Origin of the sequence: Photobacterium satsumensis, assembly GCF_050336935.1 — a bacterium.
Classification (GTDB): domain Bacteria; phylum Pseudomonadota; class Gammaproteobacteria; order Enterobacterales; family Vibrionaceae; genus Photobacterium; species Photobacterium satsumensis.
The window spans coordinates 2,074,589-2,132,259 of the sequence record NZ_JAKJSK010000006.1 but is presented as its reverse complement, the minus strand read 5'-3'; the positions used below and the strand labels follow the sequence as shown (position 1 = coordinate 2,132,259).

Genomic DNA, 57,671 nt, shown 5'->3' with positions numbered 1-57,671 from the left:
CTTGTTGTCACCGCAGAACAAAATGTATTCGTACCTGCACTCGTTGCCGACAAGGTTGTCGACACCACAGCGGCAGGTGACTCATTCAGCGGTGGCTACCTAGCCAAGCGTTTCACCGGCGGTTCAGCAACCCAAGCGGCCCATGCAGGCCACCAGATTGCCTCAACGGTTATTCAATACCGCGGTGCAGTGATCCCTGCCGACGCGATGCCAACGATTTAACACACTGAGTGAGAAAAAGAATTATGAGCAACCTAAACGACAAACTAGCGGCACTGAAAGTCATCCCTGTCATTGCGATCAAAAACGCTGAAGACGCGATTCCTCTAGGCAAAGCCCTGGTAGATAACGGTATGCCTTGTGCTGAAATTACTTTCCGCACAGAAGCCGCGGTTCAGGCTATCCGCAACATGCGTAAAGAATTTCCAGAAATGCTAATCGGCGCAGGTACGGTTCTGACTAAAGAGCAAGTTGACGAAGCTATCGATGCGGGTGTTGACTTCATCGTAAGCCCTGGCTTCAACCCAACAACGGTTAAATACTGTCAGGAAAAAGGCGTTGCTATTGTTCCTGGAGTTAACAACCCAAGCCTAGTAGAACAAGCAATGGAAATGGGTCTACGTACCCTTAAGTTCTTCCCTGCTGAACCTTCTGGCGGTGTTTCAATGCTTAAAGCACTGACTGCAGTATACCCAGTTAAATTCATGCCAACAGGCGGTGTTAGCCTAAACAATATCGACGACTACCTAGCCGTACCTTCTGTACTGGCTTGTGGTGGTACGTGGATGGTTCCAGGCAACCTCATTGACAACAAGCAGTGGGATGAGCTTGGCCTGCTCGTGAAAGATGCTGTAGCCAAAGTGCAGTAATTGTTTTACCCCCGATGAATTTTCTGATCTTAGTCGATTATTTTTGATTTTTTGAATTTGTAACCAAAGTTACGACATTAACGGATCCTTTTGCCCCAGCCATGTGCTGGGGCTTTTTTTATCCAGAAAAAGGCAGGTAATCTGATACACCAACTAAATCATATTCAGCTTTAGCTAACAGGCGGGCGGGGATAGTGATATATCTGGGGCGGTGGCCTGTTCATCATCTCCGAGGTGCGGTAAAGCTCCATATATTGACGGTTGATAGGCGGCTCGGCATAACTGCGGGTAAACATACTGCTTTGACAACCAGCAAGCGCCAGCAAAGCACCAGCCATCACAAGTGTCTGCACTCTTAACCCGATGCTCCCCCTTATCTGACATGCCATCAGTTGTTCTCACTCTGCGGATCACATCTTAACTATAAGTCAGAATCTCACTTTCTGAAGAGCGCAGGGAAACAGCCTATATTGAAAGGTAGTGAATGGAGGAACCTCCATGACGACGTTCTTGATTATTGTCTCTGCCTATTACCTACTGACTACCAAAACTCGCTTTTTTACACGACGCACCAAGGCAGTAATAGGTGTGTTATGTCTGCTCATCCTGATTATTGCTTACAGCATCTATAGCGCTTAAATGTCACAAGGGCCACGAATGGCCCCTGCCAAAATATTTATTTACTTACCGTCAATTCATAGTGGTGCATGTCATACACCTCTTCCAGCCTTGGTGAAGCCTGTCCAAAACACTTGGTCATCAGCGCCAACAACAACTCACCGGTGGCTACCGCATCAATCAAGGCACCATGGCTAGGGTACTCCGGCAGGCCATAGCGCTGGCGGATAGAAGACAGCCGGTAATCACCCTCTTCTCGCATATGACGATTGGTCACCAGCATTTTTTCAATTAACAAAGTATCAATCCATAGCAGTGGCGGCATAGTGATCCCGAAGCGGTTTTGCATGTAGTGCTCGAGGAAAGACTTTTCAACCGTTAGCCCATGGACTAGCACAATCTTGCCTGACATCTTGGCAAACAAGGCTGCTATCGCCTCATCCAACGCTTGACCGGAAGTCAGCATTTCAGGGGTAATTTGATTGATGATCGCCGATTGGGCATTGATACCGCTGCTGTCTTTGATATAGGTTTCTTCACAGCTGCTCAGGTTAAGCATCCCCTTTTGCAGCTCGACATAACCAATGCTCAAGATCTGATCGGTGTCGGGGTTCAGCCCTGTCGTTTCAAAGTCGAGGCACAGAATATCAAGCTCAAACAACGAGGCATCCGGTGCAGGCAGTTCAGTGCTGTGCAGCAGGGCAAGCCGCTCTAACGAAGGATGAGAAGAATGAGCATCTCGCCATTTTGCCTTGGCTCTGGCTAAACGGTTCAGTGGTTTAAAATACGACAGCATGCGTTTCATTATTCTATTTTTCCCAACTGTCCTTAGGCTTGGCCGAAGCGCAGCTTCACTGCATCCTGATGTTCAGCAATGATCCGGAATGCATCTTTAAGGTGCTTACGCTCAAAGCTGCCGAACATATCTGGTGAAATGTGATTATCCGGCACTTCACCTTTCTTGAGAGCCTGAAGCTGATGGCTATAGCGTACCCGGGTAATGAAACGGTAGGCACCAATAATATCCTTGAGGCTTTCTTCACTCAGGCTACCGTGATCAAAAGCATACTGGAAGCGCTCCTCGGTACCGGTCAGGGTACAACCGACCGACAAACTATAGATCCGTGCCAAATCGACGATTAGGTTCAGAGCATATTTCTTGATATTGAGGGTATGGCTCTGATCGCCATTTTTCTCCAACACGAACTTATTAAAGATCCCGAGCGGTGGGTGGGTAGCAACGGTATCCTTGGCCAAAATACTCAAAAAACTACTGTTCTCGCCCAGCAGACTCATCAGGTGCGCTTGCAGCTCTTCCGAGAACTCAGCTTGACCATGGATAGCCCTGACTTCCAAGAAGACCGTGATGTTGAGCAGACGTTCATACTCCGGATTTTCCGCCCACTTCGAGTAGTATGTCTTCCACACAGACAAAGGCTGGCACCACTTCTGAACCGATGCCATGTAGTTACCGCTACACAAACTATAACCGCAGGCATCCATCCACTTGCAGACATCCATCGCCAGTAACTTGAAGTACATCCGCTGGTCGTCAGTCACGTCATCAGACAAGATAATCGCATTGTCCTGATCGGACAGGGCATGGACCTCGTTGCGGGCATGAGAGCCCGCAACTACCCAGGCATATTCACACGGTGGCGGCCCCATCTTGGCCTCCACCAGTTGCAAAATGCGGCGATTGAACGTATCCATAATCATCGCCATCACCTGACCGATGATCTCCGAGCCAACATTACCCTCAATCAAAGCTTCAAAAATCGCCTGCCGCTCGGGTGCCAATTCAACCAAGCCTTCCAGCGAATCGGTATAGTTGATTTTCTCAATTAGAAAGATCGCCTGTACCCGGTGTTTTTGCACCAGATGTGTCGTCGACAAGACCCCAACCACTTGCCCATCTTTGACAACGGGCAAGCTGCGGACATTATGCTGCATCATCAAGGAGGCCGCTTTCATGACCAAGTCATCCGGTGCAACTGTAAGTGGGTTCGGTGTCATCACCTCACTGATCGGCAGATCAGGGTTCACGCATTTTGCCAGTACCCGCTTGGCCAAATCACGGTCGGTCATTACGCCGGCAATCTTATTACCGTCTTTTACGACAGCCAGTGGCGACGGGGTCTCTACCGTCATCTTGTAAGCCGTCTGCTGAATCGACAACGTTGCCGGTACCACGGTCACCCTTTCATTGGCCACTTCTGCCACCGTTTTGAAGAACAAGCCCTTTTCATCATCCGACCACACCACACTCAAGGCTGATTGAATGCGAACCTGCGCTTGGGCAGCAAAATGCTGGGCGTACTCCGGATAAGAGCGCAAAATATGCTTGAGCTTGCCATGGGGGATCAAATAGAGCAGAGAATTCTCCATAGCTGTTGCCGTATAGGCCATCTCAGCTTTACTGCTGTCCCCTTCCGTCTGCAGAAAGCTGAAACCAAAGATATCTTGTTCTCCCAACTTCGCCCGCAACACGCCATCAGATTTGCGCTGCTCCATCGCACCGGAGCGAATAATATAGAGGTAGCACTCTTCCTGTTCGGTAGAGAAAGCGATGCGCTCCCCTTGCCCTAGGTAGTTGATTTTAATGCAACCCGCAATTTTTTCGAGGCAGCCCTGAGGCAGCTTGTCGAATGGATCGACATGGGTCAGAAACTCAATTATGTTCGGCAGCAAGGTGTGAGACATGGGCAATATCCGGTTGGGAGAAAAGATCGTACGGAGTCAATCCGAACATAAGCAAGCTATAGGGAATATAATAATACAATTAAGCTTATTTCGGAAATGCAAGTCCATGCCGTGCGTAGCTCTACGTCACGGATCACAGCAAAGACTGGTAGTATCGGAATTACGCGAGTGTCGTTACCGATGAACGGGCGACCAACCGGCCTGCAACGGTCGGGGATGGCTCAATAGGTAGAGGCTTTCCTTCGATAATGCTCTGTACCCGCTTGAGGCAATCATCAATCAAAGATTCAGTTGGGTAGCTGATACAAGTCAGAGGTGGGTACAGCAAACTTGCCAATGGCGAGTCTTCCAAGCTAATGATCGACACTTCCTGCGGTACCGCGATATTGAATTCGCGCATCAGGCGCATCGCTTGGGCTGCATGGCTATCTCGTTTCACCACCAACGCCGTATACTTGGTAAAGCTATTGATCAATGCCAGCAGACCTTGCTCGACATCATTTTTGGCTTCCACCACCAGCTGGCGGTTGAAGGGAATAGAAAGGTTTTGCAGGGCACTGCGGTAGCCTTCTAGCATCTGCTGGCTAGCAGCCTCCTTGGCATCATCAACGAGCAAGGCAATTTGGCGGTGGCCTTTACCAAGCACGTAACGACAAGCACTCTCGGTGGCAAAGGCATAGTTATAGCCACTGACAATACTGCCTTCGATACAAACATTATCGAAATGTACCACATTGGCAGGCTGCGGACCCGCCGGTGGTGCGCCCATCACGATGATCGCTTCACACTGATCTTGCAGTTCATCGACGACCCGGCGCTGATCTTCTGCATCGCTGGCGTAGTGCAGCAGCATGAATTTATTGAGGGACTTTAAACCTTTGGATAACAGCGGTAGGTAGTTCACGACGTTAGTTGCCTCTGCAGATGGCAACACGACACCGATATAGTGCGAGGCTTGCTTCGCCAGGTTCTGCGCCGCAACGTTAGGCCGGTAGTTCAACTCACCGACGGCTTTAAGCACCGCCAATCGGCTCTCTTCCTTTACCCCACGCGTGCCACTCAGCACACGGGAGACCGTGGCTTTAGACACATTAGCTAGCTTTGAAACATCAGTGATGGTTGCCATTATCCGTACTACATCGTTGTTACCCAAAATTCCCTACTGCATCTTACGAACCGTTAGCCTTTAAAGAAGCAGCACATAACTATCATACCATAGCCCCTACGACATACACTCAGCTACGCCAAAAATTCTCTTTTATTTCGGGCAGTTTCCGCTGGTTTCCAAATCAACCCCAACAAGGAGCGAGGCTTCAAATAACTAGGCGCCTAATAATCCGCCACCGAATAGCCAAGCACCTTTCAGGCGGCCTCAGCATGCATCGACGGTAGCCATGCTGCCCCGCGCACACCACTGCTGTCACCAAATTTGGCTTTCACGATCTGGGTATTGCACTGCTTCGAAAACACATACTTTTCTACCGCTTGTGGCAAATCCCGGTAAATCGCCTCGGCATTAGACAGGCCGCCCCCCAACACAATGACATGGGGATCAACCACATTGATCACCGAGGCCAAACTGCGGCCAAAGGCATCTATAAAGTGGGAATAATAGCCCTTGGCTTCTTCGTCCCCAAGTTCTGCCGCCGCAATGATTTCCTGTGCCGTCATTTCGCAACCAAGACGCTGATTGAAGCGTTCGGTAAACCCGGTCCCTGAAATAAAACGCTCGATACAGTTATCTTTACCGCAGTAGCAGGGCTGGCTAGTGCCATCTATTCGGATGTCATAACCGGGTAGCATGTTATGCCCCCACTCACCCGCAATGGCATTTGGCCCCATCAGTAGCTGACGATTAACGACCATACCACCGCCACAACCAGTGCCAACGATAATGCCGAATACCGTGTTGCCATTCGCGCCCGCACCATCTACCGCTTCGGACAAAGCGAAACAGTCGGCATCATTAGCAATATAAACGTCCTGCTCAAGTGCCTGGATTAAATCCGACCACAGGTCATGACCATTCAATACTAGGCAGTTGCAGTTCTTGATCATATCCGTCACAGGATCAATTGCCCCCGGTAATCCAATACCAATCGATAATGGCTTACCAACGGTTCGTTGAATATCGGCAATGAACGACAGTAGATTTTCCATGAAGGCCTGATAGCTGTTTTTGATGGTCGGAATGCGCTTACGAAACACCACATCACCGTTCGCATCCAGCACCAAGCCTTCGATTTTTGTCCCACCGATATCCAGTCCCAACTGCAACATCTGCCCTACCCCTCTACGTTTTTAATATGTTTGCTTCAGCATTGTTCAGACATCTCATTCACTTAGGAGAGAACAAAAAAGCTCAGCAATGATAAAAGGTTATTGATGGTGAAAAGCAATTGTATGAGAGGGCTCATTGTCCCTCTCTATACTTAAATGTTGCACTTTACTCACTGAACCTTACGGTGCAGTTCGATGAGCTCTGCGACCAACTCTTTGGCAAGCATCGAGGTCATCAGGTGGTCTTGGGCATGCACCATAATCAGTGTCATCTTGGTTTTTCCTTCACCCTCATCAGCTTCAATCAGCTGGGTTTGTACCAAGTGGGCTTGGTTAGCAAACTCCTGGGCTTCTTTCATCAGGCCTTCAGCCTCAGCAAAGTTACCCTGCTTGGCATGGCGTAGCGCTTCATAGCTAAGGCTGCGTGACTGACCGGCATTGATGATGATGCCCATTACCTGTTCTTCTAAATCCATCTTAACTCTCCGCTTTGATGCGGCCCTGCGACTAAGTCGCAGGGCTCGGTTTTACTGGCAGTAACAATTGTTTGATTAACGTCGGTATTCGCTTGGCTGACGTGAAATTACGCTGTCGCAGGCTCGCCCTGAGGGGCTTCTTCGCCAGCGTTATTCGCCGCTTCCTGCTCAAGCAGTTGTTTCTCGTAGGCCTTAAGAAATGGCATATACATCAAGACAGCAGATGCCATACAAAGCAGGCACAAGATGACTGGGCTGAATGACCAGTTCGCCGCCCATGACGCACCGATAGGGCCCGGCGTTGTCCATGGCGTTAGTGATACCACGCGGGCAACCAAATTAAGGTCTAGGGCAATATAGGCCAGCGTTGCGTTAACCATAGGGACCAAAATAAATGGCAGGAAGAACAATGGGTTCATAATGATTGGCGCACCGAACAAGATTGGTTCGTTGATATTGAACATACCAGGCACCACACCCATTTTACCGATAGTGCGAAGGTGGATAGCTTTACTGCGCAATAGCAGGAAGGCCAAAGGTAGCGTCGAGCCTACACCACCGATAAGTAGGTAGTGATCCCAGAAGCCCTGAACGTAAATGTGAGGAATAGCCTCACCCGCCGCCATCGCTGCTTGGTTAACCGATAGATTCGCCATCCAGAACGGGTTCATGATACCGGTCACAATAAGCGCACCGTGAATACCGGCAAACCATAAGATCTGACACACAAGGACAGATAGCAGCAGTGCCGGTAACGTGTCAGATGCAGCGACCAAAGGTTCAACCAATGCCATGATCGCCTGAGGGATGATCATGCCGGTTTGTGACTCAATAAACAGGTTCAGTGGGTGCAGGGTCAAAATCAGCACCAACACTGGAATAAGGATTTCAAACGATCGGGCAACACCAGTCGGGACTTGAGGGGGGAGGCGGATAGTGATGTTATTGCGTTTCAGGAAGGCATACACTTCAGTGGCATAAATCGCCACAATCAACGCAGTGAAAATACCCTGCCCCGAGAAATAAGCGGTTGAAATCATGCCATTTTCAAGCGGTGCTGCCACCAACATGAACGCCATGAACGACAACATGCCCGTCGTAAGAGGGTCAAGATCATGGTGCCGCGCCAGACTGGCTGCAACCCCGACCGAGATAAACAAGGTCATTATCCCCATACTGAAATTAAACGGCAGCATCAAGGTTTCAAAATGCCGCTCAGAGAAATCCAGCCATGCACGGGCAAAGCCCCAGGTTGTCTCTTGTGAGAACGGAGGGAATATAAACACCAACATGAATGAACCAACAATCATGAAAGGTAGAGCAGCGATAAAGCCATCACGGATAGACGTAACGTATTTTTGCTGGCCGATGGCGCCGGCCATTGGGGTGATTTTTTGCTCAATCACTCCGATCAACTTGTCGTATAGGGCACTCATAACGATTCCTTTATAGTTATAATCAGTGATTAACCGTCAATGAGCGACAGGGCAAAATCCAACACCTTGTCACCTTTCTGCATGCCGTAATCCATCATATTGATTGGCTCAACTTTGATGCCATGGGCGTCCGCTTTCTTTTGCAAATCCGGCTGCATGTACTTCACCTGCGGCCCCAGCAGAACCACTTCATAATTGCCCACTTGCTGGTCAAACTCCGCAGCGCCATAGGCTTTTATTTCGGCTTCCAAGCCACGTTTATCTGCTTCGGCGACCATTTTTTTCACTAACAAGCTAGTCGACATACCTGCTGAGCAACACAACATGATTTTTTTCATTTTTTAAGTCCTATATCGAATGATTTCGACCTGAAATATACGACCAAAGGAAAACATTGGAAACCGGTTTCCAAGTGAACCATTACTATTTGTGAGTACGATCACCAGAAAACGCAGAATGTTCTGGCAAAATGTGATCCGTTCAATATTGAGACCGGAAACTGTTTCCAAAGGATTAGCAAAACCTATGAACATTCAAGTAATGAATGTCGCGGCGAGTGTCATCGAACAGCGTATTTCGCCACTGGCAAACTGGCTGACACGCAGTAATCACGTCACCGCCTTGAGAGATGGATTTTCATTGGCCATGCCGTTTGTGATCGTCGGTAGCTTATTGGTACCCTTTATTTTTCCGCCATTTGCCATCGACTACACCAGCACAATCGGGCAGTTATACCTCACCCTAAGGCCCCTACTTGCCCCAACATTCGAGCTGACTATCGGCTTGATTGCACTGATTGTTGCCTTCGGCTCCAGCGCCAGTCTGGCGAAGCAATACCAGCTCCCAGAACGATTATCCGGCCTCACCGGCTGCCTGGCTTTCCTGCTGTTTATTGGTTTTAGCGGTAACACCATGCCCAATGTCTATCTTGGGGGGATGGGGATCTTCACTGCTTTGATATCAAGCACTTACTCAATTGAGGTTATTCGTTTCTTTTACAAAAAAGGCTGGTACATCAATCTGCCCGATGAAGTGCCGCTCATGACCCGCAATGGTTTCCGGCTGATTGTGCCGCTAATGTTCATCCTGATCTCCATCAGCATTATCAACGCCTACTTACAGATTCACACCGGGCTGATTTTGCCTGAACTGATTGCTGCCGCCTTCCAGCCATTGATCGTCGCATCAGATACCCTGACTGCGGTACTTATCTCGCTGGTTATCTGCCACTTACTGTGGTTTATCGGTATTCACGGTGCGCTAATCATCACCGGTATCATGAACCCGTTCTGGATGACTTACTTGGTTGAGAACCAGCAGGCCCTGGCCAGCGGTGCCGAGCAACTTCCGCATATCTACATGCAAGGCTTCTGGGATTACTACCTATTGATTGGCGGGATCGGCTCGACCCTACCACTCATTTTCATGGCAATACGAAGTCAATCTAAACAGCTGAAATCGGTAGGTAAAGTAGGCCTCATCCCATCGCTGTTCAATATCAACGAACCGATTTTGTTCGGCTTCCCGATCATCATGAATCCCCTGTTCTTGATCCCCTTTGTCGGTGTGCCGCTGGTCAATGCCTGTATTGCTTGGTACCTCACCGACATGGGGATTCTCGACAGGATGGTCGCGCTGCTTCCCTGGTCAATGCCAGCCCCGCTGGGCGCTGCATGGGCTGCCAACGGCAGCTGGAAAAACATGTTCATGTGCTTGTTTGCGATATTCAACTCATGGATGATTTACCGCCCATTCTTCAAGGTCCATGAAAAACAACTGATCGAACAAGAAGCCCTGCGTCAGCGATAAGTCCTGTGTGCCAGAAATAAGTCCTGTGCCAGCGCGAAACTGCATGCCCCTCAAAGCCGCCTGATCTAGGCGGTTTTTTTGTTTCGATCAAAATCACAGAATCAACGATACTCTGCCCGTATTCTGTGACCACTCTCATTTTATGGAAACCGGTTTCCGTCCTGCTCTGTATTTTCTCAGTTTATGGCAGTAGATTCCCCACCAGAACAACAAACAGGCAGGACACAATGACAACCCAACACTTTCTTGTACTGGATATCGGCGGCAGCGCTGTCAAATATGCCGTTATGGATAGCAATGCCACCTTGCTCCACAAAGGCAAGTTCGCCAGCCCAAAAGCATCTCTCGATGACTTCTGGCTGGCGTTGGACAAAGTGGTTTTCACCCTTAGTCATAAATATACCCTACAAGGCATTGCGATCAGCGCCTGTGGCGCAGTGGACTGCGACAGCGGTGTCATTCATGGTGCCAGTGCCCTGCCTTACATCCACGGCCCCAACTTCAAATCCATCATTTTCGAACGCTACCAACTGCCGGCAGAGCTAGAAAACGATGCCTGCTGTGCCGCCCTTGCCGAATTGTGGCAAGGCTCTGCCCAGCACATTACAGACTGCTGCCTAATGGTGATTGGCAGCGGGATCGGCGGGGCTATCGTCAAGGGCCGTCAAATCCAGCACGGCCACCAGCTCTTCGGTGGCGAATTCGGCTACATGATCACCGGGGAGAAAAACGGCCGACCAATCACCTTTAGTGACATGGCCTCGACCCGTGCCTTGGTTGAAATAGCTGCAGAAAAAATCGACGTGAAGGTAGAGAGCCTGAACGGCAAGATGGTGTTTGATGCCGCTGACAATGGCGATGTTCGTCTTAAGGCCGTAGTCGAACAATGGTTCCGCACCCTGGCAACAGGCTTGTTCAATATCCAGTACTGCATTGATCCTGAAACCATCATCCTCGGTGGTGCGGTCAGCGAAAGAGCGGATCTGCTCGCTCACCTAAACCGCCATCTTGATGAACTCATGCAGGCGATACCGATTGCCAGTATCAAACCCAAGCTCGCGACGTGTCAGGCTGGCAATGATGCCAATCTCATCGGTGCCCTGTTCCATTATTTGCAACGGCAAGCCTGATCCTTAACGACAAACCCATACCGAACAAAAACATTTTCCGATAACACCTATCGTTCAAGAGCTGAGCGAACAAAGACTGAGGCAACTATGACAACTTACACTTTCCCAGAAGGTTTCCTTTGGGGTGCAGCCGCATCCGGTATTCAAACAGAAGGCACCACAAATAAAGCACACCCCTCAATCTGGGATACCTGGCACCAGAATAACCCTGAGCGTTTCTTCAGGGAAATCGGCCCTGCGACTGTTTGCCAAACCTACGAACGCTACCAAGAAGACGTCGCTCTGATGAAAAAAGTCGGCATGAACTCGTTCCGTACCTCGATCCAGTGGTCGCGCCTGATCAAAGACTTCGAAACCGGTGAAGCCTGCCCGGATGCTGTGGCTTTCTATCATGCCTATATCGACGAGATGATCGCCAACGGCATCACGCCGATGATCAACCTTTACCATTTCGACATGCCTGCCGAGCTGCAGGACCAATACGGCGGGTTTGAGTCCAAGCACGTCATCGAGCTGTTCGCGAAATTTGCCCGCACCGCATTCAAGCACTTCGGCCACAAGGTCAAACACTGGATCACCTTCAACGAGCCAATCGTACCGGTGGAAGGCGGTTACTTGTATGACTTCCACTACCCATGCAAGAAAGACGGAAAATTAGCGGTTCAAGTCGCTTTCAACATCATGGTAGCCCATGCCAAAGCGGTGCTGGCTTACCATGAAATGAAACTGGACGGTGAGATCGGGGTGGTATTGAAGCTAACCCCCTCTTACACCCGCAATGACAGCGACGCCGACCAAGAAGCTGCCTGGTATGCCGATCTGCTGTTTAACCGCAGCTTCCTCGATCCGATGGTGAAAAATACCATTCCACAAGAGCTGTGCCAGATCCTGCGTGACAACGACATCATGCCGCAATACAGCACAACCGAGGTCGATGAAATCAAAGCCGCCGAAGTCGACTTCCTTGGCGTGAACTATTACGTGCCACGCCGCGTCAAAGCCCGTGAAGCCGAGTACACGCTGGACTATTTCACCCCGGAGAAATACTTCGAGAATTACATCAACCCACAAGGCCGCTTCAACCCGTTCCGTGACAACAATGAAATTCTACCAACCGCTATCTACGATATCGCCAAGAACATCCAGGACAACTACGGCAACATCAAATGGTATCTGGCCGAGATCGGTATTGCGATGGACTTGGAATCAGAAGGCCCAGTCCAAGAAGACGGGATGATTGATGACAGCTTCCGGACCGAGCTGATGAAAGAGCACTTCATCCAGCTGCACCGCGCCATGGAAAACGGCGCAAATTGTTTCGGTATCCACCAGTGGACCTTCATCGACAACTGGTCGTGGCTTAACTCCTTCAAGCGCCGATATGGCTTCTACCGCTTGGATCTAGAAACCGGCAACCGCATTCCGAAACGCCACTCGACATGGTTCAAAGAATTGGCAACAACCAACCAATTCACAGTGTAAATCGTAATATGTAGAAAGAGAAAAAGAGGGAGTAATTTGCCTCAATCTTAAAAAAAGCCCATCACTAAATGTATGATGGGCTTTCTCTGTCAGTTTAATTTAATAAATCTTGGTACAATTCCACCGCTTCCGGTTCATTCCAATGCGCATTAAACACGGTATAGGTGATGTATTTGCGCATTAGCTCCGTGGTATCGGTGATGACTGCCGGATCGCTGGCTGCAAGGAAAGGTTTTAAGTTAAGCTCTTGCACCGTGGTCTCATCATCTACCAGCTTGAAGGTATAATTGTAATCGGTCAGGATTTCATTCTCGATATATCTAATACCTTTAATTTCACTTTCTGGATACGGCGGATAATTAATACTCAGTCCTGTACCACTTGGTAACAAAGGCTGGCCGGCTTTTTTGTTACTGTTAAGTTTGTTGACTACTGCCAGTGTATGTTCCACCCCGGCCGGAATATATTCTATTGAACTAGGAAAGCCTGTTTTTATTTCTTCAATCCGAAGCCCCATGCTGACTGCGATGGCTGGCACACCGTGGCGTACAGCACGGGCGGCAGCCGAAACAGTACCGGAGTTAAATTGGTTGACCCCGACATTTGGTCCATCATTAACACCTGAAATCACCAGATCCGGTTTTTGCTCTGCCATCAGCCCGGTAAGACCAAATAGCACTGAATCTACCGGAGTTCCGGAAAAACAGTAGGCCTTATCTCCGATTTTTTCGTACTTTAGCTCTTTGCCCGGCTTGAAGGTAATTGCAGTCCCCTTGCCACTTTGATTATTATCAGGGCCTGACAGCCAAACGTCATAGCCCTGCTTGGTCAAGACTTTAAACAACTCCTGAGAGCCCTCACTACGACAACCGTCATCGCTAACAACCAAAATACGCAGTTTCTCTTCAGCGTTAGTCGCTTTCGCCTGAGCCAGTGTTGGTAGAGTTAACAGTGCACCGGAAACCAATGCAGCAACCGTTTTCAATGTGGTTTTCATCTTCATATCCTTACGTCAAGAGGCTTAAAGCAAATCAAATTTATAATCAATTACGAACACGCCACCGAGAATAGAACGTTTTTCCCAGTCACCGTTTTCAACAATAGGGTTCCTGGCGCCATCCGCAACGTAGGAATATCCCGGTCCAACACCGGCCATCATGCTGAGGCCCTTAAGCGCTTTGTCCTGAAACTGATACATCATCAGAAGGTTTAATTCCGCTTCATCAATATCTGCGCCCTGATATTTCATACCAAAACCGTAAGTCGCACGAGCACCAAGCATCAAACCAGGTACGCCTGCATTCGCCATGTTATACATGGCCTGGAAGGCAATCATTGTCTCGCCGTCTTTGTTAAAGTCAGTACCGGTTCCATCAGCTTTACTGTTGAAGTTACCGTCTGTATTTTTACCCATATCCCAGAAGAACATACCCAGGCCATTATCAAGCTCGGCTTCGGTATAGGCATAACTGCCTGTCAGGGCCCATGAACCGACCATGTAATCCAGGTTCAGGTTGTAATGGTTGGCCTTATCGTCAAACGCCATTCCTTCCCAGTTATCCAAACCGTCGTTTTGATAGAAATAGCCACTCAGCCCTATTTTCGAGGTGTCAGAAACGGGAGTCAGCCATTTAAACTCAAGGCCGCTTCGTCGTAGGTAATCTTTACTTTCGCCACTGAACAGATTTACAACGTTCTTTTCACCCCAGCTGTAACTGATATCACCGGTAATAATATTGTCGATTTTTTTGCCGGTAAGTGTTTTAAAACGCTTTTTCTCAGGTGAGTCACGGTCAGAGAAACGGTCAGTATAGACACCACGCAAACGCAAGCCGTTATAACCAACTTCACCACTTATCCCCTGGTAAGAGGCAACAACAGCACGGCCATGCGAAACAGTCAAAGAACCGGTCTTGTACAACTCCTTCCAGCCACCATAAGCATTTGCGTATAACTCATCGTCACCCAATTTGATCTTCGCATAAATCTGACTGACTTTATTAAAGCCTTCTGCTTTACCATTATTATCACGTAATAAATCACGGCCCTGAAAATTATCGTTAGCGCCCAACTTAATTGCACTTGAATAAGTTGCATCAAAACCAATAATATCAGCCAAATACCCCGATTTATAATCAATCGCAACACCCTGAGCCCAAGCAAATTGGCTTTCACTGTTCGATGTATCTTCATCAAGATACATCGCAATATTTCGAGTCGATAATGAAAGTTCGTTATTTTCAAACAATCCATCTGCCTCGGCAATTGGAGATATCACTAAACCTATCAGGCAAGCTAACCTGACACATTTAAAGGTAGAGGTAAGATTCATTTTCATTCCTTAGAAAATATATCCACAGCCATAACAATAGAGTTACATACACACCTAAACTCAGGTTAAATAATTTTCTATCCGCTATTTCTGTGAGGTCATCTACACGCCAGATTTATATCTTTCTATTCTGGCTGGTTATTTTTTATTTGATATTACTTACTTTATATAATCTTCGATCTTAAATCCTATCAGGTCAGGAACTACCACTGTTGCCTGGTGCAATGAAGCATGCTCGCCGACACCAACAACCGCCATACCAGCATTCAAGGCAGCCTGGACACCAGCTTGAGCATCTTCAAAGACCAAGCATTCTGATGGTAACAGGCCAAGCAATTCAGCGCCGGTCAAAAAGACATCCGGTGCAGGCTTAGTTTTGACAACCATATTTCCATCTACGATATAATCAAAGTGATGATATAAGCCTGTGAGTTCTAATATCAGACGGGCATTTTTACTCGCTGATCCAAGAGCAATCATTATTTCTTTACATTTCAGCTCCTCAATTAATTTTACAACACCATCCAGTACGTCATTTTCATTCAGCTGATTAACTAATTTCAAATAGTCATTATTTTTATCCAATAGTAACTGGTGCTTTTCAGTTTCACTAAAAATCTCGTTACTATTATCCAATATAATATCCAAGGAATCTTTTCTGCTCACTCCTTTTAGTTTTTCATTATCTTTCTCACTAAACGGAATATTGAGTTTATTGGCGATTTTTCTCCATGCTTCATAATGCAAGCAGGCAGTATCAACCAATACACCATCGAGGTCGAAGATCACACCTTTAATTGTCTCTGTCATACGCTTTCACCGCTAATACTGTTCATTAACCCCGTTAAATTTAAAGACGGGTATCCCACTGACCAACGAAAGCATCGACAGGGCTATGACCCTTAAACTCCGAGCGCCCCAGAAGCTTATTCACGACCGCTTGAATAGTGATATCGTTCGCGGTATAGGCATTGATGTATGTCGGCACGCGAGGGACATCCATCAAATGGTATGGATTACCAAACGAAATAAATACAGTTGGAATTTCTTGACTGAACCACGGGGCATCAATCCCCATCGGACGAGCCCAGTTGATCCGCAAAGTAGTTTTGTTACTCGCCGTCTTGAACTGGGCGGCGTAGACAACCACGTCGTAATCAGCGATGAACTCTTCGACAGGCTGCATCATATCTCGCATCGTAAATTGCGAAGTATCGTATAAGGTAACCTTGAACCCTTCAGCCTCAAGCTGGTTTTGGACCTTTTCAACAGTGCCCGTCTGATGGCCAAACATATCGGCTTCATCGCCCAAGCCAATCAAAAGTATTCGGCGATGCAGCTCAAATGATAACGGTAGAATATCCTGATTGTTTTTAACCAGAGTCACCGCTTTGTCCGCACATTCAATCGCCATCTGTTTGTGCGCGTCACAACCGATCAGCGACAGATCCAGCTCAGCCGCCAGATCACGTTTATGCAGACCCAATGCCGCTTTTGTCGCAAGCGTACGGATGATGGCTTCATCGACACGCGTCATACTGAGCAGACCCGTTTCAATCCCCTTTAGCATGTAACCGAAGTCTTCTTTTAGATCTTTGTTGAACAAAAACAGATCACAACCCGCAGCAATCGTTAATGGGACCGCCTGTTCACGTTTCATCATGACGGTAAAACCCACCATCGACGTCGCATCACTGACAATCATACCGTTGAAGTTGAGTTTTCCCCGAAGCAGATCATTAAGCAGCTCAGGAGCCAGTGACGCTGGCATAATGTCCTGATCGCTCAGTTCTGGGTTTAGTACCTTGGAGTACTCCGGCAGCGCAATGTGCCCCGCCATGACGGTCAGCGCACCGGCATCAATCGATTGCTGATAAACCTGACCGAATGTTTCATCCCACTGCTGCGGCTTCATCGTATTGACAGAAAGCACCAGATGTTGGTCACGATAATCAACACCATCACCCGGGAAATGTTTGATTGATGTCGCCATGCCTCTTGCCTGAACGGCTTCGACATAGGCCTTGCCCATTGCCCCAACCAACTCAGGATCACTACCGTAAGTACGGGTATTGGTAATCGGATTATGGACGTTGTAATCAAGGTCGATAACCGGCGCAAAAGCCCAGTTACAGCCTACCGCACGACCTTCATCCGCAACGACAGCACCCAGTTTTGCAGCCATTTCCGGATCCGCTGTTGCACCTACCTGCATTTGCGAGCCAAACTCAGTTCCCTCAGCCACCGCGCCATTGCCGCCGCTTTCTAGGTTGGCAGCGATCAGCATCGGTACCTTACTATTTTGCTGCAGGTACTGATGGACCTGCTGAACTTCTTCAGCGTCACCCGGGCGAAACATGATCCCTGCCGGTTTAAACTCGTCCAATAACGCCTGTAAATCAGCCTGCTCGGCACTTAACCCGATCGGACAAAACAAGTGACCCACTTTCTCTTTTAACGTCATTGCATTGAGAGTTTCTTCCACCCAGACAATATCGGCATGGTCTAAATAAAAAGGCTTTGCCGTTAAATCTATCATTGTTACCTCTCTTTCTTCTCAATACTTGAATAACCACCAGATTGCTTGTGGTGGATAAGTTGAGAATCAGTCTAGGCTGTTTGGCCATCGCAAACTTCGTAGAGGTTTAGCTAAAGTTATAGGGGGAGTTTGTGGTCAAAGAAGAAATGTGATCTAAGCGGTTATCTACAGCAAACACTTCCTAAACAACTAATCATCTTTTATTTTAGTATGTTACCTAACTACACTGTCCTTGCCTGCCGCCACGGTGTGACTATGATGCAATTCACAGTTTATCTCTCAGCACAAAGATCCCCCAACATCTACATCAAAATGCTCGCTAGTTGTTCTTTGCCACTTTCAAGACAATGAATTCAAACCCTACACAGGTAACGAATAATGGAATCACTTAAATTAAGAGAAAAGCTAGGATATGGCGTTGGCGATCTGGGGAGTACACTGATCTTTGCCACTGTGACTACCTTCTTGATGTACTTCTATACCGATATATTTGGTCTATCAGCCGCTGCGGTTGGCAGTGTATTCTTTGTCGCTCGAATGATTGATGCGGTCAGCGATCCCCTGATGGGAGCAATTGCCGACCGAACTGCCAGTCGCTGGGGTAAATTTCGCCCTTACCTGCTGTTTGGGGCGGTACCGCTTGGCATTCTTGCAGTGCTTACCTTTACCACCCCTGACCTATCTGATTCCGGCAAACTGATCTATGCCTATATTACCTATATCCTACTGATGGTCTGCTATACCGTTGTCAATATTCCCTATTCGGCCCTACCAGTAATGATGAGCTCAGACAGCAAAGCCAGAACTCAGCTGGCTAGCTTTCGAATGTTTTGTGGCTTCTTTGCCATGCTATTGGTATCAGGCAGCACACTGCCTTTAGTACGCCTGCTAGGGGGCGATAACGAGCAACAAGGCTTTCAGTTAACCATTGCCTTTTTTGCCGCTCTGGCGGTACTCTTTTTCTTCATCACCTTCCGTGCAACCAACGAGCGAGTGCAATCCGTCGACCACCAATCATCGATAAAACAAGATCTAAAAGTGGTCAGTCAAAACCGGGCATGGTGGGTGCTGCTTATTGTCGGCGTGCTGTGTTTCAGCTTTACCATGATGCCGTTTGCCATCGGTATGTATTACTTCCGCTATAACGTCGGCCAGACTGACATGGCAACAGCCTTCTTTGTATCCGGCAATATTGGCATGTTGCTTGGCGTCGTAGTCACTGCAGTACTCTCAAAATCCCAGTGCAAAAAAAGAGTGATGATCTGTGCTCAACTACTGGCCTCTCTGCTGATCATCAACTTCTACTGGCTGGATACTTCCAATATCGCAATGATCTGCGGCCTGTTCTTTCTGGTGATGATTGCCCAGGGCGTGAGTGTGCCGATCATGTGGTCAATGGTGGCTGATGCTGCTGACTACTGTGAGTGGAAGCAAGGAAAAAGGGTCATAGGCCTGACAACAAGCTCTGTCACCTTCTCGCATAAATTCGGCATGGGGATCAGCGGTGTGATCACCGGTGTGATTCTCACCCGCTATGGCTATCAGGCCGGAGCCGTCCAATCTGCCGAAACACTGCATGGTATTCTGATCATGATGAGCCTGCTGCCCGCCCTGGGGTTTTTAACCAATGCTCTGGTACTGATCCTTTACCCCATCAACAAGCGCATCAGCGAACAGATGCAACAGGAACTTCAGCTTCTTCGCTCAGCATCCTAGCTAGTCCTATTAACCAAAAGCAATGGCGAACGGATAAATTTGTCCCGAGGGTGTGTACCTCGCCTCGTAATCACGAGGCGAGATATCAGAATTTTAATCGCCATGTGAGTTTCCACAATCCACGCTACGTCAATTCTGCGTATAGTAGAAGTTTGATGTTTCGTACTGCTCCAGGAGTGATTATGCAATACCGTCATGAGCTCGTTCGTCTTGATGAAGGACTGAAGGCCAAAATCTATGTTCATTCTGTCATGGAGGTCACAGCACATTGGCACCGTGAAATTGAGTTAATGATGGTATTGAAAGGCAGTATTGAGATCCGTCGTAATAACCAGGTCTTTAAACTCGTCCAAGATGATGTCTTGCTAATCAATCACAATGAACTGCACAGCATCAAGGCCACCGACGAAGACAATATCCTGCTGGCGATCCAATTTTCTCCTGATTTACTCAGTAATTGCTACCCAGAGTTGAATAACATCATCTTCTACTGTAATTCGGCTCAATACGGCGAAAACGAACAAACCTATTTCAACCCGCTAAGAAGCCATCTTGCCCGTATCGTTTGGACCTTTACCAAAAAGCACAAGTGGTTCAAGTTTACTATCGAGCAGGAGCTACTGGCCCTCATCACCACGCTTCTGTCCACCTATCGTCACGAAGTCATAGAAGACAACCGCCATCGGCTTCATGAACGCGAATTAGAACGGCTTACACGTATCGTCGATTATATTGGCCTTCACTTTGCGAGCAAAGTTCAGCTGCAGGAGCTGGCCGATCGAGAATGCGTCACCATGCACCACCTATCCCGCTTCTTTAAGGAGCAAATGGGCATTTCATTTCAGGAATACCTCTTCGATTACCGTATTTATCAAGCCGCAAAGCAGATAATTAGCAGTGACGACAAAATTGCCGACATTGCCTTTTCATGCGGTTTCAATGACCCCAAATTGTTCTACAAAAAGTTCAAACAGAAATATAACCAGACCCCCATCGAACTCAGAAGACAGTTATCAGCTCCCTCAAACCATCCTAACGGTGGCAGCAATTATCTGTCAGTCCGTGAACGTGATATCTATAAATCATTGTTTGAATTCATGAAGGCGCCTACTAGTGAAACCAGCATAGTCGCGGCACCGCTCCCGACTTCAAGTCCAATATCAATTAACACCGAGCAAGTCATAGCTAGTGTTACCCCGACTTGGCGCAAACTCACGACATTTGGTTGCTCCTACGAGGGACTAAAGGCGCAGCACCGCGCCCAGTTGACAGAAATGCAGAACATCCTGAGTTTCGAGTTCATCCGCTTTCAGGGGATTTTTGCCGAGCAAATGAATATTGTCGCCGCCAAAGGGATCTACGACTGGAGCAACGTCGATAACCTCATTGACTTCCTGCTGTCTATTCAGCTCAAGCCCTTTTTCTGCCTAGGCTATATGCCAGATATGTTTGCCAGCCGCGAGCAAACCGTCGCCCATTGGCGCGGTAATATATCTCCTCCGGTGCACATGGAGGACTGGACCGATTTAGTCGCTGAGTTTTTCCATCACCTCATCAGCCGTTACGGCATTGAGCAGGTACAGATGTGGTATTTCGAAGTGTGGAACGAACCTGATCTGGAAGGCGTATTCTGGGCTGGCAACGAGGCAGACTTTCATCAACTCTATCTGGCGACCTATCATACAGTGAGAGCCGTTTCGCCGTTGCTCAAACTTGGTGGCCCTTCTGTCAGCCACATGGCCTTTGACAAGTCCGACTGGCTAGGTAACTTTGTTAGCTTCTGTCAACAACATCAGCTGCAACCCGACTTTTTCTCCTATCACATTTACCCAGAGCGCTATGGCCACATTGATAACCTGATGGATTCCAATAAGGTCAGCCGCAAGACACTGGGTCCTGACGGTAGCTTGGAGTTACTGGGCAGTAGCCAACCATACCAACAACAACTAAAGACTGACGAGCTGCACATTACCGAGTGGAACCTAAGTGCCTGTTGGGGCAACAAAGTATTAGATACCGCTTACCTGGGTAGCTTTGTTGCCTACAATATCATCAACCTGTATGACAAAGTCAGCTCACTGGGGATCTGGACCTTCAGCGATCTGTTTGAGGAGCGCGGGCCGTCGGCCTCCACGTTTCACGGCGGTTTTGGCATGATGACACGTGAGGGAATTAAAAAGCCCAACTTCCATGCCCTAACGATGCTCAACCGCCTCGGCCCCGACCTGCTGGTACGAGGCAAGGACTACATTGTTACCCGTTCCGCCTATGGTATTCAGATCCTGGTGGTTAACTATATCCATTTTGACGAATTGTATGCCAACGGGGATACCTCAGCCATCGAGATGTCAGATCCCTACGCGGCCTTCAATCCTGCGCCTGACAAATCGTTTGATTTTGTCCTCGATCTGCCTCCCGGCAATTACCGGCTGACCCGTTATATACTCAACCGCGAACATGGCTCTGCGTATGATAACTGGCTTAAGATGGGCGCTCCGTCTCCATTGTCTGAAGAAGATATAGACGATCTAAAGCGCACAGCCTATCCCAAGCGTTCTACGCAATCTTTCCATCACGAAGCAGAAGAGCTATTAGTGAAAAGCTCTGTACCTGAACACGGAGTTGAATTGATATTACTGGAGTATTAACAGTAACAAACATACTGACAGGCACGAATATCAAATGCAAAATGATAAAAAATAAACATTGGTATGATATAACAGCGACATATAAAATTAATCAGGTGGCAGGATCATGTTATAGTGATACCTGCCTAATCAGGTAATGGCTAGCTTTGATTGCTGATTAAAAGAAGTCCGAGTATTCATCAATGTATACAGCCGTAATTTCTATCAAATATGACTCATAACCTTCCTGCCACTTTTCGATGGCGGTATCTTCTTGTGAAGTACTAATACATTGCCCCTTGTAACTAATACCTCGCATTCCTTGCTCATAGGTTTTTTCTGGCTGACAAAATTTATCAATACCCACACCATAGCCTTTTCTATATTGCTCATAAGCCATTGCATTTACGTCATTTAGTTCATTCAGCTCTATTTCTGAACGTTGATAATGACCACTCTTCCCATCAGCTACCCCAACGTCATGCCAATCATTCTTTTGAGTGTACCGTGCTTGTTCGGAAAAAGCGGTACAACCAATCAGCATACTACCTAGCAATGTACACAATATCACTTTCATAATAGTCTCTCTTAGATCTTGACGAGAAATGACAATAATATTTAATAAGATAGCCTATTACATAGGCTCTGGTATGAACATTCACTAATAAATTTAAATCCAACAATCAAATATAAAACACGATTTATCCATTAACGACTAAACATAATTGGAATATTCAGGAGTTTATATCTATCTATAAATTTCCAATATCAAATACGCCCTACTAGGGCCATTTTTAAATTCAATAATAAAAATCTAAAATTTTCTTTAAAAATCGTCAAAAAGAAAAATAAAAACATACAAGTAATTTAAATTTCACGGTGGATACTGGCGTAATCAACAAAAAAATAGTCACATATATGGTATGAAGACCTGTAAAGTCCCCCCAATCCTATTACTCGGGAACTCATCTTATCGATAAAGGGCACTAACTTAAGAGAATCGACATTACTTTCCCATCCTCTAAGCACATCAGGCCAACACATTGTCATTTCCCGCACCTCTCTTGCCGTTACTCCAGCCTCTAAATACCATCACGAAATGTGATAAGCGCTATCTTGCTGTTAGGTTTCAAACTGCCAAAATGCCCGCTCTTTTTTCACTCATCGTATTAGAGGGGATATTTTAATGGGTGCTATTGAGCGAATATTCCACGCCGTATTGTTCGAGGTATTGGCGGTATCACTATCCGTTGTGTTGTTGGTAGCCTTTACCGAGCATGAAGTTGGGGCATTATCAGGAACCATGATAATCATTGCGACCATCGCCATGGCTTGGAATTTTGTCTTCAACTGGGTTTTTGACAAGTATGTCCCGGGAGATAAAACCAAGCGCACTATCGCGATGCGCGTTTTCCACGTGATCCTATTTGAGCTTGGCCTGCTCACGCTGACCATCCCTGTCATGGCCATCATTCTGGGAGTAAGCCTTTACCAAGCGCTGCTCATGGATGTTGGCGTGACCGTATTTATTACCATTTATGCCTTCGTATTCAACTTCATCTACGACCATGTCAGGGCGTCAATCCTAAAAAAGCGTCGGCTATCTTCACCTGTAACGATCTAGGTTGGTGGGGCGAACATTTAATATCTCAAGCTTCCACTGGAAAAATCCCGCTCACCATTTTGAGCGGGAAAAATAAACATGACTTAATATATCCCGAACGGTAACCCGAGGGCATACCAAACAAAAAACAATATTACCCACCCCGAGAGTATCGCTAATGAATACGGTAGGGCCGTCGCCAACAGGTTCCCGATGGAAAATTTCGGACTATAAGTCTGAATAAAAGCCAAAATCAACGGTAGATAAGGGTTTATCGGGGATATTACATTGGTTGATGAGTCTGCAATCCGGTAAGCAGCCTGGATCGCCTCTGGCTCTAACCCCATTAACATAAGCATCGGCAAAAACACCGGAGCCATCAAAGCCCACTGGGCTGAGCCGCTGTAAATAAACAAATTAATCACTGCAGCAAATAAAATGAAGCATAACAACGCCAATACGTCAGGCATTTCAATCGCCATTAACCACTGGGCCCCATTCACTGCACCGACGATCGCCAAGTTTGACCAATTAAACACCGCAATAAATTGTGCAACCATAAAGACAATCACGATAAAACCGCTCATGTCCCGAATCGCCGCTCCCATTAACAATGGAATATCAGAGCCTTGCTTAATAGAGCCCTGAGACACCCCGTAGGTAATACCACATACAGTAAAAAACAGCATGATAATAGGGATTAACCCCTTCATAAACGGGGATGGCAGCAAGCCCCCTGACTCGTTTCGCAACCCTGATGATTCCGGCAAGACGAGTAAGGCAATAACCATAATGAAGCACAGGGCAACCATGCCTGTCATTCTTAAAGCACGGCGCTCGGCCTGAGTCAGCTCCAAATTAACAGGTTCCCTCGTATTTTCAGGCTCTTGCTCAACTTGCCCGTATCGCTGTAACGCTGGTTCGATATACCTATGAGTGATAGTGGTAATAATCAGTGTGATAAATGGCACCGATATGCACATAAAGAACCAATTAGCTAACACACTGACTTCATAGCCAGGACGGATAGATTGCACAACCTCTGTCGAAATCCCTGACATCAGCAAATCTGTTCCAGCAATAAAGAAATTAGCTGAAAACCCCGCAAATACCGAAACAAAAGAAACGATAATACCAACCAATGGATTACGGCCGACAGTTTTAAACATCATCGCAGCCAATGGGGGGATCAGAAAAACAGCAGCATCTGAGACTAAGTTCCCAGTAATCGATGTGACAACCACAGCTGGCGTCATCCATTTCGCAGAAACACCGGCTAGCATACGCTTGATAGCCGCTTCAGCTAGCCCGGTTTGCTGGATCAGCCCGAGTGACAACATCAAGACAATCACCAGCCCCAACGGTCTGAAGCTCGTGAAATTAGACACGGTATGGGTGACTAAGTAGTTCAGCCCTTCCCAAGTCAGAATGGAGCGTACAGCTACTTCCTGCTGGGTTGAAGGGTGAATAACTGGGGTTGATGTAAAACTGAATATGGCTGACAGGCCAATGGTAGCGATATACAGAAAAAAGAACATCACAAATGGGTGTGGTAACCGGTTTGCCGCTTTTTCAATGGTATCCATCAATCCTGCAAAGAAGTGATTGGACTGGAGCTTTGTCTCTTCCATGATTTTCTCCATCAACACATGATTACATGGGTAATTCTTCGCGGATCACACCAACAAAAAATGATGCCCCAACCGGAATAATGTCGTCATTAAAATCGTAGCTGGGGTTATGCACGCAAATACCGCCCTCATGTCCTTCACTGCCGTTCCCTACCAGCACATAACACCCAGGGACTTGCTGGAGCATAAAGGAGAAGTCCTCACTGCCTGATAGCGGTAAGCATTGTGGATTGACCTTTCCTTCACCGACGACCGACTTGGCAACAGTGGTAACAAGTGCCACCGCATCTTTGTCGTTCACCGTTGCAGGATAGCTACCAGGTTTAACAACAAGCTGTGCCGTCGCACCGTAAGACGCAGCAATCTGCTCGACCAACAGTCTTAACCGTTGGACGCATTCTTGCCGTATTTGCTCATCAAACGCCCGCAGGCAGCCTTTAAGAAAAGCCTGATCCGGAATAACATTATGGGTACCGGAACCAGCATGGACATCAGTAAAAGAGATCACCGCAGACTCCAAAGGAGATGTGTTACGGCTAACGATAGTTTGGGCGCTCATGATGATATTGCTTAGCACAATAGTCGGATCAATGGCCTTGTGCGGTAAGGCGGCATGCCCTCCTCTGCCTGTAATTTCAATGATGAAGCGATCTGAGCTCGCCAGTAATGGGCCTTCCCTCAACCAGATCTCGCCCTGAGGGATCCCCGGCATATTGTGCAATCCATACACCCTGTCACACGGGAAGCGCTCAAATAGTCCCTCATCGATCATGACTTTTGCACCGCCTAGGCCTTCCTCCGCCGGTTGGAAAATAAAATATACCGTACCGCTAAAATCACGGCACTGTGCCATGTACCACGCTGTCGCTAATAAAATCGCAGTATGCCCGTCATGGCCGCAACCATGCATTTTCCCTTGATGACAAGATGCATGGGCAAAGTGGTTGGCTTCATCCATCTGCAGCGCATCCATATCTGCGCGCAAGCCAATAGTCCGACTCGAAAGCTGGCTACCTCTCAGCACACCGACAACCCCTGTTTTAGCGATCCCAGTGTGTACTTCATCAAAGCCCCATGCCTTTAGCTTTTCTGCAACCAAATTCGCGGTACGGGATTCCTCAAACCCTAATTCAGGATGGCGATGAATATCACGCCGCCATGCGGTGAACACTTCATTGTTCATTTGAAGCGCTTCGATCATATTTCTCTCCTGCTTATCTCAATAGCCATAACAAAATGTAATCAACTGGATTAGGCACACGCCCGGCCCATACCAATTTAGTTACTGTATACTGAGTGGAAAGCAGGTATCTAATGACTTAAGACTATTAAGGTATAAGGAAATATTATGGCATCGCGAGGATTTACCGACAGCCAGATAGAAGCGTTTTTGTGGATAATGCGCACGAGCAGTGCAACTGAAGCTGCCGAGAAAATGCTGATCACCCAACCCGCGATTAGCCGTTTAACCAAGCAGTTAGAGCAAAGGCTGGGCTTCACCTTATTCGACAGGGTAAACAACCGCCTGATCCCGACACGGAAGGGAAAGCTGTTTTACGATGAAGTTGAAAAGGTATATACCGGTTTAACCCACTTGAAGGATTTTGCCGACCGGCTAAAAAAACAGGCTGTCGGGCAACTTAACATCGTGAGCATGCCCGCCTTTGCGGTAAACTTGCTGCCAGAGCTTACCATCGCGATTGATTCCCAATTTCCCGGTTTGGATATCGGTCTATATTCCTACCGTTCAAACCAGATTATTGCTGACATGGCCGCGCAACGATTTGATTTTGCAATTACAACTGATCTGACCGAAGATCCACGGTATCAGAGTTTTTTCTATACTGTTCCCAATATCTGCCTGCTTCCCCAAGCGCACCCTCTCGCCCAAAAAAACTGTATCCAAGTGGCCGATTTCGAAGGTGAGACCCTGATCAGCGGCGAGCCCAACGATCAAATCCGCACTTCTTTATTTGATACCTTCAAAAATGCCCAGATCACTCCCCATAAGATTTGGTCCGTCTCATTGAGTGATATGGCTAGCCGGCTAGTGGCCAGCGGCAAAGGGTTAGCCGTCATAAACTGCATTTCCGCCATGGAAATCCCGGTGGGTACGGTAGCCAGGCCCATCGATATTCCGATGGATTATCACCTCCAGGTCATCATCCCTTTAGATAAAAATATGGATCCCCTGACACGGGAAATTAACCACCAATTACTAGCCGCTTTTGAAGCCAAAATATCAGCAGCCCGGCAACAGTTTTACTCGTGAGCAGGGCACCACAGTTCGAACACTACAGTTCGAATAACTGAGCTCGAACACAATAGCTCGAGCATCATAGCCCGGTACAGTAAGCCTAGTGGGATCTCTGGTAAAAGGAAGCCAATAAAAAACGGCCCAGAGCGGTAATAACCCTGGGCCGTTTCTAAATCTGCGTTAACCCCGTAAGGTTAGAATCAATTAAGCGTGAAGCAGTTCCATTGATTCTTTCGCGATTACCCACTCTTCGTTAGTCGGGATAACCATAGCCACTGGCGTGTTTGGCTTGGTGATGATACCAGCGTTACCAAAGCGCGCTGCGGCATTACCTTCTTCGTCTTCGCGGTAGCCGAAGATCTTCAGGTTCTCTAGGATCTTGCTACGGATTGGCTGAGAGTTCTCACCAATACCTGCAGTGAAGATGATAGCGTCTAGCTCGTCTAGCGCAACCATGTAAGAACCGATGTACTTAGCAACACGGTAGCAGAATAGTTCAAAGGCCAGTGTTGCACCTTCGTGGCCGTTTTCCATCGCTTCGATGATGCCGCGACAGTCGCTAGTCAGGCCAGATACACCTAGTAGACCCGACTTCTTGTTCAGCTCGTCGAATACTTCTTGCTGAGACCAACCTTTCTTCAGCAGGAACTCAATGATGCTTGGGTCAAGGTCACCACAGCGTGTACCCATCATTAGACCAGCTAGCGGTGTGAAGCCCATGCTGGTGTCAACACTCTTGCCGTTCTTAACTGCACATACAGATGCACCGTTACCTAGGTGAACAGAGATGAAGTTGCTCTCTTCAACCGGCTTGTTGACAACCTTCGCAGCTTCACGGCTAACGTAGTAGTGGCTTGTACCGTGGAAACCGTAACGGCGGATGCCGTAGTCTGTGTACAGTTTCTGAGAGATAGCACCAGTGTATGCCTTCGCTGGCATGGTCTGGTGGAACGCGGTATCGAATACGGCGTACTGAGACAGGCTTGGGAACGCCGCCATCGCTGCACGCATACCGATAACGTGAGCAGGGTTGTGAAGAGGTGCAAGATCGCTCAGCTTGTCGATCTCTTCCAGTACTGACTCGTCAATCTTAACCGTCTTAGTGAATTTCTCACCGCCGTGAACAACACGGTGACCGATTGCAACGATATCTTGCTTCATGCCTAGCTCTTCAAGCAGGGCAACGATGCGATCAACGGCCTGCTGGTGGTGGTTACCTTCAGCATCAAGTGCGTGCTCGTGCTTCTCACCATCGATTTTCCAGCTCACTACGGCTTCAGGCATGCCGAAACATTCGCCAAGACCGCTCAGGGTCGCTTCGCCACTTACAGTGTCGATAAGGGCAAACTTAAGTGAAGAACTGCCAGAGTTGATTACAAGTACTAGAGAGTTGCTCATGGGTTATCTCATCAGATTAAATTGGGCTCTAGAACAATATGTTCCGTTACACGTCTATCCGGTCTGTTGACCTATCTAGAAGAAAAAGTGTGGAGCAGCATTTTCTTCTAATTTATAGCTTTTGATTACATTATTCAATTTTTTTTGAATAACTCAACTTTTGTTTCGACAATTTTGAAAAAAATTGAAAATTCGCTGGTTCAGATCAAGTTTAAAGCAACGAAAACGTTTTCGCGCGTCTATTTTGTAACCAGCATCAACAAAAAAACACTAAGAAATGTTTATGCGTTTAAACAAATAATAGAAAAAAGAAACGTCAGAAAGGGCAAAAAAAGCACATGGGCGAAGCAAAAAAGTGTTCGCCACATGTCGAAGGGCATAAAATATCGCGTAACTAACTGATTAAACGAATTTTATCATGTGGGGAGCGGAACCATTCACTGATAAAAGACATCAGATGGCGGATCCTAGGATTGATATGAACATCATGATGACAAACCAGCCACCACTGGGCATCGGGCAGTTCAATTTCAGGCACCGTGATCGGTTCTAGCTCAGGATAGCGCTCGGCAATGGCGTGGAAAACAACCGCAATCCCAGCCTTTGCCCTTGCCAGCTCCAGTTGCATCTTGAAGCTGTCGGTACGAAAGTTGAAATGCGACTTGTTGAGCGGGTTGCCAAACTGACTGGCCGTCTCTATATAGACCCTCTGCTGATCGTAGCCAATGATCTGATGATTACTGGTATACATTTCGCGCACCGTACTCGGTTTCCCGAACTGCTTCAGATAATCCCGGTGGGCGTAAAAACCTATCTCCTCACTATGCAGTAGACTCACCACCAAATCAGATTGCTCCGGCTTAGATTTTGAGATCAGAAGATCGGCTTCGCGCTTGTTGAGGTTAACCTCTTTGTTAGCCACCAGTATTTCAATTTCGATATCGGGAAACTGGCGTTGAAATTCATTGAGCAGCGCTGGCATGAAGTAGAAGGATATCGTATCACTGGCAGCCAACCGCACATGACCCACATGCTTACTACTGTGGGCAGACGCTTTCGTGATAAACCCATCCACTCCCCTGGCCGTTTCTTTTGCGGCACTTAATAGCTCATTACCGACCAAAGTCAGCCCCAAACCCTGCGTCGAGCGATCAAACAGGTTGAATCCCACCTTCTCTTCAAGGGCTGAAATATGCCGACTGATTGTCGGCTGTGACATTCCCAACTTCTGGCCAGCCGCAGACATACTCCCTTCTTCGGCAACGGCAAGAAAAATACGAATGCTGTCCCATTCCATGTTATGCATTCTCAAATACCCACTATGTGTTTTTATCTATTCACTATACCGCCAAAAAGTGCTTCGCTATGGAGTATGATTTTGAGATGAATCGCAAGGTTGGAGAAAAACGTTGATGCAAAGCAACCCCCTCACCATAACTTAACAATTAGCCGATAGGGCTGTTAGCCCATTAGCTTGCCCCCACATTGGGTATAATGTGAAAAATAACGCATTAAAAAGTACATCAAAAAAAATTATAAAAATAACCTTTCATTTAATTCAATACCCTTGTGATTAAACTTAAATTATCTTTAATTTCACAAAATAACAAAAACAAAAACGGTGACATTTCAGGTCAATCGTTTTGCACTTTGAGTCATCAAGCGATAGGCGGTAAGGCATCACGGAACCCTCTCCCTCAATTAATTAATATACATATCAGAAAATATTAAATCCATTGTGAACCGTAAAACCAATTAATAGGTTAAACATGAAATTAAGAAAGACAGTGCATATTAGCTATCTTGCAATATTAGCGAGCTTTCATACCCAATTAAATGCAGAAGAAGTAAACCAACAGCCATACTGGCAAAGTTATAATACTCACACAGCCATATACACCCAATCAACTTCAGCAACATCGTCGAATATTGACAGCCAACACAAAGTATCAAGCCAAAATATAATGCTTGATACTTATACGCTAGGACGGCTTGGCAATAGCGTCTACTTTGGTTTCATAGAAGCTATTTTCGGTAAGTTAAATGAAACCAGCAATGGCAGTGATAAGTCCCCCTATGGCAGTGATCTCTTACAGGTAAGGGGGATGATTAGCCAACAGTGGCGTCTCAATGCCCCCTTTAGTATGGGCTGGAACTACTACGGCATAGACCGTAACCTAACCTATACCCCGACAGGAAAGTTCGGCTATAGTTTTGATTCACTGGGTGTAATCGCTAACTACACATGGGATAAGTGGACGTTCATGCCACAGCTTAACTATGTATTCAATGGTGACATGGGTAAGGATGGCCTGCACGGCTTAGGGGCTAGTCATTTTGATGGTTTCTTTTTCCTACCCGTCTTAAGGCGTGAGCTGTCAGGTAATGGTAGTTACTTCACCTTGATGCCTGAGTATTTTGCCGGATATGGTGACCATGATACTGAGGTAAAATACATGAAGTGGCAATTTAGATTAGCAGCGCCTCTCGGAGAAAGTAATAAATGGTGGCTAAATGGCCGGTTTGAACACACGTCTTATAACCAATATGACTACTTTGGCCATGATATTAGCCCATCTCAAGATACAGCAATATCAGTAGGCATCCAATATAACTGGTAGAAAAAACAGAACAACATATATAAAAAGAGCTTCGACAAGCTCTTTTTTACAATTAAATCCTACACCTTGAAGTAACTTGGATATATACCGACATATCAGTCATTAAAATATCACACAGTAAAGTAACAAAAAGCTCTAGGCCAGTAAATATAAGCCAAACAACTATAATGAAAATAAAAAAGGGGCTCATAGAGCCCCAAGGTCGGTATCAACGAAAGTTATTTCTTATTATATTAACTTCTTTTTTTAGGCTTCTACCCTCTCAATGATGGTAGCAATTCCCTGCCCCATACCAATACACATGGTCGCTAAGCCGAAACGACCATGACGCTGCTCCATAATATTGAGCAAAGAGCCAACAATACGTGCCCCAGAGCAGCCTAGCGGGTGACCAAGAGAAATCGCACCACCATGTAGGTTTACTTTCTCCTCACGATCCTCCCATAGGCCTAGCTCACGCAGGCATGGAATGGCTTGCGCTGCGAATGCTTCATTCACTTCAGCAAAATCAATATCATTGATGCTCAAATTTGCTTTCTTCAGGGCCTTTTGGCTCGCTGGAATGGGACCCACTCCCATAATGGCTGAAGGTACGCCAGCTGTTGCTGCAGCAATAATACGCGCACGCGGTGTCACCCCCAGCTGCCTGGCTTTTTCTTCACTCATAACCAGCAAGCAAGATGCACCGTCAGAGAGAGCCGAGGAGGTCCCAGCAGTGACCGTACCGTTCACCGGATCGAATACTGGCCGTAGGTTGCCTAGCGATTCAACCGTGGTTTCCGGACGAATAACTTCGTCCGTTTTTACCAGTACAGGCCGGCCCGAAGCGTCATGGCCCATGGTAGGTACGATTTCATTACTGAAACGGCCTTCGACTGTCGCCTGATGTGCAAGCCGGTGAGAGCGGGCCCCGAGTGTGTCTTGTTCTTCGCGAGAGATCTTATGGATCTTAGCAAGACCTTCAGCAGTGATCCCCATAGCAGCAGATGCTTGCGCCATTTGCTTATCCAGCGCAGGGTTAAAGTTCAGCCCTTTTGTCATAGGAACGTGCCCCATGTGCTCAACACCCCCCACCAGAATAATGTCAGCATCGTCTGCTTTAATCGCACGGGCAGCCATGTGAAGCGCGTCCATTGACGAACCGCATAAACGGTTAACCGTCGTTGCTGGTACTTCAACAGGTAGGCCAGCCAGAAGGGCGGCATTACGTGCGAGGTTTACACCCTGCTCTTCTGTTTGCTGCACACAGCCCCAAATAACATCATCAACAAGTTTAGGGTCAACATTCGGCTGACGCTCAAACATCGCTTTCATGAGGTTTGCAGAGAGATCATCTGCACGAGTATGACGGAATACACCATTTTTAGAACGTCCCATCGGGGTACGAATCGCATCAACAATTACTACATTTTTCATCATCATATCCCCGGATTAAGCGTAAAATTTCTGGTTGTTGTTAGCACGTTCTACAAGCCCTTTCGGCGCGTGATACAGCTCGCCAAGGTGACTGAATTTCTCAGCGGCGCCAACGAGCCTCTCTAAGCCCATCTGATCCATGTAGTAGAACAAACCGCCACGGAAAGGAGGGAAGCCTGTGCCGTAAATCATGGCAATATCCGCTTCTTCCGGTGACGCAATAATGCCTTCATCCAGGCAACGGATCGCTTCGAACATCATCGGCAGCATCATGCGCAACGTAATTGTTTCAGCATCAAACTCTGCTTGCCCAGCACGCAGTGATTCAACGAGCGCTGTCGACTCTTCAGAGGCAGAAGGCTTGATCCGGCCACGGCGATCAGGCGTGTGCGCATAGAAACCGTGCGCGTTTTTCTGCCCTAACAGCTGATTATCTACAAATGTTTGGATAACATTCATTTCAGGCTTAGACATACGACCCGGGAAGGCATCATCCATCACATCAATACAGTGAGCCGCCGTATCTAAACCGATAACATCAAGAAGATGTGCTGGTCCCATCGGCCAACCAAAACCTTTGCTCATCACTTTATCAATCGTGGCGATGTCACCACCATCCACAATGAGCTTGTTGAATGCTAGGAAGTAAGGCGTTAGGCAGCGGTTGACAAGGAAGCCCGCACAGTCGTTAACAACAATCGGTGTTTTACCCAGTTGGGCGACGTACTTCACGGCTTTAGTGATCGTTTCATCACTGGTTTTTTCGCCCCGGATCACTTCAACAAGGGGCATGTTTGGCACCGGATTGAAGAAATGAATACCACAGAAATTTTCTGGCTTACTCATTGCCTGAGCCAGCCCGCTTATCATCAAGGTTGATGTATTGGATGCAATCACAGCATTTGGCGCAGCCGTTTCTAGTTCAGCAAGCACCTTTTCTTTGATCATTGGGTTTTCAACAACCGCTTCAACAATCAGATCACAGCCTTCAAGCGCATTGTTATGTAGCGTCGGCTGGATACGGTTTAATGTCTCCCCCATGGCAAGTGGCGTTTTACGGCCTTTAGCCACTTGCTTAGCGAGCAGCTTATTGGCTTCAGAAAGGCCGAGATTGATACCGGCTTTGTTGATGTCTTTCATGACAACATCCATGCCTTTATCAGCCGTCACATAAGCGATACCACCACCCATGATGCCAGCGCCAATAACGCCTAACTCTTTCGTTTCTTCTGCGCCTTTGGCTAGCTTCTTGGTTTTGGCCTTAACCGCCATGTCGCTAAGGAAAACAGAAACAAGTGCGTCCGCCACACCGCTTTCAGCACATTTTGCGATCCCAGCACGCTCAAAGCTTAGTGCTTCTTCACGTGCACAATAAGCGGCCTTCTCAATAGCGTTAAGTATGATGCTTGGTGCCGGGTAATGCTTACCCGCCACTTTGGCGACCATGCCGCGTGCAACATTGATAGACATGCTAAGTTCATACTGGCTTAGTCTAAGGGCCGTTTTTTTCTCTGTCTGGCGCGCAACCCAATCAAAGTCACCGTCGATACAAGCGGTGAGTACCGCTTCTGCTTCTGCGATTGGATCTACTTTCGCATCGATGACACCGTCAACAAAGCGGTGCTCCAATGCTTTATCTGCACGGAAGTTTTTACCGGTTGTTAGCCATTGCAAAGCCGTATCCACGCCTAGGATGCGCGGTAAACGTGTCACCCCGCCCCAGCCTGGCATGATGCCGAGTTTCACCTCAGGTAAACTGATTTTTGCATCCGCTGTTGCCAAACGGTATTCAGCCAGCATCGACAGTTCAGCGCCACCTCCGGCGGCAACGCCATTGATGATCGCGACTTTTGGCATGGCGAGATCTTCAAGGCTGTTGTAAACCGCATGTACCCATTCAAGGTACTCATTGATAGCAGCGTCACCACCCGCGAATATTTCTCGGAAGGCTTTAACATCCGCGCCAGCACTGAATAGGCCTTTACCGGAGCGAATGATCAAACCTTTCACGTCCGATTGATCTATTACTGCTATTGCTGCTTGCAGGTCTTCCACTGCCGATTTACGAAGTGTATTAACGGCATCATATTGGTCATCAAAAATCAGCTCAGCAAACTGACCACGTGCAACAACCTGGAAGCTTTGTCCTTGGTACATAAAATTATCCTCGTTATATCGGTCAGATTACTTGCAAAGGCCAGCAGTAGTCGCTTCATCGCGTAATGCATTACGGAAGTCTGGATGAGCAATATTGATCAACGCTTCAACACGCTGCGGGACAGACAGGCCACGAAGATCAGCACTGCCATATTCGGTTGCGATGATCTGAACATCATTGCGGGGTGTGGTTACAGGGGTACCCGCCGGCAGTGCGGTACGAATTGTCGACTCAAGGCCGTCTTTACCTTTATGCGTCGACGCCAAGCAAAGAATGCTGATACCGCCTTTCGACATTTGTGCGCCGCGAATAAAATCGACTTGACCGCCAGAGCCAGAGATCTGGTTAAAGCCTACCCCTTCAGAGGCGACTTGGCCCGTTAGATCAGCCATGATGCAGGTATTTAGTGATACGAAATTGTCGTTTTTGGCAATTTCATACGGGTTCACGACCGTTGATACATTGCCCATTTCAATTTCAGGGTTGTTGTGAACATAATCAATGAGATCTTGTGAGCCAGCAGTAAACGCTGTGACAATTTTATTTGGCTTATAGTTTTTGTTGCCACCGCTTACCGCGCCCGCCTTACACAGCTCCATCATGGATTCGGTAAACATTTCGGTATGGATACCAAGGCCTTTATGGCCTTTCAGCGCCATGCCCATCGCATTTGAAATAGTGCCGATACCGATTTGGATCGTCATACCGTCTTTCACATAAGGCACAACATGGGAAGCGATTGTTTTTTCTAGATCAGAGGGTTCCCCTCCCTTCGGCCCCGCAATAGGGTGATGGCCTTCAGTAATATGGGTAACCTCATCAACATGAACTAAGTTGTCATCACCGGCAATGAAAGGCTGCTCTTTGTTGATCACCGCAATAATCGTATCAGCATATTTCATCGCTTCCATGTTACCCACGCCACCGCAAGCCCCCATACTCATGAAGCCATCCTCATTAGGCGGTGTCATTTCGATTGCCACTACATTTGGCCTAATGCGGCTAAATAATTGTGGGAAGTGGGAGAAGTGGAAATTGATCGTTTCAACGTTACCTGTCTTTTGCAGTTTGCGCTCTAGCGGTCCCATGAACAGGCTCATGTGCTTAAAGCTACGCCGAAACTCAGGCTTTAAAAAGCCGTAAGGATGAGTAATTAGGCCAGTATAGAGCTCACAATTATTAACTTCTTCGGCACGTTTTTCTAATTCAAGTAAAAATAGAACCGGTGTACCTAATAAACCACCAGCCCAAACTTTATCTTCTGATTTAATTAATTTTGTTGAGTCAGCCAAAGAAATTTGTTTACTTTCGTAGCTCTGTTGCCAAAGTGCCATAATGACCTCTCTGAATAGATAGCAACTTATTTCCGCTTTCCTTTTTTTACATAAATATCCTTTTATATATTCAGGAAAAAATAAGTTGAGAATGTAGGTTTCAGAAGTTGCTCCCTTTCTGTGCCATCAATATATGCCAACAACGCAACGCGCGTTTTGCATTTCAGGTCAAAAGCATTACCTATCAAGTCAAACACTCTAGGTATGACACAGCTCACAATTATTCCACTTATGCCATATATGTCAGTAAAAACAGCCATAAAAGGAAATAAGAACAGCCACCAACTTGCCTTTTTAGGCCAAAGGTTTGATAGCTCAGGTCAGCACAGGGAATTGTCGATCTTCATCAACTATTTTCTTTTTCAGCTCGCTACTATTAGGGGAAATCAATCGAAAGATGAATAAAAACATATTTAAGCTAATTGTTTATTTTAATTAATAAATTTGGAATTCAATGACCATGAAAAAACTAATTATTGCAACCGCAATTGCCGCGGCTTCATTAACTACTGCCTCTCAGGCATGTACATCGATTGCATGGAATACCGACTTTGGCACATTAACAACTCGTACCAATGACTGGGTTGAGTCTACCTCACCAATACTCGGCACCATTAAAGCCGGCAGTGAACGATTAACGCATGGCGTAGCAGGTCATGGCACCACATACCAAACCAAGTACGATATTTTGGCCGTTCTGTCATACGGTGGCCTTGTCCATGATGGCGTGAATAGTGAGGGACTACAGGTCAATACCATGTATTATGCGCCAATGAGCATGACGGATACAGGTACCGATACCATTTCTCAGCTTGCCCTCGGCGAATACCTCATTGCCAACTTCGCCAGCGTTGAAGACGTAGTACAAAACATCAAAGACATTAAAACTGAGCTCGCCTCCCACCCAAGCATTCCCAATGCGCCAACGTTCCACTGGGCACTAACCGATAAAACCGGAGACCGGGTTGTTATCGAACACGACAGTGATGGTGTTTCCATCTACCGTGGGGATGATGCCATGGTGATGACAAACCAACCGAGCCAACAGAGCCATCTTGATGCGTGGGACAGCGCATCAGGGAAAATCACCAAAACGTGGAGTGAAGCTGACTTAGGCTCTACTGGTAACACCAATCCTCGGGACCGTTTCCTGCACGCCTCCTATTTTAGTGAGCAGCTCGATCAACCTAGCTCATCGATTAATGGCATGATGAAGTTGGCGACAACGGCATTCCGTATCCCTCATGATGCGGCCAACCGTGAGGTGAATGGTGTGATGGCTGGGTATGCAACGGAATGGTCTTTAACACAAAATCTCAATACTGGCGAAGCGGTATGGGAATACCTATGGGGTGATACTTGGACTAACGTAAAATTTAATTTCTACGATATCTTAGCGTCAGGTAAAGACATCCAGTTTAAGATGGATGGGGCCAACCTCGCCGGTGATATTACCCAACAGGTGATCGCCTCCGGCAAATAATCGTCACCTGAAGTCCTCCCAGCACCCAATACACACAGTCACAGTTTATGCGGCTGTGTTTTTTCATCTAACAGCAGTTGGAAAGCGTCACTCTCAGAATAAAAGAGTCAACATAACCGTTGCTGGGGTGGCGCATAAGGCCAAACTGTCACTATGATCACAAAATCTTCGAACAGATATAAAGCGATGAAATAACCAAGATAGTATATGCCCCAGTCACTTCAAGTCACCTTGGCGATTTTCACTAAGCCGCCTCCTGAAGCAGCTTGGGGATATAGCTGTCAACGCTCTTAGAGGACAACAATTGATGAGTAATAGCCACTTACTTCCCGTCACCTCAATGTCTATCCATAAAGGCTGGGTTAAACTAATCAAGCAGACAGCTAAGCGCTATTCGCTGAATACTGAACGCTATATCAGCCAACTTGATGACTCAGGCACGCAGCTTGATGTACGTGATGTGAGGGCGATACTGTATCAAATGACCCAAGACAGTGGTGATCCTCTGTATCCGGCTCAAGCCTCTGAACAAGTCAACCCACTAACTTTTGGCTGCTTTTCTCTAACATTATGGACCGCCCCCAATCTAATGCGGTTACTCAAAGATGCCTGCAAATACAGTGTCGCAATCGGCTCTCCGATCCGGTTGCGCTTTCATGAAACGCCCCAAGGCGATGCAGAGCTGTGGCTGATAAACCATGAGCCCCTCAACAAAGAGTCGCATGTCACTTACGCCGGCGTCACTTTATACATTTCAACGGTATTGCAAATCATCCACCAAACCACAGAGCTGAGTCTGCATGATATTCAAGTAAAGCTAATGAAGTGGCCCTATGCTGAGCCGCTTAAAGCTGAGTTCGAGAAAAAAATGCAATGTAACATCTCGGTAGGCTCGCCAATTAGAAAAATCTGTATCCGGCGCCAACATCTTTTTACGCCGTTAGCGACGAGCGATCCCGAAATCTATCCGGCAACACAGCGGCTATTAAGACAGCACGCCACCGAAATTGAAAACAATGATATTGTTTTACAGGTCTATAAGGCACTGGATTCAATGGCATCGTTAACGGACATCTCAGGCCACACGATTGCTGCCAAAATGCTGATCAGCATTCGGACCCTCAACCGCCGGTTGGCGGAAGTCGGCACCAGTTACCGCGGCGTGGTTGAAAAATATAAACTTGAAAAGGCCCTTCAACTACTCAACCAGCCCAATATAAACATGACCGAAATAGCTTTCCAGTTAGGTTTTTCCGACTTAAGTACTTTCTCTCGCGCCTTTAAGCGCTGGACGGGAAGTAGCCCGTCTCATTCCACTCTCAGATAATGTCACCCACGCTTAGGTGCATGCTTTAACTTTCACCATGTAGGCACAAATTCGTCCCGTTACATGATCAAAATCAAAAGGAATATGGATGGCTTTAAAAGCTATCTTTTTGGCCTGATATGCCAAATTTAAACGCTCAATTTTGGTTTAATTGTTGCCAGTTAATGCGGCTAAATTTATTTGCTGCTATAAAAATACTGGAGCGCAAAGCTATGATGAAAGAATCACATAGAGTGCTTTTTGAGCCAATGAAGATTGGCTCGTTAACACTCAAAAACCGTTATTCAATGGCCCCGATGGGGACCTTGGGCTGTGTCGATAATGATGGCGCATATAATCAACGCGGCGTCGAATACTATGTTGCCCGAGCCAAAGGCGGAGTCGGATTAATCATCACAGGTGTGCAAATGGTCGAGAATGAACTCGAGCAATTTCCGATGCCTTCCTTACCCTGCCCAACCCATCATCCAACCGCCTACCTGCGCAGTGCCAAAGAGCTCACCGAGCGCGTCCATGCCTATGGCACCAAGATATTTGCCCAGCTGACAGCTGGATGGGGACGCTCCTGTATTCCCGGCTTTTCCCCTGAAGACAAGCTCATTGCCCCGTCCGAGGCAGTAAACCGTTTTGACCCCTCCCTAACTCACCGCGAACTTACAACCGACGAAGTAAAGTACTTCATTGGCAAGTTTATCGAATCCGCGGTTATCGCGAAGAAGGCTGGATACGACGGGGTTGAGATCCACGCCGTGCATGAAGGGTACCTACTCGATCAGTTCACTATGAGCTTCTTCAACCAGCGTACCGACCAGTACGGTGGCAGCTTCGAGAACCGCTATCGTTTCGCTGTCGAAATTGTACAGGGGATCAAAGCGATGTGTGGGGCGGACTTCCCAGTATCACTGCGCTATTCAGTGAAAAGCAATATGAAAGGCTTTGGCCAAGGGATCTTGCCGGACGAACAAGCGGATGAAGCGGGTCGTGATATGGAAGAAGGGCTCAAAGCCGCCAAGTACCTGCAAGATGCCGGCTTTGATGCACTGAATGTCGATGCCGGTACGTATGATTCGTGGTACTGGAACCACCCGCCAAACTACTTCCAGCCAGGTATGTACCAGCCATATTGTCAGGCAGTCTCTGAAGTGGTCGACATTCCGGTACTCATGGCAGGCCGGATGGAAGATCCTGAGCTAGCAAGCCACGCAGTCAACAACGGCATTGCCGACGGGATTTCAATGGGCCGCCCGCTGTTAGCGGATCCAGACGTTGTGAACAAAATCCGCCGCGGCCGCTTCAATGAAGTACGTCCATGCTTGTCTTGCCACCTTGGCTGCCTTGGTCGAATGGCTGAAGTTGGCAACTTATCATGTACCGTCAACCCGAGTTGTGGCCGTGAAGAAGAATATAAGCTCACCGCCGCATACAAAACCAAGAAAGTGGTGGTTATTGGTGGTGGTGTCGGGGGAATGGAAGCAGCACGAATAGCAGCTGAACGCGGGCATGATGTTGTTCTGTTCGAAAAATCGGACAAGCTAGGCGGTAATGTTATTCCTGGTTCACAGGCTCCCTTTAAACATGACGATAAGCAGCTTATCACCTGGTTTGAAGGTGAAATGGATCGTAAGAACATTGATATCCGTATGAACACCGCAGCAACAAAAGACACTATTGAAGCTGAAAAACCAGACAGTGTGATTTTTGCAACAGGCTCTCGTCCAACCAAGCTCCCTTGGTTAGCAGGGCAAGATAAATCGCACGTTGCTGTGGCAGAAGATGTACTGATGAACCCAGAGCAAATCACAGGCGACAGTGTTGTGGTTATCGGCGGTGGCTTAGTGGGCTCAGAAACGGCGTTGTGGTTGGCACAGAAAGGGAAGAAAGCCATGTTGGTTGAAGGTACCGACGACCTAATCGGTGGCCCACACGGTACGTGCTTTGCTAACTACCAAATGCTTAAAGAGTTATTGGTAAAAGAGAATATAGAAGTAAGAACATCAACATTCTTAAGATCTATCACTGAAACCGGTATTGAAGTTTGCCCGGCAGATAACGAAACCGCCGTCACTGAAATTCACGCTGATCACGTTATACTTGCGATGGGTTACAACACAGAGCACAGCTTGTTTGACGAATTATCCCACCAGCTCGATGTTGACGATATCTTCAATATCGGTGATAGCCAAGAAGCGCGTACCATCATGGCGGCGATTTGGGACGGCTATGAAGTGGGCCGTTCGATCTAACATATAACCCCTCTCAACATAAACCAATAGCAATTTGAGCGTTGTTATTGCCAGGCTGCCTCTCCTACCAGGCAGCTTTTTTTATCATCCCAGCAAGTACGACTGCTTTCCATTGCCATGTTATGCATTCTCAAATACCCACTATGTGTTTTTGTGTATTCACTATAACGAGAAAAAGCTTTTAACTAGGAGATATGATTTTGAAATAAATCGCACGGTTGGAGTAAAACATGAAAAGAGCCTTAGTGTTAGGAGCTGAACATGAAATGGGTGCACTGCTTTGTCAATCGCTTACCCAGTATCATTGGCAGGTCACTGCGACGATTGCTGATCCCAGCCAACCTTTCTCACTGTCAGCCAACCTGACACTGGCCGAAATCACCAAGCAAGATGGTGATTTGCTCGATGACCTGGTGGCTGATACCGACACGGTTTTCCTGCACCTGCCTGATCCTATTTTGGACAGGCGGGTGATTTTTTCTCTCGATGAGATATTGAAGCGGGTGATCCGGTGTCAGAGCAACTTGGTTATCACCACCAATGTGTATGATACCCGCCAGCCTTGGCTAGACAGCCTTATTTTCTGGCAAAAAAAGAAACCGGTTGATTATGCCTTACCAAAGAAAATACGCACCCAGCTAGAGAAGGCCGCGTCCGCAGGTGCCAACATCAAGGTTCTATGCTACGGGCATAACCTGAACTTTTCCCTCGATCAGAGCTACCTCGGGATGTTGGTCAAAGAAACAAATCATAAGCTCATTCTGCAGTCGCCCAGTGCCTATGGGGTAAACCACTACTGGACATATCTCCCAGATTTGGCAGAGAACATTGCCCAGCAAATCACTACGGAGCCCACATTCGCCCGTCCTCTGGCTATCGATTACTACCCTGGCCATCAAGCCAGTATCAAAGATATTGCCCGTGGCCTGGCGCTCAGTACCGGAAAGCCGGTGACGGTCACTCCGCTACATTGGACCTTGCTAGAAGCGATTTCATTGTTCTCGCCGCTGTTCCGCAGTTTTATCAACATGCGCTCTCTGTGGCAGCAAGGTGGGAGATTACCCGTGCGTCCTTCGCACTGGCAACAACCCGTGCTCAAGCATACCCCGCTGGAACTGGCATTGCAGCATAGCTGGCATCAGCTGAGGCATTCTTCCTGACTGAATAGCAGCTTAACTGCGACGAAACAGTTTAAAACCCGGTCACATTTCCTTCATCCGGTCGATGCATTCACCTATGAAATCAATATGATATTCATTACATCACACAGTCAACCTAATCATCATGCCTCAAATCCCCTGCGCGTCGATGTCGATACACAAAGGCTGGCTCGCCATGCTACAGCAAACCGCTATTCAATTTGGCCTCAAGCCGGGGGATTACTTTCCGGAAAATGAATTGGGTGAGCGCATTCACGTACACCCAGCCGATCTACGTGCGTTCAGTGCCAAATTCAACCAGCTATGCCAAGACAGCGAGGAACCACTTTTACCCGCTTTTGCCGCCAAGCATGTCTCACCGCTGACCTTCAGTTGCTTTTCGCTGGCTTTGTGGACAGCCAACAATCTCAACACCTTTATTCAGGACGCCTGCCAATACTGCATCTTGATTGGCTCCCCCATCCGACTAAAGCGCCATATAACGCCGCAAGGGAACAGCGAGGTATGGGTGATCAACCATGATCCTTACAACGACAAGTCAAAGGTGTCTGATCTTGGCTTTATGATGTATATCGCCACTTTAATCGAGATGATCCAGCAAGCATCCGGCGGCATAGACAACCTGGTATTGAAAATCGGCCGGTGGCCATTCAGCCCCCAGCAACAGCAGCAATTCGAGAAAATGATGCGGTGCAAAATCGAAACAGGCTCGCCAATTATCACAATCAGTTTTCCCAACGATGTTGAGGCAATAAAACTGAAAGGTAGGGATCCCGATATCTATTCTGTTGCCGTTCCCCCGCTGCGTCAGGCTGTCAGCAAGCTTGAGCAACACGACATCATTCTGCTGATCTACAAACTGCTAGATACCGAGCCCAACCTGAAAATCATCTCGCGAGAAAAAATAGCAGCAACAATGCTGGTAAGTGTCCGCACACTCAACCGCCGCCTCGCGGCTCTGGGGACAAGCTACCGGCAGGTGTTGGAGCAGTATAAGCAGGAAAAAGCCCTGCTGCTGCTAAGCCAGCCCAATATCAATCTGACCGATATTGCCTTCCGACTCGGGTTTGCCGATCTCAGTAGCTTTTCCCGGGCATTCAAAAGTTGGACCGGCTACAGCCCAACACACTTCCTATGATCCGGCTGCTGGCCACTGTTATTCGCCCGGCAATACAAAAAAACGGCCAGCAGAGCTGACCGGTTAATATTTAGGCACGTGACACTGTAGCACACTGGCCTAGACGTACATTTTCGAGCAAATAATTACATCAACCACACGCCTACAGTGACTTAAACTTCAAGCCTTGCTTGATCTTGAAGTTATGGAAATTAAAGTCTTCAGCCAAGAATGCTGCCTTTGGCTGTTTGTGCAGGGTTTCGGTAAATAGCATTGGCTGCTCGAACACCGAACGGTCACCGAATGGTGCCCAGCTACCCGTAATAGCAACCTGAGGCGATCCCTCTTTCAAACCACGCATTTCGTGATCCCAGTATGGGCTGTGGAAGTAAACATTACCCGGCACGGCCTCATACGCGGTGCCGTTCACTAGCCACTCGGTTTTACCGCCCAAAATATAGTAGAACTCAGGGGTCGCATGAGAATGAGTGACATATTTCCCTGTCGGCCCAGTTGATAGGTATGAAATGTTGAAATCATACTGCTCATTCGGCACCTTAGCCTGGAATACCCCTTTCATACGGGCAATCTGGTTCCAAGCTTCAAGGACAGCGCCGCCTTTAGAGGCATCTTTCGCCCAGAAGAAGCCGCTTGAACCCATATTGGTGAAGTCTAGCCACTTCACGTCTTTCTCATTGGAGAACATCGGTGTTTGCGGGTAACGAGACATCGCTGTTTGATGCTCTTCCTGCTGGTGGATCAGCTCATGCAGCTGCTTAGCATAAACACTGCCTTTCTCAGGCTCATTGATCGCTTTATGCTTAAGCTCTTCAAAACGCTCGCGAACCGTTTCATCCCACTGCTCGAAATTCGCAGGCATGACAGCTTCAATAGGCTGAGCATGGAAGTTACAGCCTGTCAGGTAATAACCGTAACTTAAGTATTCTTGCTGGCCATTCGGTGCCCAGCGGAACCAAAGCACCTTCAATGGGGTATCTGACGTTACTTCAATACGGCGCTGAGACAACGATTCCAGCTTCACCGATGTACCGGTATACGCTTCAACCGTGCGGTCATCGACTGAAATTTTCGCGGCACCTTCCAGAATATGGAAGCTACCAGGGGCTGTATCGGCAAAGCGTGGCAAGGTACCGCCCGGGCCAATCGCCATTTCGATGATCTTGAAGTCAGGGTGATCCATCACGGTTTTCACCTTGACCGTCTTGCCCAGGTCAGCAACCGCTTCTGGAGAAGCTGATGACATTGCCCGCCAGTCGGCGTTGAACACATCACGGAAGTTTTGCCAAGGTGATTGCGAAGAATTGAATTCAGGCTGGATAACGTCAGTGCCGCTAAACGCCTGAGGGGCATCAGGGTTCGCAGTATCAATCTTGCGGCGCTCGCGCATTTGCTCTAAAAGTTCATTGGCTGGGTCTTGGGCTTTATTTTCATCACTTTCAACATAAATTTCCGGTGAAATATCTTTATAAGAAAATACGTCGCCAGGTTGTGGCACTGTATTTGACGCTTGGCAGATTACTGATGTGTATGAAAGAGCTAAAGTGATAGCAACATGAGTCAGTTTAAGTTTCATTGTTATTGAACCTATTGTTAATGTTTTTGGAAACCATTTCAAACTATCAACGCTTCATCACAGTAACAATAATGAAGTTTTTTTATTATCCCCCACCATCCGCATGGACATTAGTTTTTCATCTTTTTAAATTATAAATAGTGTGAACGGAATCAAAATAATGACACATGACGTATTAAGTAAAAAAAACCATTTAAAAGAACTTCACTTTCTTTATGAATATTGCCGAGGTGTAACAGATAAGCACCTCCGTAAACATTACATCAACTTTGGTTCCTATATTGTGTTGAATTGCATTCATGATTACCCGGGCTGTACACAGTATCACATTGCCAAGAGTACCGGCTACTCGAACCAGCGTACCTACCAGCTCACAAAAAAACTTGAAGAACAGGGCTTTATCGTTAAATCACAAATTGACGAACGCAAAAGAACTCTTACCGCAACAGCGATGGGGATAAAGGTCGTCGAAGAAACAGAAGCGGCGCTTTTCCAGCATTTCTTAGGATTAGGTATCACCAAAGAGCAACTATCGATAACGGCAGATATTGTGACAACACTGAATAGCTATACTAAATAGAATGGGGGATGTAATCTAACATATACAAATAGTGGAAGAGAACGAATTCTATCTCCGCTATATACCCATAAAAAAGTGGCCCTCTAAGGGCCAAAAATGTAGGTATTAGGTGACATACATTAGCTAAGGATATAGCTTGAAAGGTGAATAAAGAAAAATAATGACTAATTTAACTCAGAAAAGTATTTAAACAGTGCTCAACCTGCTCGCCTCACTTGTCCGTTGAGCTAAATTTACCAAAATCATTACTTTATATTTTGCTCAGCAAGCCAAAATAATGACAAAACTGGCCAATAAAAATAAACTTGATGAAGCTCACGTTTTATTTCCTCAATATTAAACCATTTCAAAAACCCATTAACCATCCCTTCATGACATAACTAAAATGTGAATTTTGATTCTGTTCAATAAAAAGACAAATATGATCTTTCTCAAAATACCGCCGAATGGCAGTAAATGTAATGAATTTGTCCGAATCGGCCAAGTCAGGCGTTATACAAATTGCTTTAATCGCTTTCAGATAGTGCTGCTAGTTATCTAGCGCCAAAAAAGACTGGAGTGAACAATGCTAAACCAAGCACATAAAGTGTTATTCGAGCCGATGAGAATTGGCTCACTGACACTGAAAAACAGATATTCAATGGCCCCGATGGGCACCCTGGGCTGCGTCGATGCCGACGGCGCATACAACCAGCGTGGTATCGAATACTACCTTGCCCGTGCGCGGGGTGGGGTCGGCCTGATCATTACCGGTGTCCAGATGGTCGAGAACGAACTGGAGCCGTTTCCGATGCCATCGCTACCCTGCCCAAGCCATCATCCTACAGCCTATATCCGTTCAGCCAAAGAGATGACCGAACGCGTCCACGCCTACGGCACCAAGATTTTTGCACAACTGACAGCGGGTTGGGGACGGTCAGTAGTACCGGGCTTCACCCCGGCGGATAAAGGTATAGCCCCATCCGAAACACCAAACCGTTTTGATCCTTCTCTTACCCACCACGAGCTTTCGACCGAGCAAGTTAAATACTTCATCGGCAAGTTCATTGAATCCGCCGTTATCGCCCAGAAAGCTGGCTATGATGGTGTTGAAATCCATGCGGTGCATGAAGGTTACCTGCTTGATCAGTTCACCATGGCGTTTTTCAACAAGCGCACCGACCAATACGGTGGCAGTTTTGAAAACCGCTACCGCTTTGCGGTAGAGATAGTTCAGGGGATCAAGGCTGTCTGCGGTAAAGACTTCCCAGTATCATTACGCTACTCGGTAAAAGGGAACATGAAAGGTTTCGGCCAGGGTATCTTGCCGGGCGAGCAAGCGAAAGAGGTTGGCCGTGATATGGAAGAAGGCCTTAAAGCTGCAAAATACCTGCAGGAAGCGGGTTACGATGCCCTGAATGTCGATGCCGGCACCTACGATGCATGGTACTGGAACCATCCGCCTAATTACTTTGAGCCTGGTATGTACAAACCATACTGTCAGGCAGTATCAGAAGTTGTTGATATTCCGGTTCTTATGGCTGGCCGAATGGAAAATCCAGACTTGGCCTCCCATGCCGTGACCGAAGGGATCGCCGATGGGATCTCCATGGGCCGTCCACTGTTGGCGGACCCTGAAGTGGTCAACAAAATCCGCCGCGGTCGCTTTAAAGAGGTCCGTCCATGCCTGTCATGCCACCTTGGCTGCCTGGGCCGTATGGCTGAAGTGGGTAACATTTCCTGTGCCGTTAACCCTACCTGTGGCCGCGAAGCAGAATATGCGCTTCAGCCAGCGTACAAGCAGAAAAAAGTCGTGGTTATCGGCGGCGGTGTCGGCGGTATGGAAGCAGCACGTATTGCCGCAGACCGCGGCCACGAAGTGGTACTGTACGAGAAAAATGATGCACTAGGTGGTAACGTGATCCCCGGCAGCCAAGCCCCCTTCAAGCACGATGATGCCCTGCTGATCGACTGGTTCGAAGGCGAACTAGAACGCAAAGGGGTCGAAGTTCGCATGAACTCCGCCGCCGATCTCAATACCATCCATGCCGAGTCGCCTGACAGTGTTATTTTTGCTACCGGCTCTAGACCAACGGTGCCAGGCTGGCTGAAGGGCGCAGATAAAGAGCATGTGGTTTTCGCAGAAGACATCTTGATGGATCCGGCTAAAATCACCGGCCAACGCGTCACCGTGATCGGTGCAGGCCTCGTCGGTGCAGAAACTGCGCTTTGGCTGGCCCAGCAAGGGAAAAGCGTTACCCTTATTGAAGCGGCTGATGACATTATCGGCGGCCCACACGGCACGTGTTTTGCCAACTACCAGATGCTCAAAGAGCTATTGGTAAAAGAGAAAGTCGATGTCCGCACCGGTAGCTTCCTCAACGAAGTTACAGACTACGGCGTTGAAGTGCGCGTAGGGCAAGATGTGTCTGGTATCGATGCCGACCACGTAATCTTGGCAATGGGTTACCAAGCTGACAGCAGCCTGTTCGACAAAATCGCCACTGAAATCGATGCACAAGATGTCTTCAACATCGGTGACAGCCAGCAGGCCCGCACTATCATGGCCGCCATCTGGGACGGCTACGAGATCGGCCGCAGCCTATAAGTGGGCAGGTTTAGAAATAAAGCGGGTCAAAAATAAAAAAACAAACACAACAACATACCAAGCCGCCTTACGAGGCGGCTTTTTTGGCTTACAGCTCTGTATTGAATTTAACCACTAACAAGCTTTTGGACAATTGTGAGTTACGCACCATAGGAAGTTCAGAATGTTCGGATTACTCCTAGTATTGCATCTAGGCGGTCTAATCATATCTGAGTGGCCAAACTGTCTTGACCACTACACTTGCCCTAATCAATAACTACTTTTTCAAATCTGGGAAATATTGCAAGTAGAGACTTTTCTTCATCATTAGTTACCAGTTTGACAACGGTCAAATTCTTTATCGTTCGTGAACATGCTACATAAAACAGCTTCATGCTAGAGGGTGCAAAGGCGCTACTAGGTTCAGTTCGATCATAGCTGAACTGAAACTTGAACACCGCATTCTGAAAGTAATGAGATGTGACATGATCTTCAGTAAATAGCTTATGCGAGGTTAAATTTGTTCATGTATATTAACAACTAATCACTATCTCGCCGTAATATTTAGATAGGATAAAGTACTCGGTATCTTCTATAACAACCCCTCGCTTTTCCATCACTCGGCAAACATTGAGAATCGGTTCAAACTTATTGATCGAAAGTAAGTCCGCAGTCTGACGATCAGGCAATACCGCATCAATCGACTCACGAATTGTGTCGTAGGCTAAATGACAATGTTGACTTATCTCTTTGTATAGCGAACCCTGGTCAAGAAAACGCTCAATGTTAAATCCGGGAACTCGGTTTACATAGATAATGTTTTTTTCTGTCGCAATCACTTTTGAGCCTAAATATCGGTAACGTAAAACGTGTAAGGCTCCATCTATCATCTCATGCTTCAATATACGGGTCTTAAATTCTCGCTTGGTATCATAGGATAATGTCATACCTTGCTTTAAGTCATGAACGACGGGGATCTTTTCAGGCGCTTTAATGACACGAGTCCCAACGCCTCTTTGCGAGCTGATAATGCCTTTCTGAAGCAGAACTTGCCAAGCTTTCCTGATCACGATGTCGCTTATATTGAATTCTTGACAGAGGTACTTTTGTGACGGTAGTGGAGATCCGATAGGGTAAGTGCCATCAATAATACGGTTAGTAAGGATATCTACGGCTTGGGCATAAGCCGGCTTATACGAATCTTTATCAATCATAGTCCCTCCAAGAGTAACCATTGTGTCAATGGCTACTCTTGCTGTCCATGTTGTAAATCACAGGCTAAACAAAGGTTTTCTCTACTTGTTCAGCATACTGCTTGAGGTCATATTGGTTCACATCATCGATAGTTGTAATGAAGCGGCTTTCTAATGCATCCGCTCCGTGAAGCGTTCCAACAATTGCACCTACCATCGTCGCAATGGTATCCGTGTCATCACCAGCATTAACCCCGGCATAGATCGATTCGTTTGGATTATTACCACAACAGGCCAAGATGCCAAAAACAGCAGGAACAGCCTCACTAATATGAATGCCACAACCAATGACATCGGCAATCTCAACAACTGCATCTTCCCAACGTTCAAACTGCTCACCGATTCGAATAGCCAGCTCCATACGCTTGATGACACTGGGGCCGGCTAGTTCAATTGCCCCTTGCTGCTGTGCAAGCTTGTACCCGTCATGAGCATATCGAAGCGCTGCTTCAAACACATCCGTTAACTCGTTAGTATCAAAACTTGTCAATACAGCACCGGCTACTGCGCTAGCACCAGATACCGAGAGCACGTTATTATGCGTAAACTTAGTGATCTCATAGGTATTTTTGATCAGCTTGGATCTATTGTTTAAGCTCATTAAAGCAGCCGGCCATATCTTCATCGAAGCACCGTTGGTCGCACCAAAGTTACCATTATTAATGATTTCGACCGTTTCATTAGAAGAGCTGACACTCTCTTGCAGCGAAGCTCGAGTATCTGAGAAAATCTTTTTCATCGCCGCTCGAGTAGAAGGCCCAGTGAAATTTGGATAAAACGGGTAATCTAACCAACGTCTGAAGGCCTTTTTCATCACTTCATCACTGAATTGGCCTTTATTGGCAATTAGTTCATCCATGATGTACTTCGCCTGAATGAAGTCATCAGTACACATTCCCGCCGAGTTACAGCGACCATAAGTATCTTGAGGTGGCGCATAAAAGTCTTTTACATCACCACCAAAGTATTCATGGATTTGTTTAATAGATCTAACTTCTGTTGCAGCACCCATGGCGTCGCCCGTTGCTGCACCTACGATACACCCTAAAATTTTATTATGCATAATCTTGTAACTCACCTATGACTGAAATTTTTTTGTATTTGCTCTATTGTCGGCTGGGGTTCAATCGCCCCTTTTCCAGCGACGACAGTAGCACCAACATAGTTAGCAACCTGTAAACAGCGTTGCATCTCACCTATAGAGACCTCACCGTGATTAGCCGTCATGAGATAACTCAATGTTCCGCTAAATGCATCACCGGCACCGGTTGTATCTACCACTCGGGCTTCCACTCCATGCGTTGAAATTAACTCTCCGTCCTGTAAAAAGTCGCACCCTTGTGAGCCCTTAGTAATTACCACACACTGACAATCCCAAAGGTGTGCTTGCTTTATTGCTTGGTTGTAGTCACTTGCACCGGTTAGGAACAGCAGCTCTTCATCAGAGAGTTTGACCACGGTTACCTTATCGATAACATCAAGATTGCTCTTAATAATTTCGTTGCGATCTGATTCCCACTGTTCTTCACGGATATTGGCATCATAAAATGTCAAACCACTTAGCTTATTGACTTGCTCAATAGCTTGATGAACAACTGAACGCTCTTCTTTAGCAATAAGACACACACCAGATATCACTAAATGGTCACCCTTTTTGAATGACGGAAGATCATCACTAGAGACGAAACTCTGTTGGGACTTAGAAGTAACTAACTCAAATGTACGTTCTCCAAAGCTGTCCACTGTCACCTTTACGACTGAAGTAGCACCACTCTTCTTCGCAGCAACAAACTCCCCTCTTACTCCTAAATGGCTAAGTACCTGAATTAAAAACTCACCTTCGTTATCTTGTCCAACAGTCGCAATAAGTCCAACATCACCGCCTAAGCGGCTAATCATCGAAGCAATATTGGCTCCCGTACCTCCAATGACTCGCTGCTCGGTACTCTCTCCTGCATAAACATCAAGCGAGAGATCTCCCATCACCCAATGTGTCATCGTAACCTCCTAAGCAAGCTCTGTTTGTCTCTTACCAGCTTCGTCTTCACTATTCACTTCAACTCGTTTTATTTTCTTAGCAATAGAGTTGTAGTAATCATTAGTAATGATGTACTTCGACATGATGAACGCGACAACCAAGCAAATTGCACCAGGGATAAGGGTTACCATCAGATTAATACCCAATAGTGATTTCGCTGTTTGGACAACATCGGCTTGGTAGCCAAAGTAGGCTAGTAACATCCCTAAAATCCAACCTGCAATACCCATCCCAAATTTCTGGAAGAAGCAGATACCGCCGAACGAAAGGCCTGAAACACGCTTACCTGTTTTAACTTCACCATAATCCACAGCTTCTGCAATAGATGCCCAGAATATAGGCAGGTACATATCAGCACAGAACCACAAACAGAAGATGAAGGCGAAAGCGAGAGGTAGAGAGCTTCCATCAACAAAGAAGTACATCAATACAGCTAATACAGCCGTTGCGATCTGACTCCATACGATAAGTTTGATTTTGCATACAAACTTAACAGCCCATGTAGTAGCAATCATTGCCAATAAAGACGCAACAACACCTGTCGTTAGTATTGGAGAGATCAGCGAATCACCACCATCTAGGAAGTATTTAGCGTAATAAGGAGTAACTGAGCCACGGATCACCGTGCCAACCATAATGAAGTTCAGTGCGAGACACAGCAAAACCCACTGGTCGTTTTTCACTAGATATTTGAATTGGGTCTTAATTGGTTCATTTGATACCTCAGGCTTTATTCTTTCTTTTGTTGTAGAGAAACATACCAATAGAGAGATAGTCCCTAGTACCGCCATGATACCCATCGCACGCTGATAACCTAACGCAAGGTCACCTCCACCTATGCTTTCTGCCATAAGCGGCACCGCTACAGTCACTAAGAAAGCAGCAACTTTCACTAACACAAATCGGTAACCATTCGCTTTTAAGCGCTCTTCTGGATTATCAGTAATCACACCAATCAAGGACACATACGGTATTGTCACGGCTGTGAACATTAAGGTAATGAAGATATAAGTACAGTACGCCCAGATCACTTTGCCTTGATAGCTAAAGTCTGGCGTCATGAAGGTTAGATAAACTGCGATACCGAAAGGTACTGCAAGCCACAGTAAGAAAGGTCGGTAGTGGCCATGTTTAGAACGAACTTTATCTGTGATCATCCCCATCACAGGATCAGTAAAAGCGTCGATAAAGCGAACAATCAAAAACAGCAGCCCCATGTGCTCTGGTTTGAGGCCAAATATATCTGTATAAAAGTAAGCAATTATTAATTGCATGGCAATTATGACGATGTTGACAGCCATATCACCAAGAGAAAATCCTATTTTTTCTTTAGTTGTTAAGATCATTGTCCTGCCCTCTTCTTGAAGTACAGACATAATCTCAAACTCAAAATTGTTTAAAACGTATACTTACATACGTTTTGAACTCAGTCATATAAATCCGGTTCTACCATCTATTTTTCGTTAGCTGGGTTTAATTTTTATCAACGTGGCATTGATAAGCACTATTTAGCTACAAATCCATAATTGACGCTATCCAGTAGCTGAGTCTAATAGCCAAAGATTTATTTCTTTATTTTTAATAGCTTACATTAACAATGGTAATTAAAAACAGCACTGCGGGACTGAGTTTTATTCATCAATGATGATATAGTCGGATAAGTAAACGAAAAGAATGGAGGGAATGGGTAATAAAATATCGATATAGACCAACCTGAAACTGAACCTAAAGTAATATGGGGTAACTTCCTCAACCCACATTAGCCCAAATATGGCATATCTCCGTGAACAGGGTATGAATGAGCCTTTACTCTAAGTCAGTGATTTTGCTGAATTAGCAGTTAACGAATTAACTCAGGTATGGAAGCGGACAGCCACTTAATTTAGTTTCCAGTATCGGTGGTACTGTAAGCGTTATTTTTTGGGAAAACTTGCCAGACAGCATCTACCTGCTGGGTTCTTGGTGGTACACGCACAATTTTTCTGTTTTGTTTCCTCTACCACAAATTTTTGGGCAAGAGGGTTATTTTCAGCCTCATTTTTAGTAATGCCATAGCAATAGCAAATTAAAGCACTAGCCGATTGGTCTTTAACCCCTACTTTTGTGCGTACTTCAGATGTGTTGATCACTGAGTTATCTTGACCAAAATACACAACATCACAGTCAGGATCAGAACAGAAGTAGTAGCCCTGTTCCTTCGCAACCCACTCCCATGGTGCTTTAATATGGTGCTTTATAGTTGTCTTAGAGACTTGACTATACGCTTTTCCATTAACGGGACAGATATGCTTTCTCGGAATAAATGTTTCTTGGCATGATGTGGAACAGCAACCTGACATGATCTCTCCTTTTAAACTGCAAGGTAGTTCATAGAATTTAATCCTATTATACAGGGAGGGGGTAAGTATCGAAATTCGCTTTGGGGCATAAATAAGTTTGCCCACCAGCTATTAACCGGTGGGCTTGAGTCAGAATAGTTCAACAGACATTGTTATCATGGCAATAAATTATTGAGGTTATTACCAGTTACCCAATGTCATCTTCATAAAGTCACTGCCGTAAAAGTTGGCATTTTCATCCAACGGCTGAGACGACTTGTGCAGATCATCTAGGTTGTAATCGCCCAGCTCATCGATGATATAGGCATGGGCACGGCCGATACGTTCCATCGCATCGAAGTTAACCGCTTGCAGGTCGATATCTGCTGTCGAGTGGTAGAAAGTCCCGGTCTGGATCCAACCGGCATAGATCGGCTGACGGCCGTCTAGCTTGTTGTATGGCGGGTAGAAGCCCATTTCATCCGCAGATGGCTGTGGCAATACCATTGCACCGGTTGGGATTGAGTAGTTCGCGATTGCGTCTTTGAAGATATCTAGCAGCAGCGGGCTACGGTTACTGATGTTCAGCATTAACGGATACGTCACGTTCGACTGGGTGAACAGTGGGCGCTCATCCATGAAGGCGTTCAAACCTAGGTGCTCCGGACGGATCACCATCAACAGGTTTTCTTCCAGGAACTCTTTGTTGTCACGGACGAATGGAACCGTACCACCCACACCGGGTACTTCGTGGTCACCCTGGAACATGAAAATGATGCCGTGCTCACGCTCTTCTTTTGGCTTGTTGGCGTAGTAGTTTGCCAGTGCCATATTCATCGCCACTGATGCACCATTGTCGTGGATACCGTAGAAATAACCGTCTACATGCGTTGGCAAGATGATGTACTTACCAGATTTACCCGGTAGTTTTGCCCACACGTTACCCGACATGCGGTCTTTGCCCGACTCGATAACCCCCCGCACTTTCATGTTGGCTTTTACGGGGTTTTCCGCCGTTGCACGATCCAGCATTTTACGCAGGTACATACCATTGTCATTGCTGATTGAAATCCATGGCATTGCCTTACCGATAGCATCACCTCCGCCCGGCGCGCCTACCCGACCTGCAACCTGCTTAACACCCGGGGTATCCCACCATACGATCACCCCTGCTGGCATACCAAAATCACCCGATGCCAGACGCGAGAATGCAACACGCGATGAGTTCATCAGTGCACTCGGGTAAGTCGAGCCGCGAAGCAATACCACTTTGCCGGTGAGGTCACGACCCTGAAGTTCAGAGGCCGTACCCTGACCCACATAGATCATGTCAGCACTGATCCCTTCTGCCGGTGTCATGCCCGACAAGAACGCAGTGATCGCATCTGGCACTTCCCAGCTGTCGCCATCTTCAAGGCCTGGGCCTGCGGTTATCGTCAGCTCATTCACCGTAGGACGCCACTGCGGGAACTGGCTTTCAAACGGGTCATAATGCACTTCCAGCTGATCGCTCATGCCTGTTAGCTGGGATTCGATCCAGCGCAGAGCCTGACGTTCGTATTTGGTTCCCTGGATACGGCCCCATAGGATTTCACCGTCGGCTTTCGACTGCTCGGCAATAGATTGAAGGACTTTTGAGTAGCCTTGGATTTCGTCGGCGTCAATCAGGTTGCGCGGATCGGTCTTTTCATCCAAAACCTGTTTGATCTGTGGCAGATGCGCATCGTAAACAAACGGGGCTAGGCTGGTTTCCATCACTTCGTTGTAGCTGTCTGGCGGCAGAAAAGCCGGCTTAACCACGGCGTTGATCAATGCAGATGGCGATTCTGCCATTGCGGTTTTTACACTGGTATCATCATCTTGTGCGTAAGGAGCTGAAACAGGCAATGCAAGCAGGATTGCCGTTGCAATTAATGTGTAGGGTTTCATGATTTTGTGCTCTTAAGGATTTCGAAAATAGTAATGGCGCAGAGCCATTCCCCTACAATAAAAGAGGTTAATTGCCATTTTCAGACAACCTATTCTCACTTTTCGCCAACTCATGATAAGTATGAGTCCCATCACGTAATCTGATGGGTGAAGCACGTAAAATGTTTCAACAAATTAAATACTTATAACGAAAAGCATGATTCAACAAGCGTTAATCAATACCCATTGGCTACATATGCTTAGACGCTATTGCGAAGCCCACCAAATGGATTGGGAGGGCTTTTGCCTGTCTGCAGATATCGATTTGGGCAAGCCCGGTAACTTTACTTTGGTTAATATTCATCACTACAACCAGCTACTTAACGCTATCAATGATTCATGCCGAGACGATAACCTGATTTTGAATTTGCCACTGTATAACCCCATCAAGGCATTCCGCTCTTTGATGCTTGCTGTGGCCAGTGCACCTAATTTTTCAGCCTCGCTAGATATACTGACCCGTTACCAGGCCGTGCTGGCAACCTGCTTTCACTTCCGGCGAGAAAACACGTCAAACAATGAGGTGATCCTCCACTTGGATATCGTTGCTTCGGATGATCAGGAAAGCTGTATGGATCTGCTGTACATGCTCATTCTTCGCTGCGCTTTCGGGGTGATCCGCTGGGCAAGCGATGGCGAATTTGCCTTGAAAGATCAGGCTGTCCTTCCGCGTGAAATCTGTCTTTCCGCCAAGGCCTCTGCCGCCAGCCTGCCGCATCTCAGCGGGATACCGATTAGCTACAGCGCAGGAAAAAATGCCTTGGTTTTTCAGGCCGATACTCTTGAGCGCAATATGGGGCTATCCGATGAATCCATGCACCAAAGCTTTGTGAAGTTACTCAATGAAGAAATGGCCGAGCTGAGCCAGAAAGATATTACTTTACAGTTGGTTAATGAGTTACACCAATATCCTGACAATGCACTGCCGACCATGGAACAGCTATCCGACAAACTCAATATCAGCGCAAGAACATTGCAACGCAACCTCGATAGCCATGGCTACCGCTTCAGCGAACTCAAAGATCAAGTCCGTAGGCAACGCGCCATGCTGAGCGTCGAGAAAACCCAGCACCCCATCAAGCAAATTGCCCATTCGCAGGGCTACCGCAGCACTTCGGCGTTTAACCGGGCTTTTCTCCGCTGGACGGGCATGTCACCTTGCCAGTATCGCAACCAAAAAAGCCCCATCATTAAAATTAAGCATTAAAAACACGGCCTTCATAAGAAGGCCATCAGTTTATTCACGGATTCGCTCTCGGTCCCATCACCCTTGAATGGGCAATGTAATGGACGAGGAGTGCACCTTACCCAGTTTAAAGGTATAGGTCGGTGTGTCCTTGGCTGGCGTACGGACAAAGTTATCTTTGTCGGCACCTGCAAATGCGACCCGCAATTTGTCACCTTTCTTCACCAATACTGAAGTTTGGCCAAGCGTGAATTCCAGTTTGAACTCTTCCCCTGGCTGGACAAAACGTTCATCGGCGCGAACAAATGATGGATGAGGTGCGTCGTTGTGACCATACGGATTAGCGGCAAGTTTGCGTTTTGAAATTTGCAGACCACCTTCCGTAACGTAGCGACTTGTCCCA

General features: G+C 47.0%; 47 protein-coding genes (2 of these 47 running past the window's edge). 19 read left to right on the top strand and 28 right to left on the bottom strand.

What is annotated here, in order from left to right; translation table 11 throughout:
- A protein-coding gene (gene kdgK, locus L4D79_RS09630; RefSeq protein WP_428650547.1) for a 2-dehydro-3-deoxygluconokinase crosses the window boundary here: on the top strand, positions 1–222 show its 3' end. 705 nt of this gene lie to the left of the window's left edge; 222 of the gene's 927 nt are visible here — the last part of the coding sequence; its start codon lies beyond the left edge, outside the window; its stop codon occupies positions 220–222.
- Between the two features lie 23 nt (positions 223–245).
- Positions 246–869 carry a bifunctional 4-hydroxy-2-oxoglutarate aldolase/2-dehydro-3-deoxy-phosphogluconate aldolase gene (locus L4D79_RS09625; protein WP_428650544.1) on the top strand — a complete coding sequence of 208 codons (624 nt, stop codon included), beginning with the start codon at positions 246–248 and terminating at the stop codon, positions 867–869.
- Between the two features lie 170 nt (positions 870–1,039).
- On the opposite strand, the gene L4D79_RS09620 is transcribed toward L4D79_RS09625, so the two are convergent.
- Entirely contained in the window at positions 1,040–1,222 is a 183-nt protein-coding gene (locus tag L4D79_RS09620; protein WP_428650541.1) for a hypothetical protein, read from the bottom strand.
- Positions 1,223–1,367: 145 nt separating this feature from the next.
- Between L4D79_RS09620 and L4D79_RS09615 the strand changes: the two genes are divergently transcribed.
- Positions 1,368–1,508, top strand: coding sequence for a hypothetical protein (locus tag L4D79_RS09615; protein ID WP_428650538.1), 141 nt, complete (start codon positions 1,368–1,370; stop codon positions 1,506–1,508).
- 37 nt (positions 1,509–1,545) lie between these two features.
- Here L4D79_RS09615 and L4D79_RS09610 read toward each other — a convergent pair whose 3' ends face one another.
- The 7 genes from L4D79_RS09610 to L4D79_RS09580 form a co-directional block, all read right to left on the bottom strand.
- A complete protein-coding gene (locus L4D79_RS09610) occupies positions 1,546–2,292 on the bottom strand; it encodes a 3'-5' exonuclease (RefSeq protein WP_428650535.1) in 747 nt (248 codons plus the stop codon).
- 23 nt (positions 2,293–2,315) lie between these two features.
- Positions 2,316–4,190 (bottom strand): DUF294 nucleotidyltransferase-like domain-containing protein, encoded by a 1,875-nt coding sequence (locus tag L4D79_RS09605; RefSeq protein WP_428650532.1) that lies wholly within the window; start codon positions 4,188–4,190, stop codon positions 2,316–2,318.
- Between the two features lie 160 nt (positions 4,191–4,350).
- Positions 4,351–5,316 (bottom strand): LacI family DNA-binding transcriptional regulator, encoded by a 966-nt coding sequence (locus L4D79_RS09600; protein ID WP_428650530.1) that lies wholly within the window; start codon positions 5,314–5,316, stop codon positions 4,351–4,353.
- Between the two features lie 236 nt (positions 5,317–5,552).
- Positions 5,553–6,467 carry an ROK family protein gene (locus L4D79_RS09595; RefSeq protein ID WP_428651752.1) on the bottom strand — a complete coding sequence of 305 codons (915 nt, stop codon included), beginning with the start codon at positions 6,465–6,467 and terminating at the stop codon, positions 5,553–5,555.
- Positions 6,468–6,640: 173 nt separating this feature from the next.
- Positions 6,641–6,946, bottom strand: a complete 306-nt coding sequence (gene chbA, locus L4D79_RS09590; RefSeq protein WP_428650527.1) for a PTS N,N'-diacetylchitobiose transporter subunit IIA — start codon at positions 6,944–6,946, stop codon at positions 6,641–6,643.
- Between the two features lie 107 nt (positions 6,947–7,053).
- A complete protein-coding gene (locus L4D79_RS09585) occupies positions 7,054–8,382 on the bottom strand; it encodes a PTS sugar transporter subunit IIC (protein WP_428650525.1) in 1,329 nt (442 codons plus the stop codon).
- 29 nt (positions 8,383–8,411) lie between these two features.
- Positions 8,412–8,720, bottom strand: a complete 309-nt coding sequence (locus L4D79_RS09580; protein WP_428650522.1) for a PTS sugar transporter subunit IIB — start codon at positions 8,718–8,720, stop codon at positions 8,412–8,414.
- A 187-nt stretch (positions 8,721–8,907) separates the two neighbouring features.
- On the opposite strand from L4D79_RS09580, the gene L4D79_RS09575 reads away from it, so the two are divergent.
- The 3 genes from L4D79_RS09575 (at position 8,908) to L4D79_RS09565 (ending at position 12,803) form a co-directional block, all read left to right on the top strand.
- Entirely contained in the window at positions 8,908–10,191 is a 1,284-nt protein-coding gene (locus tag L4D79_RS09575) for a PTS sugar transporter subunit IIC (RefSeq protein WP_428650520.1), read from the top strand.
- Positions 10,192–10,418: 227 nt separating this feature from the next.
- Positions 10,419–11,321 carry an ROK family protein gene (locus tag L4D79_RS09570; RefSeq protein WP_428650517.1) on the top strand — a complete coding sequence of 301 codons (903 nt, stop codon included), beginning with the start codon at positions 10,419–10,421 and terminating at the stop codon, positions 11,319–11,321.
- Between the two features lie 87 nt (positions 11,322–11,408).
- Entirely contained in the window at positions 11,409–12,803 is a 1,395-nt protein-coding gene (locus L4D79_RS09565; protein WP_428650514.1) for a glycoside hydrolase family 1 protein, read from the top strand.
- Positions 12,804–12,897: 94 nt separating this feature from the next.
- Here the strand turns inward: L4D79_RS09565 and surE are convergent, their stop codons facing one another.
- The 4 genes from surE to L4D79_RS09545 all read right to left on the bottom strand — a co-directional run bounded on the left by surE (position 12,898) and on the right by L4D79_RS09545 (position 17,674).
- The gene (surE, locus tag L4D79_RS09560) at positions 12,898–13,800 is read right to left on the bottom strand and encodes a 5'/3'-nucleotidase SurE (protein WP_428650511.1); all 903 of its coding nucleotides are present in this window, start codon (positions 13,798–13,800) and stop codon (positions 12,898–12,900) included.
- A 24-nt stretch (positions 13,801–13,824) separates the two neighbouring features.
- A complete protein-coding gene (locus L4D79_RS09555; RefSeq protein ID WP_428650508.1) occupies positions 13,825–15,135 on the bottom strand; it encodes an OprD family outer membrane porin in 1,311 nt (436 codons plus the stop codon).
- Between the two features lie 159 nt (positions 15,136–15,294).
- Positions 15,295–15,945 carry a beta-phosphoglucomutase gene (gene pgmB / locus L4D79_RS09550; RefSeq protein ID WP_428650505.1) on the bottom strand — a complete coding sequence of 217 codons (651 nt, stop codon included), beginning with the start codon at positions 15,943–15,945 and terminating at the stop codon, positions 15,295–15,297.
- Positions 15,946–15,985: 40 nt separating this feature from the next.
- Positions 15,986–17,674 (bottom strand): glycoside hydrolase family 3 protein, encoded by a 1,689-nt coding sequence (locus tag L4D79_RS09545; RefSeq protein ID WP_428650502.1) that lies wholly within the window; start codon positions 17,672–17,674, stop codon positions 15,986–15,988.
- Positions 17,675–18,052: 378 nt separating this feature from the next.
- Between L4D79_RS09545 and L4D79_RS09540 the strand changes: the two genes are divergently transcribed.
- On the top strand, positions 18,053–19,390 hold the full coding sequence (locus tag L4D79_RS09540) for an MFS transporter (protein ID WP_428650498.1): 1,338 nt from the start codon (positions 18,053–18,055) through the stop codon (positions 19,388–19,390).
- Between the two features lie 182 nt (positions 19,391–19,572).
- A complete protein-coding gene (locus L4D79_RS09535) occupies positions 19,573–22,038 on the top strand; it encodes a GH39 family glycosyl hydrolase (protein ID WP_428650495.1) in 2,466 nt (821 codons plus the stop codon).
- A 157-nt stretch (positions 22,039–22,195) separates the two neighbouring features.
- Here L4D79_RS09535 and L4D79_RS09530 read toward each other — a convergent pair whose 3' ends face one another.
- A complete protein-coding gene (locus L4D79_RS09530) occupies positions 22,196–22,594 on the bottom strand; it encodes a DUF2799 domain-containing protein (protein WP_428650492.1) in 399 nt (132 codons plus the stop codon).
- A 609-nt stretch (positions 22,595–23,203) separates the two neighbouring features.
- Here L4D79_RS09530 and L4D79_RS09525 point away from each other — a divergent pair.
- Positions 23,204–23,641 (top strand): PACE efflux transporter, encoded by a 438-nt coding sequence (locus L4D79_RS09525; protein WP_428650489.1) that lies wholly within the window; start codon positions 23,204–23,206, stop codon positions 23,639–23,641.
- An 83-nt stretch (positions 23,642–23,724) separates the two neighbouring features.
- Here L4D79_RS09525 and L4D79_RS09520 read toward each other — a convergent pair whose 3' ends face one another.
- Positions 23,725–25,251 (bottom strand): AbgT family transporter, encoded by a 1,527-nt coding sequence (locus L4D79_RS09520; RefSeq protein WP_428650486.1) that lies wholly within the window; start codon positions 25,249–25,251, stop codon positions 23,725–23,727.
- Positions 25,252–25,273: 22 nt separating this feature from the next.
- Entirely contained in the window at positions 25,274–26,452 is a 1,179-nt protein-coding gene (locus L4D79_RS09515; RefSeq protein ID WP_428650483.1) for a M20 aminoacylase family protein, read from the bottom strand.
- A 147-nt stretch (positions 26,453–26,599) separates the two neighbouring features.
- On the opposite strand from L4D79_RS09515, the gene L4D79_RS09510 reads away from it, so the two are divergent.
- Positions 26,600–27,523, top strand: coding sequence for a LysR substrate-binding domain-containing protein (locus tag L4D79_RS09510; protein WP_428650481.1), 924 nt, complete (start codon positions 26,600–26,602; stop codon positions 27,521–27,523).
- 189 nt (positions 27,524–27,712) lie between these two features.
- Here the strand turns inward: L4D79_RS09510 and L4D79_RS09505 are convergent, their stop codons facing one another.
- Together L4D79_RS09505 and L4D79_RS09500 are read right to left on the bottom strand one after the other, a co-directional pair.
- Positions 27,713–28,906 carry an acetate/propionate family kinase gene (locus L4D79_RS09505; RefSeq protein ID WP_428650479.1) on the bottom strand — a complete coding sequence of 398 codons (1,194 nt, stop codon included), beginning with the start codon at positions 28,904–28,906 and terminating at the stop codon, positions 27,713–27,715.
- A 394-nt stretch (positions 28,907–29,300) separates the two neighbouring features.
- Positions 29,301–30,212 carry a LysR family transcriptional regulator gene (locus L4D79_RS09500; RefSeq protein WP_428650477.1) on the bottom strand — a complete coding sequence of 304 codons (912 nt, stop codon included), beginning with the start codon at positions 30,210–30,212 and terminating at the stop codon, positions 29,301–29,303.
- A 463-nt stretch (positions 30,213–30,675) separates the two neighbouring features.
- On the opposite strand from L4D79_RS09500, the gene L4D79_RS09495 reads away from it, so the two are divergent.
- Positions 30,676–31,527: a hypothetical protein gene (locus tag L4D79_RS09495; protein WP_428650474.1), complete on the top strand. Its 852-nt coding sequence runs from the start codon at positions 30,676–30,678 to the stop codon at positions 31,525–31,527.
- A 246-nt stretch (positions 31,528–31,773) separates the two neighbouring features.
- Here the strand turns inward: L4D79_RS09495 and fadA are convergent, their stop codons facing one another.
- The 3 genes from fadA to L4D79_RS09480 are packed head-to-tail and all read right to left on the bottom strand — an operon-like array spanning position 31,774 to position 36,435.
- A complete protein-coding gene (gene fadA, locus L4D79_RS09490) occupies positions 31,774–32,943 on the bottom strand; it encodes an acetyl-CoA C-acyltransferase FadA (protein ID WP_428650471.1) in 1,170 nt (389 codons plus the stop codon).
- 15 nt (positions 32,944–32,958) lie between these two features.
- Positions 32,959–35,100 carry a fatty acid oxidation complex subunit alpha FadB gene (fadB, locus tag L4D79_RS09485; RefSeq protein WP_428650467.1) on the bottom strand — a complete coding sequence of 714 codons (2,142 nt, stop codon included), beginning with the start codon at positions 35,098–35,100 and terminating at the stop codon, positions 32,959–32,961.
- A 27-nt stretch (positions 35,101–35,127) separates the two neighbouring features.
- On the bottom strand, positions 35,128–36,435 hold the full coding sequence (locus L4D79_RS09480) for an acetyl-CoA hydrolase/transferase family protein (protein WP_428650465.1): 1,308 nt from the start codon (positions 36,433–36,435) through the stop codon (positions 35,128–35,130).
- 460 nt (positions 36,436–36,895) lie between these two features.
- Between L4D79_RS09480 and L4D79_RS09475 the strand changes: the two genes are divergently transcribed.
- From L4D79_RS09475 to L4D79_RS09455, 5 genes are all read left to right on the top strand, one after another.
- Positions 36,896–37,918, top strand: coding sequence for a linear amide C-N hydrolase (locus tag L4D79_RS09475; protein ID WP_428650462.1), 1,023 nt, complete (start codon positions 36,896–36,898; stop codon positions 37,916–37,918).
- A gap of 307 nt (positions 37,919–38,225) precedes the next feature.
- A complete protein-coding gene (locus tag L4D79_RS09470; protein ID WP_428650459.1) occupies positions 38,226–39,245 on the top strand; it encodes a helix-turn-helix domain-containing protein in 1,020 nt (339 codons plus the stop codon).
- Positions 39,246–39,457: 212 nt separating this feature from the next.
- A complete protein-coding gene (locus L4D79_RS09465; RefSeq protein ID WP_428650456.1) occupies positions 39,458–41,488 on the top strand; it encodes an oxidoreductase in 2,031 nt (676 codons plus the stop codon).
- Between the two features lie 230 nt (positions 41,489–41,718).
- Entirely contained in the window at positions 41,719–42,648 is a 930-nt protein-coding gene (locus tag L4D79_RS09460) for a Rossmann-fold NAD(P)-binding domain-containing protein (RefSeq protein WP_428650453.1), read from the top strand.
- Between the two features lie 175 nt (positions 42,649–42,823).
- Positions 42,824–43,786, top strand: coding sequence for a helix-turn-helix transcriptional regulator (locus L4D79_RS09455; RefSeq protein WP_428650451.1), 963 nt, complete (start codon positions 42,824–42,826; stop codon positions 43,784–43,786).
- 142 nt (positions 43,787–43,928) lie between these two features.
- Here the strand turns inward: L4D79_RS09455 and L4D79_RS09450 are convergent, their stop codons facing one another.
- Entirely contained in the window at positions 43,929–45,359 is a 1,431-nt protein-coding gene (locus tag L4D79_RS09450) for a hypothetical protein (RefSeq protein WP_428650448.1), read from the bottom strand.
- 160 nt (positions 45,360–45,519) lie between these two features.
- Here L4D79_RS09450 and L4D79_RS09445 point away from each other — a divergent pair, with 160 nt between their 5' ends.
- Together L4D79_RS09445 and L4D79_RS09440 are read left to right on the top strand one after the other, a co-directional pair.
- Complete coding sequence (locus L4D79_RS09445) at positions 45,520–45,939, top strand: MarR family winged helix-turn-helix transcriptional regulator (protein WP_428650446.1); 420 nt, start codon at positions 45,520–45,522, stop codon at positions 45,937–45,939.
- 565 nt (positions 45,940–46,504) lie between these two features.
- Complete coding sequence (locus L4D79_RS09440) at positions 46,505–48,526, top strand: FAD-dependent oxidoreductase (RefSeq protein ID WP_428650443.1); 2,022 nt, start codon at positions 46,505–46,507, stop codon at positions 48,524–48,526.
- A gap of 512 nt (positions 48,527–49,038) precedes the next feature.
- On the opposite strand, the gene L4D79_RS09435 is transcribed toward L4D79_RS09440, so the two are convergent.
- The 6 genes from L4D79_RS09435 to L4D79_RS09410 all read right to left on the bottom strand — a co-directional run bounded on the left by L4D79_RS09435 (position 49,039) and on the right by L4D79_RS09410 (position 56,043).
- On the bottom strand, positions 49,039–49,719 hold the full coding sequence (locus tag L4D79_RS09435) for a GntR family transcriptional regulator (protein WP_428650441.1): 681 nt from the start codon (positions 49,717–49,719) through the stop codon (positions 49,039–49,041).
- Positions 49,720–49,783: 64 nt separating this feature from the next.
- Entirely contained in the window at positions 49,784–50,821 is a 1,038-nt protein-coding gene (locus L4D79_RS09430) for an ADP-ribosylglycohydrolase family protein (RefSeq protein ID WP_428650437.1), read from the bottom strand.
- An 11-nt stretch (positions 50,822–50,832) separates the two neighbouring features.
- A complete protein-coding gene (locus tag L4D79_RS09425) occupies positions 50,833–51,756 on the bottom strand; it encodes a carbohydrate kinase family protein (RefSeq protein ID WP_428650435.1) in 924 nt (307 codons plus the stop codon).
- A gap of 9 nt (positions 51,757–51,765) precedes the next feature.
- Positions 51,766–53,172, bottom strand: coding sequence for an MFS transporter (locus tag L4D79_RS09420; RefSeq protein WP_428650432.1), 1,407 nt, complete (start codon positions 53,170–53,172; stop codon positions 51,766–51,768).
- Positions 53,173–53,709: 537 nt separating this feature from the next.
- A complete protein-coding gene (locus L4D79_RS09415; protein ID WP_428650430.1) occupies positions 53,710–54,135 on the bottom strand; it encodes a putative iron-sulfur cluster-binding metallochaperone in 426 nt (141 codons plus the stop codon).
- Positions 54,136–54,315: 180 nt separating this feature from the next.
- Positions 54,316–56,043 carry a M28 family peptidase gene (locus L4D79_RS09410; protein WP_428650427.1) on the bottom strand — a complete coding sequence of 576 codons (1,728 nt, stop codon included), beginning with the start codon at positions 56,041–56,043 and terminating at the stop codon, positions 54,316–54,318.
- Positions 56,044–56,239: 196 nt separating this feature from the next.
- Here L4D79_RS09410 and L4D79_RS09405 point away from each other — a divergent pair, with 196 nt between their 5' ends.
- Positions 56,240–57,289: a helix-turn-helix transcriptional regulator gene (locus tag L4D79_RS09405; RefSeq protein WP_428650425.1), complete on the top strand. Its 1,050-nt coding sequence runs from the start codon at positions 56,240–56,242 to the stop codon at positions 57,287–57,289.
- Between the two features lie 57 nt (positions 57,290–57,346).
- Here the strand turns inward: L4D79_RS09405 and L4D79_RS09400 are convergent, their stop codons facing one another.
- Positions 57,347–57,671: the end of a CocE/NonD family hydrolase gene (locus tag L4D79_RS09400; protein WP_428650422.1), read on the bottom strand. The gene runs 1,490 nt beyond the window's last position; 325 of the gene's 1,815 nt are visible here — the last part of the coding sequence; the start codon falls outside the window, past its right edge — the gene reads right to left on this strand; it ends in the stop codon at positions 57,347–57,349.

What these genes read in the sequence shown, in the direction of transcription:
- L4D79_RS09625 (WP_428650544.1), top strand. Translation starts at nt 246, where the DNA reads ATGAGCAACCTAAACGACAAACTAGCGGCACTGAAAGTCATCCCTGTC.
- L4D79_RS09615 (WP_428650538.1), top strand. Translation starts at nt 1,368, where the DNA reads ATGACGACGTTCTTGATTATTGTCTCTGCCTATTACCTACTGACTACC.
- L4D79_RS09610 (WP_428650535.1), bottom strand. Translation starts at nt 2,292, where the DNA reads ATGAAACGCATGCTGTCGTATTTTAAACCACTGAACCGTTTAGCCAGA.
- L4D79_RS09605 (WP_428650532.1), bottom strand. Translation starts at nt 4,190, where the DNA reads ATGTCTCACACCTTGCTGCCGAACATAATTGAGTTTCTGACCCATGTC.
- L4D79_RS09600 (WP_428650530.1), bottom strand. Translation starts at nt 5,316, where the DNA reads ATGGCAACCATCACTGATGTTTCAAAGCTAGCTAATGTGTCTAAAGCC.
- chbA (WP_428650527.1), bottom strand. Translation starts at nt 6,946, where the DNA reads ATGGATTTAGAAGAACAGGTAATGGGCATCATCATCAATGCCGGTCAG.
- L4D79_RS09585 (WP_428650525.1), bottom strand. Translation starts at nt 8,382, where the DNA reads ATGAGTGCCCTATACGACAAGTTGATCGGAGTGATTGAGCAAAAAATC.
- L4D79_RS09580 (WP_428650522.1), bottom strand. Translation starts at nt 8,720, where the DNA reads ATGAAAAAAATCATGTTGTGTTGCTCAGCAGGTATGTCGACTAGCTTG.
- L4D79_RS09575 (WP_428650520.1), top strand. Translation starts at nt 8,908, where the DNA reads ATGAACATTCAAGTAATGAATGTCGCGGCGAGTGTCATCGAACAGCGT.
- L4D79_RS09570 (WP_428650517.1), top strand. Translation starts at nt 10,419, where the DNA reads ATGACAACCCAACACTTTCTTGTACTGGATATCGGCGGCAGCGCTGTC.
- L4D79_RS09565 (WP_428650514.1), top strand. Translation starts at nt 11,409, where the DNA reads ATGACAACTTACACTTTCCCAGAAGGTTTCCTTTGGGGTGCAGCCGCA.
- surE (WP_428650511.1), bottom strand. Translation starts at nt 13,800, where the DNA reads ATGAAAACCACATTGAAAACGGTTGCTGCATTGGTTTCCGGTGCACTG.
- L4D79_RS09555 (WP_428650508.1), bottom strand. Translation starts at nt 15,135, where the DNA reads ATGAATCTTACCTCTACCTTTAAATGTGTCAGGTTAGCTTGCCTGATA.
- pgmB (WP_428650505.1), bottom strand. Translation starts at nt 15,945, where the DNA reads ATGACAGAGACAATTAAAGGTGTGATCTTCGACCTCGATGGTGTATTG.
- L4D79_RS09545 (WP_428650502.1), bottom strand. Translation starts at nt 17,674, where the DNA reads ATGATAGATTTAACGGCAAAGCCTTTTTATTTAGACCATGCCGATATT.
- L4D79_RS09540 (WP_428650498.1), top strand. Translation starts at nt 18,053, where the DNA reads ATGGAATCACTTAAATTAAGAGAAAAGCTAGGATATGGCGTTGGCGAT.
- L4D79_RS09535 (WP_428650495.1), top strand. Translation starts at nt 19,573, where the DNA reads ATGCAATACCGTCATGAGCTCGTTCGTCTTGATGAAGGACTGAAGGCC.
- L4D79_RS09530 (WP_428650492.1), bottom strand. Translation starts at nt 22,594, where the DNA reads ATGAAAGTGATATTGTGTACATTGCTAGGTAGTATGCTGATTGGTTGT.
- L4D79_RS09525 (WP_428650489.1), top strand. Translation starts at nt 23,204, where the DNA reads ATGGGTGCTATTGAGCGAATATTCCACGCCGTATTGTTCGAGGTATTG.
- L4D79_RS09520 (WP_428650486.1), bottom strand. Translation starts at nt 25,251, where the DNA reads ATGGAAGAGACAAAGCTCCAGTCCAATCACTTCTTTGCAGGATTGATG.
- L4D79_RS09515 (WP_428650483.1), bottom strand. Translation starts at nt 26,452, where the DNA reads ATGATCGAAGCGCTTCAAATGAACAATGAAGTGTTCACCGCATGGCGG.
- L4D79_RS09510 (WP_428650481.1), top strand. Translation starts at nt 26,600, where the DNA reads ATGGCATCGCGAGGATTTACCGACAGCCAGATAGAAGCGTTTTTGTGG.
- L4D79_RS09505 (WP_428650479.1), bottom strand. Translation starts at nt 28,906, where the DNA reads ATGAGCAACTCTCTAGTACTTGTAATCAACTCTGGCAGTTCTTCACTT.
- L4D79_RS09500 (WP_428650477.1), bottom strand. Translation starts at nt 30,212, where the DNA reads ATGCATAACATGGAATGGGACAGCATTCGTATTTTTCTTGCCGTTGCC.
- L4D79_RS09495 (WP_428650474.1), top strand. Translation starts at nt 30,676, where the DNA reads ATGAAATTAAGAAAGACAGTGCATATTAGCTATCTTGCAATATTAGCG.
- fadA (WP_428650471.1), bottom strand. Translation starts at nt 32,943, where the DNA reads ATGAAAAATGTAGTAATTGTTGATGCGATTCGTACCCCGATGGGACGT.
- fadB (WP_428650467.1), bottom strand. Translation starts at nt 35,100, where the DNA reads ATGTACCAAGGACAAAGCTTCCAGGTTGTTGCACGTGGTCAGTTTGCT.
- L4D79_RS09480 (WP_428650465.1), bottom strand. Translation starts at nt 36,435, where the DNA reads ATGGCACTTTGGCAACAGAGCTACGAAAGTAAACAAATTTCTTTGGCT.
- L4D79_RS09475 (WP_428650462.1), top strand. Translation starts at nt 36,896, where the DNA reads ATGAAAAAACTAATTATTGCAACCGCAATTGCCGCGGCTTCATTAACT.
- L4D79_RS09470 (WP_428650459.1), top strand. Translation starts at nt 38,226, where the DNA reads ATGAGTAATAGCCACTTACTTCCCGTCACCTCAATGTCTATCCATAAA.
- L4D79_RS09465 (WP_428650456.1), top strand. Translation starts at nt 39,458, where the DNA reads ATGATGAAAGAATCACATAGAGTGCTTTTTGAGCCAATGAAGATTGGC.
- L4D79_RS09460 (WP_428650453.1), top strand. Translation starts at nt 41,719, where the DNA reads ATGAAAAGAGCCTTAGTGTTAGGAGCTGAACATGAAATGGGTGCACTG.
- L4D79_RS09455 (WP_428650451.1), top strand. Translation starts at nt 42,824, where the DNA reads ATGCTACAGCAAACCGCTATTCAATTTGGCCTCAAGCCGGGGGATTAC.
- L4D79_RS09450 (WP_428650448.1), bottom strand. Translation starts at nt 45,359, where the DNA reads ATGAAACTTAAACTGACTCATGTTGCTATCACTTTAGCTCTTTCATAC.
- L4D79_RS09445 (WP_428650446.1), top strand. Translation starts at nt 45,520, where the DNA reads ATGACACATGACGTATTAAGTAAAAAAAACCATTTAAAAGAACTTCAC.
- L4D79_RS09440 (WP_428650443.1), top strand. Translation starts at nt 46,505, where the DNA reads ATGCTAAACCAAGCACATAAAGTGTTATTCGAGCCGATGAGAATTGGC.
- L4D79_RS09435 (WP_428650441.1), bottom strand. Translation starts at nt 49,719, where the DNA reads ATGATTGATAAAGATTCGTATAAGCCGGCTTATGCCCAAGCCGTAGAT.
- L4D79_RS09430 (WP_428650437.1), bottom strand. Translation starts at nt 50,821, where the DNA reads ATGCATAATAAAATTTTAGGGTGTATCGTAGGTGCAGCAACGGGCGAC.
- L4D79_RS09425 (WP_428650435.1), bottom strand. Translation starts at nt 51,756, where the DNA reads ATGACACATTGGGTGATGGGAGATCTCTCGCTTGATGTTTATGCAGGA.
- L4D79_RS09420 (WP_428650432.1), bottom strand. Translation starts at nt 53,172, where the DNA reads ATGTCTGTACTTCAAGAAGAGGGCAGGACAATGATCTTAACAACTAAA.
- L4D79_RS09415 (WP_428650430.1), bottom strand. Translation starts at nt 54,135, where the DNA reads ATGTCAGGTTGCTGTTCCACATCATGCCAAGAAACATTTATTCCGAGA.
- L4D79_RS09410 (WP_428650427.1), bottom strand. Translation starts at nt 56,043, where the DNA reads ATGAAACCCTACACATTAATTGCAACGGCAATCCTGCTTGCATTGCCT.
- L4D79_RS09405 (WP_428650425.1), top strand. Translation starts at nt 56,240, where the DNA reads ATGATTCAACAAGCGTTAATCAATACCCATTGGCTACATATGCTTAGA.